Origin of the sequence: Dyella subtropica, from assembly GCF_026283965.1 — a bacterium.
Taxonomy (GTDB): Bacteria; Pseudomonadota; Gammaproteobacteria; order Xanthomonadales; family Rhodanobacteraceae; genus Dyella_D; species Dyella_D subtropica.
Window position 1 is genome coordinate 1 of the sequence record NZ_JAPDPD010000025.1, and the last position, 57671, is coordinate 57671.

Consider the following 57671-nt stretch of genomic DNA (forward strand, 5'->3'; position numbering starts at 1 on the left):
CGTCCTCCTGCCGGAGGCCGGGTCACTTCTCTTTGTTTGGTCACGCCTGAGCAGGAGCGATGGCGAACAGCGCAGCTGGCCCGAAGGGCGGAGGGCATGGATGCCCGGAGTCAAGAGAAGTAACCAAAAGAGAGGCCACCCCGGTTACGCGCCCTCCGGCTTCGCCTGCGGGTTCGTGAGGGCTGGCCGGGCCTGCTCTTAGATGACATGGGGACACGACGTCCCTGTCGTGTCGAAAAGGCATCGACGTCCTGTCGATGCCCCCTTCGGGGCCTGATCGTCCATCCCTCACCGCTGCACAGGGGCCCCTGAAGAGCAGCATCAAGAGCGGCAGGTGTTGCTCGCACATGTGGCGTTGTCAGAACGGTGCGTCGGCATGCGCGTTTCGCGATGCCTTTGTGTGCCAAGAGTGATGGGGAAATAGCGTTCCAATCGATGGACTTTCACGTCACCACGACGCGGTTCTTGCCTTTGCGCTTGGCTTCATAAAGCGCTCCATCGGCCGCTTCGATCAGCGCCAGGTAAGAGTCGTCGCCACGAGGTGAGAGTGAGGCGCCTCCGATGCTCACCGTCACGATTTTGGCGATGGTCGAGCCGGAGTGGGGGATGCCTGTGTGTTCCACTTGGTGGCGCAAGTCTTCGCCGAATCGCTTGGCTTCGGTCGGGGTGGAGGGGGAAAGAACGATAACGAACTCCTCGCCCCCGAAGCGCGCGGCCAGGTCTGTTGGGCGTCGGCAGCAGGCTTGAATGGCGGCCCCAACCGCCTTCAAGACCTCGTCGCCGGCGAGGTGGCCGTATTCGTCGTTGTAGCGCTTGAAATCGTCCACATCGATCATGAGCACAGAGAACGAATCGCCCGTCCGAATCGCGTTTCTCCACTGAATGCCCATGAATTCGTCGAGGTAGCGGCGATTGCTCAATCCGGTGAGTCCGTCCACGTGGGTGAGCCGCTCCAGTTCGAGATTCTTCTCCACCAGCTGCCGTTGGCTCTCGTGCAAGGCGCGAAAGGCTTCGTCGCGCTGGACTTGATTGAGGTAGGACTTCGAATGGCGGCGGATGCGGGCCAGCAACTCGATGTTGTCCGGCAACTTCACCAGGTAGTCGCTGGCCCCGAGCGAGAAGGCCTCGCTCTTGACCGCCGGATCTTCCTTGGTGGAGAGCACGATGACCGGAATATCCCGCAGAGCAGGTGAGGCTTGATATTGCGTCAGCAGCATCAGCCCGTTCACCCCCGGCATAACGAGATCCTGGAGGATCACGGTGGGCTTGACCTGTTCGGCTACCTGGATGGCGGCGAAAGGGTCCGCGTTGAAGTGAAAATGCATGTCTGGCTGCCCGGCCAGTGCTCGACGAACGGCTTCGCCGATCATGGGTTGATCGTCGACCAGAAGAACCATGATCTTGTACTCACTCGACCGGGGCGCTGTCGGGTGCTCGCTGATGTCGGACTTATTCATGGACCTAATCCCCCTGATGGACCTGAGGAGCTTCCGAAAGAGCAAAGATGGGTCAGCCGGGCGGCGATACAGTCCAAGGGAAGGACCTCGGTCGCAGCATTGAGCGCCACCGCCGCCTTTGGCATGCCGTACACCGCGCTGCTGGCTTTGTCTTGGGCGATGGTGTGGTACCCCTCGTCGCGCATGGCTTTCAGACCGAGCGCGCCGTCGCGGCCCATGCCGGTCAGGAGCACGCCCACAGCATCGCCGCGCCAAAGGCGAACGACGCTTTCGAAGAACACGTCGACCGATGGGCGATAGACATAGTCTCGAGGAACCGGTGTGTAGCCGAGGCGATCTTGCGCCTTCAGCACCAAATGGTCAGCGGTTGCGGCCAATAGCACTGTGGCGGGTATCGGTCGATCACCCTCCAGCGCGAGCTTTACGGGAAGCCGGGAGTGCTGGTTCAGCCATTGGGCCATGCCTTCGGCAAACTGGGTGTCCACGTGCTGGACCAGTACCACTGCCGCGGAAAAGTTTGCCGGAAGCTCGGCTAGCAGCCGGGCGAGGGCGACGGGACCGCCTGCGGACGCACCGATCGCGATCAATGGATACGGGTGTTTGGCGGGTATGACCTGATCGCGGGCTGGCGTTGCCGTGGAGGCTTGCCGGTTTCCGGTCAGCTTGCCGATGGTCTCTATTTTGGTGATGAGCGGCCCGACGTTCAGATGATTGTCGGATTCGAGCGTGGGCGTGTTTACCGCATCCAGCGCACCGTGGCCCATCGCTTCGAAAACGCGCGGGGTATTGGCGCCCACGTCGACCGTCACGATCAGGATCGCGCAAGGCGCGGACGCCATGATTTGCCGCGTCGCTTCCACACCATCCATGCCCGGCATGATCAGATCCATAAGGACGAGATCGGGCGTGTCGCGCGAGCAGTTCGCCACGGCCTGGACGCCATTCGTAGCGATCCAGGCCACCTGATGTCCCGACTTGGCAGCGATGGCGCGCCGCAGGGCCTCGACGGCGATCGGGGAGTCGTTGACGATGCCGATCCTCATAAAGCGATCCTCATGGGGTGGCCTCGCCGATCAGGTCCGCCACCGCTTGCAGCAGCGACTCGTCGTGGAAGCTGCCCTTGGCGAGGTAGTAGTCGGCGCCGGCTTCGAGTCCGCGCTGCCGGTCCTCCTCCCGATCCTTGTAGGACACGATCAATACCGGAATCGCGCTCAGATGCGGGTCTCGTTTGATCAGCGCCACCAGTTCGATGCCATCCATGCGTGGCATGTCGATGTCCGTCACCACGAGGTCGTAGCGCCCCGTGCGCAAGGTATTCCACCCCTCCATGCCGTCGACCGCCACCTCTACCTCATAGCCGGCGTTGCTCAGCAGCGCCCGCTCCAACTCGCGAACCGTCAACGAGTCGTCGATGACAAGAATGCGTTTGCATATCGCGTGCTTCGTGTCGCCGTCGGTCCGCAACCGGTTCAAGCCGCGGTTGGTGATGAGTTTTTCCACGGAGCGGAGCAGGTCCGCGACATCGACGATCAGGGCGGGCGACCCATCCTCCAGCAGCGCCCCTGCGGTGATGTCCTTGACCTTGCGGAGCCGTGCATCGAGCGATCGGACCACGAGCTCGTGCTCACCGAGAAGACGATCCACCGCCAGTCCATAGATGCCGCCGCCATCGCCGACCACGATGACCGACAGGTCCTCGGCGCTGGTGACCGGTTCGCCGCTCTGCAGCAGTTGATGGGCGCTTATCAGCCCCACGGAGCGGCCGTCGAGCACGAAGAACTGGCGTCCTTCCAGCGTATCGATTCGATTCTTGGGTAGCTTGAGGGTTCGAACGATGGCCGCCAATGGGAACGCATAGGGCTCGCCACCGATGTCGGCCACCAGCGCGCGCACGACCGACAAACTCAACGGCAGCATCAACTGAAAGCGCACGCCCTTGCGGGGTTGGGTCGAGACACGGATGGTCCCGCGCACCTGCTTGATCATGGTCTGCACCACATCCAGGCCCACGCCGCGTCCTGAGATATCCGTGACGCTGTCTTTCATGGTGAAGCCGGGCAGGAACAGAAACTCCAGGAGTTCGTTCTCCGAGAGTTTGGCGGCAGTCTCCGCGTTGGTGAGGTTGCGCTGGAGCACCGCCTCGCGCAGTTGTTCCAGGTCGATGCCGCGCCCATCGTCGGACACATGGATCTGGAGCATGCCACCGCTGTGCCTGGCCTCCAGGGTCACCCGGCCTTCCGCGGGCTTGCCGATGGCCAGCCGTTCTTCGGGAAAGCCGATGCCGTGATCGATGGCGTTGCGCACGAGGTGCCCGAGGGGCGGTTCGAGCTTTTCCAGGATGTCGCGATCCACTTGGGTCGACTCGCCGATGACCTCCAGGCGAACCTGCTTGCCCAGCGAGCGCGCCACATCGCGCACCATTCGCGGCAGGCCGCGCACGCCGTCGGCAAACGGGCGCATGCGACAGGCCAGCGCTTCGCTGTAGAGCCGATGGGCGAGGTTGGACGAACGATGATCGAACATTTCCAGTTCGCCCAGATGCTGGGCCAGCAGCTGGTGGGATTGCAGCGCGCGATGGCGAACCTCTCCCAGGGCAAGGCGCGCTCTTTCGCCGATGGCTTGTTCCGGCAGCGCTTCGTGCAAGCTCTCAATGGACTTGCCGAGTTCGTAGTGCAGACGCTTGAGCTTCAACAACGACCCGACGAATGGCTGAAGCCAGCGCGATTCCACCAAAGCCTCGCCGGTAAGCCCAAGCAGTCGATTGAGATGATCGGCTGTGACGCGAAGTACCCGCTCCTGGGACTCGTGGATGTCCGCCGGCACGTTCGCTGCCGGTGGGGCGGCCACCACGGGCTCCAAGGGGGGCGATACGGTCGCCGGCTCCGTTCGACCTTCCTCGCTGGGCAGCTCGAGCAAACCCTTCAGGTCAGCCAATATCCGCGCGACCTCTTCGTGCTTATCGCCCTGCCATTGGGCGAGATTCGCCTCGCTCGTGCCGGCGATACGGTGCAGCAGGTCGACGCCGCCCAACAGCACGTCGATGTGCGCTTGGCCTAGCTCGACGGTGCCGCGTTGCGCGGCGACGAAGCTGTCCTCCATGACGTGGGCGATATCGACGCCGACGTCGATGCCTACGATGCGCGCAGCCCCCTTGAGCGAATGCGCCGCACGCATGCAGGCCTCCAGCTGGTCGCTGGCCGTGGGCTCCTGTTCCAGCGCCAACAGGCCGGCCGTCAGCACCTGCACCTGGCTGTCGGTCTCCAGGCGAAACAGGTCGAGCATCGACATCTGGCTCAGGTCGTGGCTAATGTCAGGCTCCTATTCAAGGTGAAGATCAACAGTTGCTCGTCCAGCAAGCCGATCGATTCGTCCCGCCAGGGGAGCAGCGCCTTGATGTAGGTGGCGGTGGCGCTAGCCACCGTAGCGGGGACTTCGCCGAGTTCGTGTGAATGAAATCGACGGATGCCGTGCACCTCGTCGACGGGAAAGGCAGTGCGGACACCTTCGAGTTCGATCACGAGGAACCGGCGGTGCAGTAACTGATGCTTTTCGGGGCGAGACGGCGCGGTGGGTTCGAGTCCGAGCAACTCGGTGAGCGACGCGCATACAACCAGCTCCCCGCGGACGTTGACCAGTCCGAGCACGACGCCGTTGCGCCGATGAGGGATGGAATGGATGGTGCGATGACCGACGATCTCCTTGAAGGCGCTGGTCGGCAGGGCGAGCCACTCCGCGCCGACGCGGAACGCGACCACCGACTGCGCCCCCGTGGCTTCGGCCGTCGCCTGCTTCTGGGCGACGTGCGCCGTCCATAGCGACATATGGCCCGCCGGCAGCTCCATGTTCAGCAGATCGGACGCCGCCGCGGAGTAGATCGGACAGTTGCGGCAGTGCACGTGCTGCTCCAGCGCCGGACAGGACCCATCCCCGCGCACACCGATCTTGTTCCAGCAATCGTGGATCGCGGCCTGGTTCGAGCTGGAGACGTCAACGAGAGCCGCCATGTCAGCCCTCCGCTCGCGGCGCCAGCCGCTGCAGGCGTTTGCGCAGTACCTGCGCACCGGATACGTCCCCTTGCTTGTCCAGCAGAAGGGTCAGATGGGCCAGCGACTCGTAGTGGTTAGGGTCGAGATAGAGCGCTTTGCGGAAATGCTGCACGGCGTCCGTGGGAGCCCCGGCCGCGTTGCGGATCAAGCCCAGCAGATAACACGCCTGGGCCGATGTCCCATGGGCACGCACATGCGCGGCACACACCTTGCCGGCATCTTCCAGGCGACCCAGGTCGGCGAGCCGGGCGGCCTCGGCCAGGTCAAGTAGGGATGATGATGTGTCGGCAGCGCGCGCTGGCGCGGCGGGCTTCGACGTTGCCGCCGTTGCGGATGGGGCGGGTGATTTCGCCGTGATCGGAACGGTTGGCACCTTCTTGTGGGATAGGCCGGGCGGTTTCTGGTTGGCCTGAGAGGAGGGGGCCGGACGCGACTTGGCCGCGCGGCTTTTCCGGAAAGCGAAGGCCAGCGGCATTCGCGTGGACGCGAAGCCATGACTGAGTGCCAATCCGGTTTCGGCCGAACCGACGAACAAGGTGCCGGTGTCCTTCAACAGGCGTCGCAGCACGCGCATGGCGCGATCTTGCGTCTCCTGGTCGAAATAGATCAGGACGTTGCGGCAGAAGATGACGTCATAGATGTCCGCACCCGGAAGGAACGACGGATCAAGCAGATTTCCCTGCTGGAAATGCACATCGGTGCGCACCACGTCGTTCAGTCGCCACGATGGCGGCACCCATTCGAAATAGGTGTCGCGGAATTGAAGGTCATCGCCCCGGAAGGAGTTCGCCCCATAGTGGGCACGCTTCGCCAACGCTACGGCGCGGGTGCTGATGTCGAACGCATCGATGCGAAACTGGCCGGGCGCCAACCCGCATCCGAGCAAGGTCATGGCGATCGAGTAAGGTTCCTCCCCGCTGGAACAGGGCACGCTCAGAAATCGCAAGGTCGCTGTCGTGGAGGGCTTCGTCCGTTCATGACCGGCCCATGTGGCGAGTGCGGCATACGCTTCGCGATCGCGAAAGAACCAGGTCTCGGGCACCACCACCGCGTCGATCAGCTCTTGCAACTCGGACGATGACGCGCATACATGCGTCCAGTAGGCGTCAAGGTCGTGCAGATCGCAGGCTGCCAAGCGGTCTCGCACGGCACGTTCCACGGCGGAGCGGCCGATCGACACGGCATCGAGCCCCATGGTCTCCTTGAGCAAGCGCTCGAATGCCGGAAGCATCATGAATCCCCCGCCGGTGCTGCGGACAGCACCTCGCGCATCGGCGCGGAGAGCAGATGGTCCGCCTGCACCCATTGGATCCATTGATCATGGTGGAGGCATACCGGCCCCAGGTAGGGCGTCGCCTCGGCGTTGACGCCTGAGGGCGCGAAGTCGGACGGCTCGCGACGCAAGGTCTCGGTGGCTCTCTCGGCAATCAGGCCGAGCGGACGCATCTCATCGCCGGTGAAGGCGCAGCGCATCACGACGATGCGGGTGCTCAGGCGAGGCTGGGCAGCGTGCCCCAGTGTCAGTTGACTCAGGTCGATCGCCGGTATGGGCGTGCCCCGGTAGTTGATGAGCCCGGCGAGCCCCGGAGGGGCATGAGGGATGTGCTTGATGCTTACCAAGGGCACGATTTCGGCGATCTGGGCCGTGTCCAGGGCGTAACGGTCTTTGCCTAGTCGAAACAAGAGGAAGAGCATGCCGGTCTCTCTTGATCATGGCCCTTTGGAGCGGCGCCTATTGAAGCGGCGCCCTTTGGGTCGGCGCCTATGGGATCGGCGCCGATGAACCGCTTTTCGAACGTCGTGCCCCTGGTGATCTACTCCACGGCCAGCTTGAAGCGGGAGACGCCGCCACGCAGCACACCGGAAGCCTGGTTCAAACCTTCGATCGCCGAGTTCGATTGGCGCAGGGACTCCACGGTTTGCTGCGCGGCCTCGCTCAGCTGCACCAGCGCCTGCGTGATCTGTTCGGCACCGTTGGATTGCGCCTGCATACCCTCGTTGACTGATTCCACTCTTGGCGCCAGTGCCTGCACCTGCTGGATGATCTGCGTCAGCTGGCCACTGACTTGTTGTATTTCATTGACGCCTCGGCGTACTTCCTCCGAGAACTTGTCCATGCCCATCACGCCTGCCGACACGGCGGACTGGATTTCCTTGACCATCTGTTCGATGTCATAGGTCGCTACCGCTGTTTGGTCGGCGAGTCGCCGGATTTCGGTGGCGACCACCGAGAACCCCCGCCCGTACTCGCCTGCCTTTTCCGCTTCGATCGCAGCGTTGAGCGAGAGCAGGTTGGTCTGGTCGGCCACTTTGGTGATGGTGGTGACGACCTGGTTGATGTTGCTCGCCTTTTCGCTGAGCACGGAGAGCTTGGCGTTGATGGAGCCGGCCGCGTCCATGACGTTGCGCATGGTCTCTTCCATGTGGAGCAGGCCGGCGTGACCCTCGCCCGCCAGTGTGGCCGAGTGCTCGGCCACCGCCGCGACTTCGCCCAGCGTCTTGACCAGTTCTCGCGACGTCGCGGAGATCTCCTTGGACGTGGCGCCGATCTCGACCGTGGTGGCGGCGATTTCGCTGGCGGTGGCTTGTTGCTCCCGCGCGGTCGAGGCAATCTCGGTGGCGGACGTGTTGACCTGGATCCCTGATGTCTGCACTTGGCCGACCAGGTGCGTCAGCTCGTCGCGCATGCGGTTGAAGCCGTTCGCCAGTTCGCCGAATTCATCCTGTCGGGTCAACGACAGGCGATCGGAGAAGTCACCCGTACGCATTTTGTCGACCGCTGCGAGCACTCTGGCCAGGGGCCGGTTGATGGATTGGGTGATCAGGAACACCAGCGCCACGCCCACGACGAGCGTCACCAGCATGAGAGCAATAAGGGTCAGGCGAGTGTCTTGAAAAGCATTCTCCACCGCCGTGCGTTCGTTTCGGACAACGTCTCTTTCCACGTCAATCAGCTTGAACGGCTGGGCAATGGCAGCCAGCTGGGCAGGGCGGGTTCTGGTCAGCAGCATGGTCTTCGCCTCTGTGAACTTACCCGCCTGAATCAACTGGAGGTATTCGTCTTCCAGCGGCACATAGACATCAAGCGCTTCGATCGCGCTTGCCAGCGCGGCCTTTCCCTGTGGGGTGACAATGTTGGCTTTCAGCAGGTCTATGTATTGGGTCCGCTTAGGCTTGCCTTGATAAACGGCATCAATTTCCTGTTTGACTAGGTCAGGATCGTCCAAGATCAGTACGTTGCGGGTGTGGCGCGCAGCCTGCAGTAACTCCACGATCAAGTCGTCTGCTGCCATCAGGTTCGCCAGTTTCGTTCGGCTGAGATCCTCGAATTGCCCGTACATAGAGGACATGCGCCACAGGGCGCTCGCGGTAATCAGGCACGTAATCAGCAGCATGGCACCGAACGCAAGCATGAGGCGGTGCGCGACCTTCAGGTTGCTCATCCAGTTCATGGGTGTCCCCAAGTCGTTTTAGCCCGAATCGTTTAACCGCAGGTCGTTTCGCAACAAGTCGTTTCACAACAAGTCGTTTCACAACAGGAAGCAACACGTACTTCGAATACGAACGGATCATCAGGTACGGCTAGTCGGAGCGGATCGGTGGCGGTCGAGCCAGGAAGCTATGGCAGCTCCCACCGTCTCCCTGAAGGGGCTGCCGTGATGCGGGTGGTGCAAGATCAGGTCACATCGCACATCGCCCGGAAACGCGGACTGGGCGATCGACTTATAGCGATGACCCCGTCGACGCGGTGTGGGCGGCGCCTCAGGGGTCATCAAAGTGTGATGAATATCACATTTTCTGGTGCGGCGCCTGGGCGGAGCTTCTGCTAGGGGCCTTGTCTGCCGCCGCCATCAGAAGGGGGCGGCGGCGCGCGCGTTTTGCGACGCCTGGGTGGTCCAGGGCTGGTCGGGGAAATAGCGCTGCATCATGCGATCGGTGTACGCGACCAGATTGGGGTAGTGCTCGGCCGCATCGCGTAGAGGCGAGGTGAAAAAGGGGGTAAGCACGCCGGCCAGCATGGCGAAGGCGGTGGCGTCGATGGCGGTAGGGCGGGCGCCGATGAAAAAGGGCTGGTCGCCGAGCAGGGCAGCGAGGGTCGATAGCGAGCGCTTGCCAAGTTCAAGCACTTCCTCGGGGGTGTGGCGGCCCAGGCCATGGATGCGCAGGTTGTCGGTTACGCGCGCCTGTATCTCGATGCGCAGCTGCGCTCGCTTGTCCTCGGGCGCGTTGTCGACGAAATGCGCTGGCCCTTTGGCGAAATTGTCCGGGTCGACCCAGCGGTAATACAGCAAGGCCCAATAGAGGTGATCTTCCAGCAGGCGTTCGATGGCCCATGACTCGGCGCGTTGGCGCGGGGTAAGGCCTTCGTCCAGGTCAAGCTCGTATTTGCGCTCGATATGCGCGCGGATGAAGGTGGAGTCGGCGATCCGTTCGCCCTCGTCTTCGAGGTAAGGCAGCTTGCCTTTCGGTGCGCTATCGCGATTGCCCGGATGTTTGCGATAGGCCAGGCCTGCCATCTTCAGCTGCATCTCGGTCTTGAGCACGAACGGGCTCTTGTCGGGCAGATCGAAACCGGTGCCGGAGCCATACAAGGTGATGGGGGCGGCTGGTGTCATGCGGTTACTCCGTACGGATATTCAAGGAAGACGGGCGCAGCGTAATCGCACGCTGCTGCCAGCGTGCTGTCAGCAGAGGGGTGCCTGCCTGCGCGCTCAGCTGCGGGGCAGGCTATCGAGCAGCGGCTTGATCATGTCCAGTGGCAGCGGGAAGACAATGGTGTGGGTGTTGCCGCTGCTGGACATGTCGGCGAGGGTTTGCAGGTAACGCAGTTGTAGCGCCTGTGACTGTTGCGACAGGGTGGCGGCGGCATCGCGCAATTTCTCGGCGGCCTGCAGTTCGCCTTCGGCGTGGATGACTTTGGCGCGGCGCACGCGCTCGGCTTCGGCCTGGCGGGCGATGGCGCGGATCATGGTTTCGTTGAGGTCCACGTCTTTCAGTTCCACATTGCTGACCTTGATGCCCCAGGCGTCGGTGGCTTCGTCCAGGATGGTCTGCAGGATGCGGTTGATCGTATCGCGCTGGGACAGGATTTCGTCCAGTTCGTGCTGGCCCAGAACAGAACGCAGACGCGTCTGCGCGAGCATGCTGGTGGCTTGCAGGAAGTCGGCCACTTTCAGCGTCGCCTTGTCCGGCTCCACCACGCGGAAATACACCACGGCGTTGACGCGCACCGAAACGTTGTCGCGCGAGATCACATCCTGCGGCGGCACGTCCATCACGGTCACGCGCAGGTCCACGCGCATCATGCGTTGTATCACCGGCACCAGGATGATCAGGCCGGGCCCTTTGGTGCCGGTATAGCGGCCCAGGGTGAGTACCACGCCGCGCTGGTATTCCGGCAGCACGTTGATCGACATGAACAACAGGACGAAGGCCAGCACCACCACGACACCGAGGAATCCGAACATGGGAATCTCCATGATGTTCACCTGAAGAGGGCTAAAGAGGGGCGACCCACAGTTGCAAACCCTCGCGACGCAACACGCGCACGCGCGCGCCGGCGGGTAGCGCCGTTTCACAATGCACACGCCAGCGTTCACCACCCACCAGTGCCCAGCTCTCGCTGCCAGGCTGCACGGCCTGAAGCAGCTCGCCGGTGGTTTGAAGCATGTGTTGCTCGCCACTGAACGGGCGGGTACTCCTGGCGCGCATGACCAGGCGCAGAATCAGCGCCAGCAGCGCCACAGCACAGAACGCAATGCCGCCGATCACGCCCAGGTTCACCGCGTAGCCGGGCACGCCGGTGTTGAACAGCATGATCGAACCGATCACGAAAGCGATTACGCCGCCCACGCCGACAGCGCCAGCGGCGGGTGTAAGCGCTTCGGTCAACAGCAAGGCGACACCGAGCGCCATCAAGGCCAGGCCGGCGTAGTTCACCGGCAGCAGCTGCAACGCATAAAGACCGATCAGCAGGCAGATGCCGCCAGCGATACCGGGCAGCAGCGCGCCGGGATGGAAGGCTTCCAGAATCAGTCCGTAGATGCCGGCCAGCAGCAGCATGTAGGCGATGGTGGGGTTGGTGATGATGCCGAGAAAACGCGTGCGCCAGTTCGGCGCGTAGTCGCGCACGGCAAGTCCGGCGAGTTTCAGGGTGAGTGCCTGGTTGGCGACACGCACGGTGCGTCCGTTCGCCTGCGTCAGCAGCGCCGAGGTATCGGTGGCCATGAAATCCACCACATGCCGCTCGACGGCTTCGCTCGCGGTGAGCGTGGCGGCGCCGCGCACGGCCTGTTCCGCCCAGGCGGCATCGCGGCCACGCAGTTGGGCCAGCGAACGGATGTAGGCGATAGCGTCGTTGAGCACTTTGTTCGCTTCCGCGTCGCGGGCGACGCTCTCGCTGGCGCTGGGTTTTTCCGCGCTTTTCGCTGGCGCCGGCCCGCCCAGGGGGGAAGGCACGGGTGGAGGCATGGGCGTGTTGCCGCCGCCGAGGCTGACCGGCGTGGCGGCGCCCAGATGCGTAGCGGGCGCCATGGCGGCGATGTGGCAGGCATAGAGGATGTAGGTGCCAGCGGAGGCCGCGCGCGCACCGTCCGGGGCGACGTAGCCGAGCACCGGTATGTGCGAGGCAAGGATGCTGCTGACGATCTGCCGCATCGAATCGGCCAGCCCGCCCGGTGTATCCAGCCGCAGCACGATGGCAGTGGCGCCTTCGCGGGTGGCGCGCTGCATGGCGTCGTCGACGTATTCCGCGGCGGCGGGGCCGATGGCGCCATCCAGTTCGATGCGGGCAACGAAACCCTGGCCGGCCACAGGCACCGGTTCGGCAAGCCCGACCGTGCCCAGCGCCAGGCAAAGCAGGGCGCTCCACAGGGTCCACATGCATCGCGACATGGGTGCCGTCTCCTGGATGCTGCGCCACCAGATTGCGCCGATCGATGTTGTCGCGATGTCGACAAGCGAAGGCGGGGACGGTGGCCGCTAGAATCGGTATCCGCTCCCTCCCGCACGCCTTCATGGAAAGCATCGCCGCCAGCACCCTGCACCTGCCACCGGGACCGTGGGCCACCGTGCTCGATTGCCTGTGCGCGCATTTCGCGGCGATCCCGCGCGAGCAATGGCTGGATCGCATGGCGCGTGGGCGGGTGCTCGATGCAGCAGGCGCGCCGGTCGACCCGCAGACGCCTTACCGGGTTGGGCTGCGCGTGCAGTACTACCGAGAAGTGGCGGATGAAGCGCCGATTCCGTTTCGCGAACGTCTGGTGCATGCCGACGAACACCTGGTGGTCGTCGACAAGCCGCATTTCCTGCCCGTGGTGCCGGCCGGTGGTTTCGTGCGGGAAACGCTGCTGACCCGCCTGATCCACACGCTCGGCAATCCCCAGTTGGTGCCGTTGCACCGAATCGATCGCGCCACCGCGGGTCTGGTGATGTTTTCGGCGAACCCCGCCAGCCGTTCGGCGTACCAGGCGTTGTTTCGCGAGCGGCGTATCGAAAAACGTTACCAGGCATGGGCGCCTGCGCTACCTGCGCTGGCGTTTCCGCTCACGCGGCGCTCCCGCATCGTGGCCGGCGATCCCTTCTTCCGCATGCACGAAGTACCCGGCGAGCCCAACAGCGAAAGTTGGATCGATGCGATCGACCGCACAGGTGAGCTCTGGTGCTATGCGTTGCAACCCATCACCGGACGCAAGCACCAGTTGCGCGTGCACATGGCGGCGCTCGGCGCACCCATTCATAACGACGGGTTCTATCCCGTACTGGCCGAGCAGGCTGACGACGACTACACGAAACCACTGCAGCTGCTGGCGCAGTCGTTGTCGTTTATCGATCCGCTCAGCGGTGTCTTGCGCCGCTTCGAAACCGAGCTAACGCTGCAGGGCTAGTGCGCAAACCGCAACATGTTTTGGCTGCTTGTTAGTGCCAAGTTGATTCGCAGCATCTGTCCCGTGCCGCGCGCCTTGCATCATCAAGGCCATGGGCAGCAAGAAGAATCTTGTGGAATTTTGGTTTGCGATCTTCGTGCTGCAGCGCATGTAGTGCACGCATAGCGGATCAGATGTTTCTCATCGCATCACGAGGTTGATGTCCATCCACATTGACGTGACCATGAGGGAAAGAATGAGCTAGGAGTTGTGCGCATGCGCTCAAGGAAGGCGGTGTTTGCTGGCGTGGCGTTACTGGCGGCTGTGGTTGTCGGCCTCTATGGCTCCGGCCTTCTCACATTCATGCTGCTGGGTCTGCATGACCAGCCCGTGCAGTGGAATACCTACGGGCAATACATTCGCGCGCTTGACCAGCCGCAGTTCGCACCTTACGCACTGCGCATCAAGATCGCCGGAATCATCGGCTTCGGTGTTCCGGCGCTTTCCTGGCTGGGTTTGCTGGTTCTGCTAGTCAAGTCGAAGAAACGGTCGCTGCACGGCGAAGCGCACTTCGCCACGGCAAGCGATCTGGCCAAACAAGGCATGTTCACGCCATCGCCCACCAGCCTCATCGTCGGCAAGATGCGCGGCAAGTTCGTCTATATGTCCGGGCAGCAATTCGCGATCCTCGCCGCACCGACGCGCAGCGGCAAAGGCGTAGGTATCGTCATCCCGAACCTGCTGAGCTATCCCGGTTCGATAGTGGTGCTCGATATCAAGCAGGAGAACTTCGATCTGACCAGCGGTTGGCGTCAATCGCAGGGCCAGGACGTTTTCCTCTTCAATCCCTTCGCGGAAGACATGCGCTCGGCACGCTGGAACCCGCTGCATTACGTGTCCGATGGCGTGTACCGCATTTCCGACCTGATGGCATTGGCAGAGACTTTGTACCCCGACGGCTCGTCGGACCAGAAATTCTGGGTCAGTCAGGCACGCAACGCGTTCGTCGCGTTCACGATGTACCTGTTCGAGAAGCGTGACGCACAACGTGTCAAAGATCGTCCATCCAGGAACATCCAGGAGCCGACACTCGGCCAGGTATTCCGCCTGTCTTCCGGCGACGGCACTGAACTGAAGGCCTGTCTGCGTGGGTTGTCGCAACAACCCTTTCTGAGCGGCGACGCCAAGAATGCGTTCAGCAACCTGCTATCACAGGCGGACGACACCTTCTCATCCATCATGGGAAGCTTCCGCGAGCCACTGAACATGTTCATCAATCCAGTGCTCGACGCCGCCACCAGTGGCAACGACTTTCTGTTGACCGATGTGCGCAAGAAGCCGATGACGATCTATATCGGTATCCAGCCCAACAAACTGGCCGAGAGCCGCATCATCATCAACATGTTCTTCAGTCAGCTGGTCAAGCTCAATACCAAGGAGCTGCCCTCGCAGAACACCGAGCTCAAGCACCAGTGCCTGCTGCTGATGGACGAGTTCACCGCCATCGGCAAGGTGGACGTGATCGCTAGTGCGGTGTCCTTCATCGCTGGCTACAACCTGCGCATGCTGCCGATCATTCAAAGCACTTCGCAGCTAGAGGCCGTGTACGGCAGGGACGTTGCGCGCACCTTCGTGACCAATCATGCGCTACAAATCGTCTACACCCCGCGCGAGCAGCGTGATGCGAATGAGTATTCGGAGATGCTTGGCTATACCACCGTGCGCAAGCAGAACATTACGCGTGGTCGCGATGTGAGTCGGAGCGAATCAGAGGAGCGGCGCGCCCTCATGCTGCCGCAAGAACTCAAGGCGATGAGTGGTGAGAAGGAGGTCTTCTTCTACGAAGGTATTCCACATCCGGTGATGTGCGACAAGATCCGGTATTACCAGGACAAGTTATTTACTCGGCGGTTGCTACCGAGGGTGGAGGTGCCAGCACTCGATATACGGGGATGATATCGGATGTCATGAGGGGGCCTCGTGACGAATAGACCTCCTGAGAGCTTTATCCTCGGACGGAGAGGTGATGCGCGTGGCGTGATTGTTTGTGATGTGCGGTGTCAAGAAGCAGGCGCTGTTCTTGATGACTGTTAGGAAGGTGTATGGCTTGCTCTGCAAGTTACCGCCTGATCATGTGTGAACCCGACTAGGGGAGAAGGTCATGCTAGGAAAGCTGTTTGGTTGGAAAGGGAAGAAGGTTGGCGAGTCAAAGGAGTCTGCGGAAATGCAGGCAGAAACAAAGCCTTCAGGCGAGGCATCATCTTCTGGCGATCAGATGCACCCCGGTGATGCGATTTTGTTGCAAACCATCGCCAGTAAGCGCGCTGAAGATCCTTTGATAGGTGCCAGGGTGGCTGGCGATGCCATCTTTCGGTTCCTCCTGAAAGCGTTGAAGAACGAGCAGGGTGTGCATATTGAAACGCTCCTCACCGTGCTTGGCGCATTGGCGGGTTATGCGTGTCAGATGGGCATCCGCAAGATATACGAATCTAGACCAACGGAGCCGCTCCCTTTTGTTGTCGCCACTACTACCTCGGGCCAGACGCTCTACTTCGGCGATGTTTTGAACAGGCCATTAGTTGAAACCGACTACTCGGTATGGGGGCTTTGTTTCGGCCAGGCTATGCAGCTCGGCGCGCAGCTACCGGACATGCAGGAGATGTTTAGCCATGTGAGTGCTACCGCGGGGAGCAGCGAGTTTGGTGTCCCGCGCTATCCGGGCGAAGGGGCGGCGGCAGACCTGCCGGTCAATTACCTTCGTGTGTTCTGGCCCCATATTCTTCCAGTGCTGGAGAGGTGGTGCTTCGAACCCACCGAATGGCATGTCGCCATCAGTATCGCTGCTCAGAACGCTATCGTTGCCGCCAAGGATGCGATCGATCCGGGGTTTGCTGCCACCATAGTGATGGAGTGCGCGATACCTATGTCGAAGATGGATGCCGCCGACATCTTCAAGAGCGTGGAGTAGAGCTGCCTGTTGAGGGCTGCATTTTGAATGCAAGCATGGAAAGGAGATTCGCACATGACGGTTAGCTTCAAACTTCCCCCGGGTTGGGCTGGTCCGCTGGAAGGCAAAGACCCTTGGCCGTTGCGGTTTTATCACCACAACTTTGGCGCGCGTCATTTCAATACGCAGCGTTGCTGGATTATCTATAGCAACAACTGCTTTACTCGCCTGACGGGAGACAAGCCTGCGGGACCACCATCTGTACCGAACTGGCGAGATGATTGGAGCGGGCACTTTGGTGTCCTACCTGATGATTACGGCGGGCGCACTTTCCCCGGCCCGGTCGACATCCACTGGACCTCGCTGGATGGCACCGCGCACGAAGCCGTCATCGACCTGGATGCGCTGTTCAAAGAGCGTCTGGTGTTGCACAACCTTTCCAAGGACGAGATTCCCGAAGGTTGGCTTGCTAGCTGTGCAGGTCATCCTGTAACGCCGCACATCTTGGTCGAAGTCAACGATCGCACCGTCAGCGTTTACATGCGGGCTTTGGTGGCTACCAAGGAAGAGCAAATTCCTGGTAACCCACATAGCAAAGGACGCAACGACCTGATGCTGGCCTGGACCCATACCTACTGAGCAAGGAGTGCTGATCATGAGCGTGCCTAGGGACCAAATGAACGTAGACGGCCTGCCCAGCGACGGTGTAGGGCACGATGTCGCCACGCCGGAGCAGCTGGCCAAGTTCGACCAAGCGCGCGGGGCATTGTCGCGATTCCGAGTGCCGATCCTGGTGCATGCGGACAACCCGCACGAATGGCTTTATCGTGAGCTTTGCAAATCGATGACACCTTGCATGGATCGAAGGCTTCATAACGTATTTGCTATCGCGCCATCACACACTTTCTAGTGAGTATTGTCATGCCTCTACATTTCGAAGCAGCCAACGGTTCAGCGATTGATCATCAACATGGCTTGGAAGTATTTCAGCCAAGAATGGAGCCAACAGAAAATCAGGGTGAGGTGGAATATCAGTATTGGATTTTTCGTGGCGAAAGTCAGTATTCACTGGGGTGCTTTGGAACTTTTAACTCTATTAAAAATGAAGGCCGAAATGTGGATGTTTTCACCCTGAATCTTGGTCAAAACTGGGTGATCGAATCAATCTTTAAGACGAAAGATCGACTCAACATTTTGGGCGATAAGTTCAGCTTTCTAGTTGGCCTATCCGAGGGATTGGTCAGGGTTTTCCAAAGTAGAAGAGACAATGACAACGAGGTGCGCTACTTGGCTTTGAGCCAGGAAGCAGTCCTTCATGATCACGGGATCGCTATTCCCGATGGACTACTTCGTCTACCCAATGGGGATATCGTGCTCGCCGAAGTAACGGTGCCTGCGCATCCATCGGCGAGCACCGTGTCATGACTCAGTTTGTCTTCGATGACTACGTGCGAACCACCATGGGTGGTGCTACCAATGTTGCTGATGGCACCAAGTTGTCGCCGGCCCAAGTCGAAAGGGTAGCTGCCTACTTGAGGTCATCTGACTCAGGAGTAGACGCTTCATCAAGCTTTGAAGCCTACGTGTCAAAAAGCATGACGACACATCCGCCTGCGTTGCCAGCCGGGGTCGACTACGTGGGCTTTTCAGGCAAAGATAGATCTGGAAAGGCCAACTTCTACAATGCTGATGACTATGTGAAAGAGGTCGGCGGAAGAGCCGGCATCATAGGAAATACGGCTTGGGGGAAGTTTGTCGCTCGAACATCATCCGATGCGACTTTTGACATTGTCGAAGGAAAGTTCAAGAGCTTTCTAGAATCAGAAGGCATTGCACCGCTCGGCAACAATGTCAAAGGCGCCTTGCAGGACATGATGTGGAATGCCGGAAGCGAGCCCTTCATGTCCAACGCCATCAAAAATGGGCGGCCGATCGTGGCGTTTGTTGAAAACGCGCCACTCAATCGTGGATTCTCCACCTTCGAGCTGCCTACCGCGCTGAGTAGCCCCGGCGCAGTGATGAATGGCTACCCCATGCGCGCCTTCACGGGAGACACGCTCGCATTCTCCAGTCAATCGGCCACCGAGTTCCGCGAGCTCGAACACCACCTTGCAGCATCAGCTACCCAACAAAGCGGTCGCCCCGTCAGCGTAGCGGACCTTCGCGCGAAGGTCGATGTCATCGGCGGCTACCACGCCGTGCAGAAAACGATGTTCGGCCTACCATTGTCCGAGTTCAGTCAGCTCAATCTCGATGGCATGGCCGCGGCCAGCAAAGCCTGGTCCGCCGCCCATGCGGCCGAGGCGCAGGTCGCGCTCGAATCGGCGAAAGCCAGCGAAATGCGTCCGCCCGTGATGGAACAGCACCTGACTACTGGACCTCCATCGGTGGAAGGCGGGGGCCTGACCCGTGGCCGCGTGCCTGCTGCACCGGGCGTCACGACAGCGGGTTCATCAGGACCCGAACTGGCCATCAAGGGCTTGGGTCTTGTTGGCGCCGCCGCCGTGGTCCACGACGCCACCACCACCGTAAGCCACGCTGTGGATCTGCAGCACCAGGGCAATATCACGGGCAGCCAGTCGGCCATTGTGCATTTCACCGGCCGCACCGTCGGCATGCTGGCCGGCGCCGAAATCGTGGGGGCGGCGGCCACCCTGGCCGGCGCGGAGTTGGGGCTGGGCGCGCTGCCCCTGGGCGCCGCGGGAGCCATCGTCGGCGCCATCGGCGGCGACAAGCTGGCCGATGCGGTCGACCAGCAGCGCATCCACACCCAGCAAGACGCCGCCGGCAACACCTGGACCTATGCAGATCAGCAGGGCTGGACGCGTATGGAGCGCACGCTCGATACCGACGCCATGCGTCTGAATGATGGGTTTCCGGTGTACCGACAGCACACGATCCCCGCCGATCCGGCACTGACCGACCGGCTCAACTACCAGGCCAGCAACACCTCCGTGGAACTGCAACTGGCGCGGCCGTTCACCCCGGCCGACCCCTATACGCAGCCGGCCGGGCCGGGCGATACGCATAGCGACTTTGGCGCGACGCCTTGGCAGCGCGATGCGCAGACACACGCTTGGACCCGCCAGGTGACCGAGCAGGTCATCGAGCGCCATGCGGCGCAACAACGGATCGAAACCGCCAGCCCGACGCGGGCCGCGCAACTCGATCAGGCGGCGCAACACACCATCGCCGACAACCTGGCGCAGTCGTCGCAGCGTATCGCGCAGCACTACCAGGCGGCGTATCAGCAATACGGCTGGTCGAAGCACGGCCCCATACCCCAGCACGTCAGCCACGCGCTCGAGACATCCGAATACGCCCTGCAAGCTTCGGACGGCCATACTTACACCCGCAGCGCGGATGGGTCATGGACCACGCCTGGCACGGTGTGGGGCACCAACACCGCCGAAGGCAACGTGCGCGACGAACTCAACGCCACGCAACTTGCCAATAGCCACGCGAACGCCGCAGCCGCATCGGGAGAAACCGCCGCAGCACCCCATGCACCGGCAGCAGGCCTGTCGCGCACCATGACCTCGCCCGGTGTAGGTGAGCACGCGCGCGCCCAGGCAGCGATGCACGGTGGCGATGCCCCGGCTCAGCGACAGGCCGCGAAGATCCTGAGCGACCAGCAACGAGCGGAGCCTTTGACCACGGATCCGACGCCAGGACGTGGGCAGCCTTCACCGACTACACCGCACATGGCGAGCCATCGGGACTCGCCGAATGGAAACGGATCACCAGCACGCGGGCACGAAAGCCCGTCACCCGCCGATGCGGCCAGGCATGCGGCCGACGCACAGGCACAGACACAAGCGACCAGGGCCGCCGAGGCGCATGTGCAACAACACCTGGCATCGCATGCCTCACAGGTTCGGACGGCGGAACAGGTGCGAGAGGCGGTAGGGTCCGTTCGCCATGACGCCGCACCACAGCGAGGCGCCGATACGCATCGCGCATTTGATCGGCAGCGTTATCTGGAGGTGGGCAATATCCCGGTGCCGGCCTCGTTCGACCAGCCGGAGACCCTCAGTCCTCGTTCGCTTACACCCGTCCTCCGCGAGACTCACCCGGACCCTGCGCACGAGCAGACGCTGTTGCGCGACGTGTCCATGATCAACAAGCGCACCGAACAGGAACTTGGCAAGCGCCCGGCATGGCAGGAGACACCGTCGTTGTCGCGCCATCATGCGCAGGCGCGCGTTGTTCCCGATCACACGATGGAGCGAACGACGCCGGTGGAATCGATGCGACACGATCATCCAGCAATGCGCCCGATGGAACCGCCTAAAGAACAACCGGCCGTTGCACCGGCGATGCCCGCCCCGGTCGCGCCCCAACAGAGTGCGCCCAGCCATCACGGGTCGCCAGCGATGGATGCGTCAGTACCGACACAGGCTTCATCGGCACGGACGGCGGAGCCCGTCACGCGGACGGAGCCGCTCCATCATTCGACGGAGCCACTGCACCCGGTTGGGGAGGACGATACCTATGCTCGACCGACACCTCCGATGCCATCGACCCATGCGCCGGCGATCCCTGTGCAGAGGTCCATGGAATCCACGGCTGAGGTCGATCGCGACGGGCGGCTGCTCGATCCGAGACACGCGGCGCATCCCGATCACGCCATGCACGACACGATCCGCGATCAGCTCGTTACCCTCCATGACGAAGCCGGCCTGCCTCTCAGTCGAGAGCAGTTGGACCGATTGACGGCGAGCGTCTTGATCGAGGCCAAGCGGTCGGGCCTGACGGACGTCACCCATCTGGAGTTCGGCGAAAACCCCGAGACCGGAAAGATCGTGCCGACGATCCACGTTCTCCAGGCGTTCCGGGGCGATCTCGATGACCCGCGCACGGGATGGGGTGCGGTGGATGCGCAACAGGCCGTTAACATCCCCGTGGAGCAATCGCATCAGCAGCTGCAAACCGTTAATCAGCAACTCGAACACCAGCAACAGCAAAACCAGCAGTTGCGTTTGCAGGAACAACAACAGCAGGGCATGGGGCTGACCATCACGCGGTGACCGCCCCCTGTGACTGACTTGGGGATGGAGACCCGTCGGCGAGGTGTGTTGTGATGACTCCGTTAGCGAACGCCGAGCGCTGCGGTTACTCGCCTGCGTGATCCAGATCGCCAGGCGTGCATTCCCGTTTCAAGGTTGGCCTGCAGGGAAGACGGCTGCATCCAGCGTGGGTACGGATGTGCTCTGGCCAGGATTGGCCTGGGCGTGCAGGCGCCGGAAGCGCGCTGGCGTGATCCCGCTGTACTGGCGGAACGCCTTGCCGAACGCCGCTTCGGACTGGTAGCCCACGTCCTGCCCGATATCACCGGTGCGTCGGCGAGATTGCATCAGCAGGTCGCTGGCGATGTGCATGCGCAAACGGGTCAGGCATTCCCAGGGCGTCATGCCGGCGCGTTCGCTGAAGTGGCGCGCGAAGCTCGCGCGAGACATGGCGGCGATGCGGCCGAGCTCCTCCAGCGTCCACGCACGTGCGGGCTCGGCCAGCATGGCTTGCACGGCGGCGCCGAGTCGTGCGTCCGCTAGCAGGGTCAGCACGCCGGCCTCTTGTTGGCGGCGTGTGCTGTAAGCGCGCAAGACCATGGCGAACAACGCATGGGTAAGTGCGGTGACGATGGCCAGGGCTCCGGGCTGGCGGTGTCCGGCTTCCGTGCGCATCAGCTCGACGAGTGCCCGCAGCGGTGTCGCGGCGCCGGGCTGGTTCAAGGAAACCTGCACGGTTTCGGGAAGGGCTGCCATCAGCAAGGTGGCGGAAGCGGGGGCGTAATGAAAGCGGCCGCACAGCAGATCCAGCTCGACTTTGTCCTCGGTGTTGCGCCGCAGCGGCAGCATGCCGTCGTGCTCCTGCCGGATCGGCGCGGCAGGTGTCGTGCTGGCGGTGGCGCGGATCAGGTGGGCGGCCCCGTGCGGAAACAGCACCAGATCGCCGGCCGACAACGGCAATGGCGACCCGCCGGCCGGTTCGACCGTGCAATGACCGTCCAACACCAGATGAAACAGTGCTTCGCCCTGCGGCGAAGGTGCGTGGTCCACCGCAAAATCACCGGCGAACTGGCAGCGCAGATCGAGACTGCCTTGCAGGTGAGCGAGCTGGATCAGGCGACTCAAAGCATCCATGAGACGATCGCGCTAGAAATAGAGCGCATGGAGTATTCATCGTGATGGCGAGCGGCGCAACACTGCGCAGCACGGCGGGCACGGTGTCCGCCGCCTCATAAGGAGAGGCGTCATGCTCGATTGGGTTGCTTATCACAAAGAATTGCTGGGTCGCATCGGTGAAGTCGGCAAGCTGAGTCCGGATACCGTCGCGGGTTACCAGACCCTGTCCAACGCCGCCAAGAAAACCGGCCATCTCGATCCCAAGACGCACGAACTGATTGCGCTAGCCGTGGCCGTAACCACGCGCTGCGACGGTTGTATCACCGTGCACTCGGCACAGGCGCTGAAGAACGGTGCCAGCCGTGAGGAGATCGCCGAGGCACTAGGCGTGGCGATTGCGTTGAACGCGGGTGCGGCCTTGGTTTACTCGGCACGCGTGATGGACGCGGTCAGCGCCCACAGCGCTGCATAGTCATCTCCGCTTGGCCCGCTTGTAGGAGCGCATCCTGTGCGCTCCTACAGCAGGGATGCAGGCCCTTACTCTTCTGGTTATTTCCCTATGCGTAACTCGCCGGTTGTCCCGCGCGCTTCGGGCGCGCGTGTTGCAGAGTGGCCGGTCAGCCTGTTTGGCGCGGTGATGGGCCTCAGCGGACTGGCCCTGGCCTGGCGTCTGGCGACGCGAAACTTTGGAGCGCCGGGTTGGATCGGCGACGTGTTTGCTGCGCTCGCCTGGCTGGCGTTTGTCGCTTTGGTGACGATCCAGATCCGCCGTGCCGTGCGCGATCCTTCTGTCTGGATGGCCGAGCTTCGGCATCCGATCACGGGCAGTTTTCTTGGCACGTTCTGGATCAGTCTGTTGTTGCTGCCAATGTTGCTTCCCGCCCCAATGGGGATGGCGGCGCGCGTGATGTGGATGGTGGGTGCCGTTGGCATGACGGCGTTTGCGTGGTTCAGCATTCAGCGCTGGATCGGCGCGCGACAGGAGGCGGCGCATGCGACGCCGACCTGGATCATTCCGGTGGTGGGGCTGCTGGATATTCCGCTCGCCTATCCCACGTTGGGCTTGCCTTCGTTGCAGGAGCCCATGCTGTTTGCGCTGGCGGTGGGCCTGTTCTTTGCCGTGCCGTTGTTCGCCATGATTTTTTCGCGGCTGATGTTTCATGAGCCGTTGCCGCCGGCTTTGCAGCCGACGTTGCTGATCCTGGTGGCGCCGTTTGCGGTGGGTTTCTCGGCCTACGTCGCCGTGATGGGGCAGGTGGATGTCTTCGCGCGTGGGTTGTTCTATCTGAATTTGTTTGTGCTGGCCGTGTTGCTCGGGCGCCTGCAAGGCACGGCGCGGGGGGAGGCGTTTCAGTTGTCGTGGTGGGCAGTGAGCTTCCCCGTCGCTGCCAGTGCCGTCGCCGCGTTGAAATTTTCCGTCGCTATGCCGTCATCGCTGAGCCAGGTGCTGGCCCTGGGCATGCTGGCATTCGCGACGTCGGTGATCGTTGTACTGCTGTTGCGCACGCTGATGGGCATCGCTCGCGGCGAGACGCTGCTGGCGGGCGCAGTGGCGAAGGCTTGATGCCGTCAATGGCTGGGCGCAGGCGAGGGCAGGCGCCGGTAATTGCCTGAAAGCGCTTCGCCGCCATGGCAGAAGTAGGTCAGGCTGAAGCGGTCGTCCTCCTGCTCGCTCAGCACATCGACGCTGTCGCTGGGCGCGTGACGCACGGTAAGCAAGGCCCCCGCTTTCCATGCCTGCAGCGACACCTGCAACTGATCGCCGATGAGCATGCCTGTTCCCTGGAACGCGCACGCATTCGCACCGGTACCTACGAAGTTCAGCCAGTAGCCGCCGTCGTTGCGGGTGATGTCGAGTCGTTGCGTGCCGTGGGCGTAGTGGCCGTCGAAGGTGGCGCGCGGCGGTGCGGTTGGCGCCTCGGCCGACGGCGGTGCGCGTCCCGGTTCGCAGCCGGAGAGCGCACAGGCCAGTGCGAGTAGAGCCCAATGGGAGCGGGGCGGGTGTCGACACATGCGGTGACAGTAGCGCAACTCTTTCGAACATGCGGCGGGCGGGCCGCGTAAAATGGCTACCTTCCCCTGCGAGAAGGTCGGCAAGTGAGTGCTGCCGCGTTGTCCTCCGCCGATACGGCGTTGGAGGCTTTGTTCGTTCCCTTCGCGACCGGCGCGCTGACGCTGTCGGCGGATGGCCGCGTGCTGTTTCTGCATGCGCGCGACGGTTTTCGCCTGCGCGAAATGGCGCGTGCGGGCTGGGTGTGCGAGCAGAGCTTCAAGCCCTTTGCCGATGGCTTGATGCGGAGCGGTTTGCAGGTGGCCGAGCCATCGCTGAAGGACCGTTTCGCCCTGGTGCTGGTATTGCCGCCGCGGCAGCGCGATGAGGCGCGAGCCTTGTTTGCGCGCGCTGTCCACCATGCCTGGCCAGGCGGGATCGTGCTGGCCTGCATTCCCAATGCCGAAGGCGCCAAATCCGGCGAGGCCGACCTGGCGCGGCTCGCCGGCCCGCTCGCCCATCTTTCCAAGCACAAATGCCGGGTGTTCTGGAGCGCGCCGCTGGGCGATCGTGTCGATACCGCGCTGCTGGACGAATGGCTCGCGCTGGATGCGCCGCGCACCAATCCCGCCGGTTACGTCAGTCGCCCCGGCCTGTTCGCGTGGGATCGGGTGGATGTGGCTTCCGCGCTGTTGGCCGGACATCTGCCGACCGATTTGCAGGGGCGCGTGGCCGATCTCGGCGCCGGTTACGGCTACCTTTCCGCGCAAGTACTGGCGCGCTGCCCCAAGGTGGCGGCTATCGATCTCTATGAGGCGGAAGCACGCGCGCTGGAGCCGGCGCGCATCAATCTGGCCGATGCACAGCGCGAGAGCGGGCGCGAGGTGGCGGTGTCGGTGCACTGGCACGACGCCACCGTCGGCCTGCCGCAACGCTACGACGCCATCGTCAGCAACCCGCCGTTCCACCAGGGACGCGAAGACCTGCCCGCGCTGGGGCGAGCCTTCATCCAGACCGCTGCCGATGCGCTGTTGCCGCACGGCCGGCTGTGGATGGTGGCCAACCGACATCTGCCTTACGAAGCGACGCTGGCGTCGCGATTCAACCATGTGCGCACGGTAGTGACGCAAGAAGGATTCAAAGTGATCGAAGCTCAGGGTGTTCGCGGATGAAACTGGTCAAGCTGATTGCCAATCTCGGTTATGGCAGCCGCAAGGACGTCGCGCTGATGTTCCGCGAAGGACGCATTACCGATCCGGATGGCGAGGTGCTGTATGCCGACGACAAGGTGCCGCACGAGCACATCCGCGTCGACGACGAGCCGCTCGATCCACCGACCGGCCTGGTGTTGATGATGAACAAGCCACTGGGTGCCACCTGCTCACGCAAGGATCAGGGCCGTGTGGTCTACGACCTGCTGCCGCCGCGCTATCGCATGCGCGACCCGTCGCTGTCCACGGTGGGGCGGCTCGACCGTGATACTTCGGGCCTGCTGTTGTTCACCGACGACGGCGCGCTGCTGCATCGGATCATTTCACCGCGTGCTCAGGTGACCAAGGTGTACGAAGCGGTGCTGGCGCACGACCTGCGCGGCGACGAGGCCGTGCTGTTCGCCAGCGGCAGCATGATGCTGGAGTCGGAAAAGGAGCCGCTTGCCCCGGCGCAGCTCGAGGTAGTCGAGCCGAGGCTTGCGCGTCTGACCATCACGGAAGGTCGTTACCACCAGGTACGCCGCATGTTCGCCGCGGTCGGCAACCATGTCGAAGCCCTGCACCGAATCTCGGTGGGCGGGCTGACGCTGGATACGCTACCCGCCGGTGAATGGCGGGCACTCCTGCCGAACGAGGTGGAGCGGATCTTCCGTAGCGCGTAAGCGCTCAGGTCTCCGCAGCGATGGACAAGGTTTGCCGCTCGCGACTTCGCGCGAGTTCATCCTCGCGGCGAGAGCGCGCTCCAGCACTCCAGGAAACCAGTTTGAACCCTTCGTGGGTATTCTTTGCGGGTTTTGCGTCCAGGCCCGCTTTCGCGGCAAGCATCCCTGCGACCCGCTGCATTCCGCGCCCCAGGGCGGAACGAGCAAGAGACATATGCATGGTCAGTGCTCCCGGCTGCCCCTGTGCAACCGTAAATTCATAGTAAACAAATTTCAGCTTTGTGTGTGAAATGTGACGACAGTCATGAGGGTCCGTCTTGCCTTTTTTTTCAGGGCGGCGCTGTCATATTCGCCAGGTGGTCGCAAGGCTTGCGTAAGGCTCTTTTCGCCCGGATATGAAGTAAGTCTGCCGACAGGCCTCACCGGATTTCAGTACGTCATGCACAAGCTCCATTTCGACAATGCCTTTGTTCGTGAGCTGCCTGGCGATCCCATGCATGGCATCGGCACGCGACAAGTGGACGGGGCGTTGTACTCGCTGGTCGAACCCACGCCCGTCGCCGCACCGAAGGTGGTCGCCTATTCGGCGGAGATGGTCGAACAGCTCGGCTTGAGCGCAGCGGATATCGCCCGGCCAGAATTCGTCGAGGTGTTTGGAGGCAACGCACTGTTGCCGGGCATGCAAGCCTGGGCGGCCAATTACGGTGGGCACCAGTTCGGCGTATGGGCAGGGCAGCTGGGCGACGGGCGGGCGATTTCGCTGGGCGAACTCGTCAACGACGCCGGCGAACGTCTGGAGCTGCAACTCAAGGGCGCGGGGCCCACACCGTATTCGCGCGGCGCGGACGGCCGCGCCGTGTTGCGTTCGTCCATTCGCGAATTTCTGTGCAGCGAGGCCATGCATCACCTCGGTGTGCCGACCACGCGCGCACTGAGCATCGTGCTGACCGGCGATACGGTAGTGCGCGACATGTTCTATGACGGCCATCCGCAGGCCGAGTTGGGTGCCATCGTGTGCCGCGTGGCGCCTTCCTTCATCCGCTTCGGCAACTTCGAGTTGCCGAGTTCACGTGGCGACGTGGCACTGCTGCGCCAGCTGGTCGATTTCACCATCCGCCGCGATTTCCCCGAACTGCAGGGTGAGGGTGAAGCGCTCTACGCCGAGTGGTTCGGTCAAGTGTGTGAGCGCACCGCAGCGATGGTGGCGCACTGGATGCGGGTGGGCTTTGTGCACGGCGTAATGAATACCGACAACATGTCCATCCTCGGCCTCACCATCGACTATGGCCCGTACGGCTGGATCGACGATTTCGATCCCGACTGGACGCCCAACACCACCGACGCCGGACGTCGCCGCTACCGTTTCGGCCAGCAACCGAACGTGGCCTGGTGGAACCTGAGCCGCCTGGCCGGCGCGCTGGCGCCGCTGTTCACTGGCGTGGAGTCATTGCAAGCCGGGCTGGATCGCTACGCCGCCACGTTCGCCGCTGCCGACCGCCTCACCACGGCTGCCAAACTGGGTCTGGCCGAATGCCGCGACGGTGATGTCGAGTTGATGCAGTCCTTGCATCAGCTGTTGCACGAAGGCGAGGTGGACATGACGTTGTTCTTCCGTGCTCTGTCCGATGTGGACGCCTACGCGCCATCGTTGGACCCCTTCCGGCATGCGTTCTATGACGAGGCGAAGATGTGGAGCACGGAGCAGGGTTTTCAGGCCTGGTTGGCGCGCTACACCGCGCGGTTGGTGGAGGACTCGTTTTCTGCCGATGAGCGGCGTGCGCGCATGCACGCGGCCAATCCTTGTTACGTGCTGCGCAATTATCTGGCGCAGGAGGCGATCGATCGCGCGGAGCAGGGTGACTATGCCGGTATCGATGAGTTGCTTGATGTGATGCGGCGTCCTTATGAGGAGCAGCCGGGGCGTGAGCGTTATGCGGGGAAGCGGCCGGATTGGGCGAAGCAGAAGGCGGGGTGTTCGATGTTGTCGTGCAGCTCGTGAGCGCCGCGTTGACTCCCTCTCCCCGCCGGGGAGAGGGTTGGGGTGAGGGGTGGGTGCTCGCGATAACCTCTCACTGTCGTCATTCCGGCGAAGGCCGGAATCCAGTGCCTGAGCGCTTCGACTATCGCGTTATTGCAACCTGGCTCGCCTGCCGCGGGCTTTCGAACCGCTGCCGCGGTCCGAGTCACTTTTCTCTGTTTGGCCAGAGAAAAGTAACCAAAAGAGAGGCCACCCCGGTTACGCGCCCTCCGGCTTCGCCTGCGGGTCCGTGAGGTCTGGCCGGGCTTTTCGACACGACGTCCCTGTCGTGTCGAAAAGGCGCAGGCATCCCTGCCTGCGCCCCCTTCGGGGCCTGATCGTCCAGCCCTCACCGCTGCACAGGGGACCCCTTAAGATCAGGAGCAACATCAAGAGCGGAGCGGCGGGCGTTGCCCGCGCGCTAGCGCTCGGCGTGGCGTCGGGATCAATACATGCGCAGAGCAACGAGCACGGTATGACTCATCAATACGACAAGGCGGATCAGGTTTCCGTGTCGATGCGCGCGCTGCAGGTTGCCGGCATCTGCTGGACCCTTCCCAATACTTTGCTGGGTTTGATTGCGGGCCTGGCATGCATGTTGTTCGGCGCGCGCCCGCAATGGCGTCGTCGCGATTTGGCTCTGGCATTTCGGCGGGTGCCGTGGCGTGGTGCGGGTGGGGCGGTGACGCTGGGCAATGTGATTTTGTATACGGGCGGCGAGCTGGATACGCCGTGTTTGACCTATGCGCATCGCACTGGCCAGTGTGTTGAGCTGCCGGTTTCACTGGCCGACCATGAGCGTGCGCATGTCTATCAGTACATGGTGCTGGGGCCGTTGTTTCTACCGGTGTACGCATTGTGCGGTGGCGTGAGTGTGCGCAATCCGTTTGAGCGTGCGGCCGATCGTTACGCGCGGCTAGGTTCGGGGTGGTGGCCGTCTCAGAGCGGGTAACGCACCACCAGATTCATGCTGTTGTTCCAGTACCCCGAACCGCCGTTGCTGGCAGAGGCGGCAGAGCTGCGTCCTAGTTGCAATTCAAGACGCCCGTTGCCGGGCAGGCGGCCCTCGAGGGAGAGACCGACGGTGTAGACGCCGGCGCCGGCGCCATTGACCACCTGGCGGCCTGCTGAGGCCACCGCACGCAGCTTCCACTCCGGACTCAGGCTGTACACGCCGACCAGTCCGAACTGGGCCGTACGATAGTGGGCGGGATTGAAGTACACCCCGTGGCTGGGACGGTCGCTGTGGAAGATGCGTGCGGAGAACTCGCCGCCGATGGCTGCGCGGGTGTCCGCCACGTCATAGGGGCTAAGTAATACGCGCAGCGAACCGCCATCGCGGTGATTGCCGTCGTTGAAGTTCTGCCGGTAGTAAGTGGGCAGCACGTACCAGCGAGCTGCGGGTCGGAAGTTCGCGCCCACGCTGTACAGGTTGTAGATCAGGTGGTTGGCGACGGCGGTATCGGTGGGCACCGGCGCGCGTTCGGCGCCTGCCGATAGACCGAAGCTGTCGCTAGGCTGCAAGGTCCAGCGCGCCATGCCTTGCAGATAGTGCCAGCGGCCGCTGCGACCCGGGCCGAGGTTCAGGTCGATGCTGTGGTTGTCGCCGATGCGCAGCTGTCCAAGCAAGGACAGATCGTCGAGGCGACGTGACTGCTTGCGGTCTTCGACGCGCGTGGTGCTCGCGGCGACACCCCAGCGTTGCGTCCAATCGCCGCGCGAGAAAGGCGCGAAGCGATAGGCCGCGCCAACGTGCCAGGTATCCAGGCCGTCGCTGTCGTGGCTGTAGCCAAAGTTGCCTTCGAGCTGTGGCGCCAGGGCGAACTGCATGTCGTCCTTCAGCAGCCGGTATTGCGTCCCCAGGTAACCCTGCGGCAGTGGCGGCAACGCGGCATCGAGATAGGGCGTGCTGCGATCCTGCCAGCCTAGGGACTGCACGGCGCGAAGCAGCTCGACGGTCGGCTTGGTTTGACCCTGGGCATACGGTGCGACCAACGCATAAGCCGCACGCGGATAGTCCTGTGCGTTGAGCGCCTGCGCGAGACCGGTATCCGCGGCCTGTTGCGCGGTGGCGTCGCCGGCTGCTTCGCGCGCTGTCCGGAAGGCGGTTGTCGCAGTGGGATAATCACCCAGCCAGAGTGCGGATTGGCCAAGGCCCATGGCCGCGGCGTAGCGGTCTTCGCGAGAGATGTCGGGTTGAGCCAGTGCCGCGGCGAACCGTTCGCGTGCTTGAGCGGGGAGGTTGTCGGCGAGCGCGGCGCGACCCTCGCGAATGTTGCTTGCTGGGTCACTCGCCGAATCGATCGCTGAATCGATCGCTGAATCAATCGCTGAATCAATCGCTGAATCAATCGCTGAATCAATCGTCGAATCAATCGTCGAATCAATCGTCGAATCAATCGTCGAATCAATCGTCGAATCAATCGTCGAATCAATCGTCGGGTCACTGGCTCGCGCATGCGCTGCCGGAACCAGCAGCAGCGAGAGTAAGAGCCCGCCCAAAGTTTCCGCGTAGCCCGCGTTGAACCTTTGAGGGGGCTGTAACGGCCGCTGCGCGCTCATTTCGTGCCCCAGCTCTTGCGCAGCTTGAGCAACTCGGCGAAGTAGCCCATCACACAACCGGGTTGCAGCACGATGCCGTAGAACAGGGTGTAGATCACCAGCCCCAGCGGGTTGTAACGGACTTTGAGGCCCTGCGCGCGGAACATGCGTGACTGGATCGCGTACATCAGGAAGTTCACCAGGAACGCCAGCGGCAGCACCAGCAGCGTCATCGGGCCGGCGAGCCAGTAGATACCGAAGCACGCCAGCAGCAGGCCGGGGATGAAGACCAGGGTGTAGATCATGTCCATATAGGGGAACAGCAGGTTCCACCAGATGAACAGCGTGCTCATGCGGCGATGGAACAGCAGCTCGCCATGCGCCTTGAACGCTTCGATCAGCCCGCGTGACCAGCGTTGCCGCTGGCGGATGAACTGGTGGAACGTGGCCGGTGCGTTGGTGAAGGCGATGGCATCCTCGCAGTAGCCCACACGATGGCCGCGCCGCAGGATCGCCCAGGTCAGCACGATGTCCTCGCCCACGCACTCCGGCCAGCCGCCGACGCTGCGCAGCGTATCGGTGCGATACAGCGAGAACGCGCCCTGCGCCACCAGCGTGCCCTGAAACAAACTCTGCAACCGTTTCACTGCGGCGATGCCGTGGAAATAATCCCATTCCTGCATGCGTGTGATCAGGTTCTGCCGCGAATTGCGTACCAGCACGGCACCCGCGACGGCGGCGGTGCCCGGCGGATCGCTGAGGAAGCGCTCCACCAGGCGGCGCAGCGCCTGGCGATAGAGATAGGAGTCGGCATCCAGCGTGATAGTGAGTGGATGCGTGGCGTGACGAAGGCCGACGTTCAGCGCATTGGCCTTGCCGCCGTTGCATTTGAGGTCGATCACCTGCAGCCACGGATAGGACACGCTGCGCAAACGCTCCATAGTGCCGTCGGTGGAGCCGTCGTTGATCACGATCACTTCGACCGGCGCGGGATAGCTCTGGTTGTTGATGCTGGCCAGCGTGGTGAGGATGGAATCCTCCTCGTTGTAGGCGGCCACCAGCAACGTGACGCCGGGCAAGTCGCCTAATGCGAAGCGCCGACGCGGCGGCCGCCGATCGAACAGCAGCCCCACCACCAGAAACGCATTCATGAAGCCCGGCAGGATAGCGATGCCGAAGATCATCAGATCGGCCAATGCGCTGCCTTCCACCGCGGAAAGCGTAAGGATCCAGCCCCGCGCCAAGCTGTAGGAAAACACCGCCCAGGCCAGGGCAAGGATCAGGGTCAGTGCGAACTTGTAATGCACCGACAAGTAATAGCGCCGACGCGTTTCGGCTTCGTCGGGCGTCGTCGGCAATGGGACGATCGCCGGCAATGCTGGGGTGTACTTCGGCCAATCCTGCGCTTGGATGCTCATGGGGTTTTCCCGTGGCTTGGCAGCAGGGCAATGTCAGGGACGAGCGACCTCAGACTTGCCGGAGGTGGATGCCGGAGTGAGGGTATCGTTCGTGGCGGTATCGATCTGCGACCCTGGTGGTACGTAGGCGTAATGCGTTCATCGAAAAAGTTAGGCCTTGCCGCACATGCTTTTGCAAAAGCCACGCCAGGCTATTCATTTAATTTTCTATTTGAAAATCAATTAATTAGGCGCCACCTAATAATCCGAGACGGATGAGCGCCGCGGACGGCAGGACGCTTCGAGGCACAAACTGACCGGGAGTGCGTGGGTACTCAACGACCAACGCCACGGCAGGCCGTGGCGTTGGTGGGGAAGCTGGCGAATGGAGGACCCATCAGTTGCCGCTGCTTTGGGTGGGTGTGGGGGCAGGGCGAGTCTGCGGCTTCGGGCGCGTTCCGCCGCCCGATCCATTACCCGGTCTTGGAGGACGTGTACCGCCACCCGATCCGTTGCCCGGTTGCGGCTTCGGGCGCGTTCCGCCACTCCATCCATTGCCCGGTCCCGGACGATGCCCACCACTCCAGCCTGGCGGACGCGGCCGCACTGGGGGACGGTGGATCGGCCGGTGAGGTGGCCGGATCACGATCGGGCGATGGAACCAGTAATCGCGCTGGCGATAGAACGGGCGGTCGCGGTAGTAACTACCCCAATAAGTGCCGATCACGAACGAGACGATCGGGATACCGATGCGCGCGCCGTTGTCCTGCACCACCACACGCTGATCCTGATAGACGTACTGGATGTAATCGGCAGCCACCCAGCCGCGCGTGCCCATGGTGACTACATCGCACCATCCCCAACCTTCGGTGCAGCCCTGGATGGACACGTTGGTGCCAAGGGGGACGACGGTGATGATGGGGTATGCCGCATCCGGACCGGCACGCAGATTCACGTTGCCAGTGACAAAGCCGTCGGCCGCCATGGCGGGTAGGGCGACAAATGCAAGCAAGCCAACGGCGTACTGCAGGAGACGTCTCATTGCGGTTACTCCCAAGCAGTCATCGAGAAGGTTGAGCCAGAAGGTCGGCCGGCCGGCGCACTGTGGCGTCTCGATGAACGCCGTGCAAGCGGGAAGACCAAGCCCTCCACGTTGTCCGTGCGGGGCTATCGAGGGCAGGCCCTGAGCTTCATGCGAGTTCGCTTCGACCGTGATCCTGCGTTTCGCGATACGCGCGGCGCAGCAGTTCGTGAAAGTGATGCACGGCATTTTCGCGCAGCGGATTAAGCCGTCCGGCTTCATACGAACCGGAGGCGAGGCCGCGCTGCACGTCCTCGCAGATGGTCACGTCTTCCACCTGCACTTCGTCGCTGAATGCGATGTCCCTGGCGCGGCGTGCCTGGCTCTCGGGGCTGCTATCCGGGCCAGCATCGGGGATGTAGTAGAAATCAAACTCCACACGACAGCGGTCCACACCCAGCGGCAGCACGCGGTTGGTCTGCAGGCGTCCAGGCAGGATGTTGAGCATGGTGTTGGGATACAGGAAGTAATACAGCGCTTCGCCGCTGCCGTAGAGATCGGCGGCGCTTTCCAGCGGGCTGTACTGGAACGAGTACCACTCGGCGGTCTCGGTGATGTAGCTGCGATAGTCGAGCAGGCTGTTCAACCCAGGATGGATGTGCGGAACGTGGTAGCCCTCCAGATAGTTGTCCACGTACACCTTCCAGTTGCAGGCCACGTCGTAGCTGGAGCGATGATGGAACTCGAAGCCGGCCAGCGAACGCTCCGCGCCAAGCCGAGCATCGATACCGGCGACCATCTCGTCGAACGAAGCCGCCTCGCCGGTAGCGACAAATACCAACCCCTGCCACACCTGCACACGGACTTCGGGAAGACGGATGTCTGAAGGTTCGAAGTCTTCTGTGCGACCCATCTCCGGCGCACCGCGCAGCACACCATCCAGCCCGTAAGTCCAACCGTGGTAATGGCAGCGCAACGCCTTGGCGCCGCGTCCGTCGCAACGTGCGATGGGGCCGGCGCGATGGCGGCACACATTGTGGAAAGCACGGATGGTCGCTTCATCGCTGCGCACGACCAACAGTGGCAGACTGGCGATGGCAGTAACGACATGATCGCCCACGCCGCTGAGTTGCGATTGATGGCAGACCAGCTGCCAGCTGCGACGGAACACCGCCTGCGCGTCGAGTGCAAGCATGCGCGAATCGGTGTAGTAGCGCGCGGGCAGGGCGAGCGCGTGATCCAGCGGCTGCGAGGCGAGCGTGCGAGCTTCGAGCAGATCGGTCATGGACGGCACCCCGGCAGACGTGTTGCCGGAGTATTGAGCGCTTTGGTGGTGCTGGGAAGGTGTCCCGGCACCGGCAAGCCTCGCTCTAGCTACCCTCTCTTCGACTCACCCTCAGTCGCGCGCTGCCAGCGCCCGGTTGACCCGCAAGGCCATCAACGTACAAGCCGCACCGGAAAGCAGATAAACGCTTACGGCAGCCAAGCCGAACTTGGACGACAACCCCAGCGCCACCAGCGGGGCGAAGGCGGCGCCGATGAGCCAGGCGACGTCGGAAGTTAGCGCCGCGCCGGTGTAGCGGAAGCGGATGGGGAAGTTGGACGTGACAGTGCCGGCCGCCTGGCCGTAGGACACACCCAGCAAGGCGAAGCCCACCAGGATGAACGCGTCCTGCGCTGCCCGTCCGCCGCCCAGCAACCAAGGCGCGAAGAAGCTGAAGATGCCGATCAGGCAGGCGAGCAGGCCGAGCGTGGTGCGGCGGCCGATGCGGTCGGCGATGAAGCCGGAGGCGATGGTGCCGAGGATGCCGACGCAGGCACCGATGATCTGCACGGTCAGCACGTCACCTACAGATTGCGTCGTGCCCAGGGCGATCCAGGACAGTGGAAACACCGTGACGAGGTGGAATAGCGCGTAGCTGGCCAGTGCCGCGAAGGCGCCGAGGAAAATGTTGTGGTCCTGGGTGCGCAGCATCTCGATCATGCCGATCGGCTCGAGCTCGCGCTCTTCCATCAACTGCGTGTATTCCTCGGTGACCACCAGGCGCAGGCGCGCGAACAGGGCGACTACGTTGATCGCAAATGCGACGAAGAACGGATAGCGCCAACCCCAGCTCAGGAAATCGTCGATGGAAAGTTCGGTGTACAGGAACAGGAACAGTGCGCTGGCGATCATGAAACCGATCGGTGCGCCTAGCTGGCCCAGCATGGCGTACCAGCCGCGGCGCTGCGCCGGTGTATTCAACGCCAGCAGCGACGGCAGGCCGTCCCAGGAGCCGCCTAGGGCAATGCCCTGAAGCATGCGGAAGAACGCCAGCAGGGCGATGGCGCGGCCGCCGAGCACGTCGTAACCCGGTAGGAAGGCCATGCCAGCGGTGGCGGTGCCGAGCAGGAACAGCGCCGCGGTGAGCTTGGTGCCACGGCTCCAGCGTCGCTGCATGGCCATGAAGATCGCGGTGCCCAGTGGGCGGGCGACGAAGGCCAACGCAAAGATCACGAACGACAGCAGCATCCCATCAAGGCGATCCTTGAACGGGAAGAACACCGTCGGGAACACCAGCACCGAGGCGATGCCGAACACGAAGAAGTCGAAATATTCCGAGGCCCGGCCGATCACGACGCCGATGGCGATCTCGCCCGGCGCGACCTTGGCATGGTCGGCATGGAGACGTTCCGAGCCTTGCGCCAGGGCGCTTGCTGAAGGCTCGTGATGGTGCTCAAACGTGCTCGACATCGTGGTGGCTCGACTGGGGTAGTAAATGTGGACGTTGAAAGCATCGCACTGACGGGTTTCCGCTGCCATGAGACAAAATGTCCCATTCCTGCTTCGTGCCGTTGCGGGTATTTTTTTCGTACCCCTCCCCAGGTTTCCCCGCCGGTCATGTCCATCAAGGCTCTCCGCGGACTGTTGTTGCCCGCCGTTCTGCTGCTGACGGGCTGTCAGACCGTTCTCATGTCGCCTTCCGGTGATGTCGCGCTTCAGCAGCGCAATCTGATTGTCACATCGCTGGTGTTGATGTTGCTCATCATCGTGCCGGTGATCGCGCTGACGCTGTTCTTCGCCTGGCGCTACCGCGCGTCGAACAAGAAGGCCGCCTACGATCCGGAGTGGAATCACTCCACCATGCTGGAGCTGCTGATCTGGTCAGCCCCGTTGCTGATCATCATCGCGCTCGGCGCCATCACCTGGGTCAGTACGCACAAGCTCGATCCATTCCGTCCGCTCGATCGCGTCTCGGAAGGGCGTGCGACACAAGCGGACGTCAAGCCGCTGACGGTGGAAGTGGTCGCGCTGGACTGGAAATGGCTGTTCATCTATCCCGAGCAGGGCATCGCCACGGTGAACGAGCTGGCGGCGCCGGTGGATCGGCCGATCCAGTTCAAGATCACGGCGTCAACCGTGATGAACTCGTTCTTCGTGCCCGCGCTCGCCGGTCAGATCTACGCCATGCCGGGCATGGAAACCAAGCTGCATGCCGTGATCAACAAGCCGGGCGTGTTCGAAGGCTTCTCGGCCAATTACAGCGGCGCGGGCTTCTCCGGCATGCATTTCAAGTTTCTCGGCATGAGCGACGGTGAGTTTGCGCAGTGGGTCGATCGGGCGAAGGAGGGCGACGCGTTGACTCGCGAAAGCTACCAGCAGCTCGAAAAGCCTAGCCAGAACGATGCGGTACGGCGTTACGCCAGCGTGGCGCCGGGTCTTTACGAGGCCATCGTCAACCTGTGTGTCGAGCCCGGCCGCGAGTGCATGAACGAAACCATGGCCAAGGACGCGCGCGGCCACGGCGCGCATGGCTCCAAGTCCGACGACTCCAAGCCCGATGACGGCAGGGGCGACATGCCCATGAGTCACTCGCCGTGAACTGCGCGATGAATGCTTCGCGCCACGTCTACCGCCCCGGTAACCAAGATGTCTGATCATCCCGACCTAGCCAAACTGATCTTCGGCCGCCTCACCTGGGACGCGATTCCGTTCCACGAGCCGATCCTGCTGTATACCTTCATCGCGGTGGCGCTGGGCGGTATCGTGACGCTCGGCGCCATCACGTATTTCCGCCTGTGGGGTTATCTCTGGCGCGAGTGGTTCACCAGCATCGATCACAAGAAGATCGGCATCATGTACATGGTGCTCGGCCTGGTGATGCTGCTGCGCGGCTTTGCCGACGCCATCATGATGCGCCTGCAACAGGCCGTCGCCTTCGGTGATGCAACGGGGTATTTGCCACCGCACCACTACGACCAGATCTTCACCGCGCATGGCGTGATCATGATCTTCTTCGTGGCGATGCCGATCGTGACGGGCCTGATGAACTACATCGTGCCGCTGCAGATCGGCGCGCGTGACGTGGCGTTTCCGTTCCTCAATAACTTCAGCTTCTGGATGACCACCAGCGGCGCCGTGCTGGTGATGATGTCGCTGTTCGTGGGCGAGTTCGCGCGCACCGGCTGGCTGGCTTATCCGCCGTTGTCGGGCATCGCGGCAAGTCCCGATGTGGGCGTGGACTACTACATATGGGCGTTGCAGATAGCGGGCGTAGGTACGCTGCTATCGGGCATCAACCTGCTGGTGACCATCATCAAGATGCGCGCGCCGGGCATGAAGCTGATGCAGATGCCGGTGTTCACCTGGACCGCGTTGTGCACCAACGTGCTGATTGTCGCGGCCTTCCCGGTGCTGACCGCCGTGCTGGCGCTGCTGTCGCTCGACCGATACGTCGGCACTCACATGTTCACCAACGAACTTGGCGGCAACGCCATGATGTACGTGAACCTGATCTGGATCTGGGGCCATCCGGAGGTCTACATCCTGATCCTGCCGATGTTCGGCGTGTTCTCGGAAGTGGTCTCCACCTTCAGTCGCAAGCGCCTGTTCGGCTACACCTCGATGGTCTACGCCTCGATCGTGATCACCGTGCTGGCCTACCTGGTGTGGCTGCATCACTTCTTCACCATGGGCTCGGGTGCCAGCGTCAATTCGTTCTTCGGCATCACCACGATGATCATCTCGATCCCCACCGGAGCGAAGATTTTCAACTGGCTGTTCACCATGTATCGCGGCCGCATCACGTTTGAGCTGCCGATGATGTGGACGGTGGCCTTCATGGTGACCTTCGCCATCGGTGGCATGACCGGCGTGCTGCTGGCGGTGCCGCCGGCGGATTTCTCGCTGCACAACAGCCTGTTCCTGATCGCGCATTTCCATAACGTGATCATCGGCGGCGTGCTGTTCGGCGCTTTCGCCGCGATTAACTTCTGGTTTCCCAAGGCCTTTGGCTTCAAGCTTGATCCGTTCTGGGGCAAATGCTCGTTCTGGCTGTGGGTGGTGGGCTTCTACTTCGCCTTCATGCCGTTGTACGTGCTGGGCCTGATGGGCGTGACCCGCCGCCTGAGCCATTTCGAGGATCCGTCGCTGCAGATCTGGTTCCAGATCGCCGCTTTCGGCGCCGTGCTGATCGCGTTGGGTATTGCGTGCATGCTGATCCAATTCGTGGTGAGTTTCCGTCGGCGCGAATCGCTGCGCGATCACTCGGGCGATCCGTGGAATGGCCGCACGCTGGAGTGGTCCACCTCGTCGCCGCCGCCGGACTACAACTTCGCGTTCACTCCGCGTGTGCACGACGCCGATGCCTGGTGGCAGATGAAGCAGCACGACTATCGCCGGCCTACGAATGGGTTCCTGGCCATCCATATGCCGAAGAACACTGGTGCGGGCATCATTCTCGCCGGCATCAGCACCGTGCTCGGTTTCACCTTGATCTGGCAGATGTGGCTGCTGGCCGGGCTGTCGTTCGCGGCGCTGCTGGCGGTGGCGATCGGTCACACCTTCAACTACAAGCGCGACTACTACATCCCGGCCGAGGAAGTGGCCCGTGTCGAGGCAGCGCGTACGGAACTGTTGGCCAGCCATGTCTAATTCATCGTCGCTTTCCATGTCCGCTGTCGCGCACGAGTCGCTCCAGTTCCATCTGGAGACCGAGCACCATCCGCAGAACGGCACGCTGCTCGGCTTCTGGCTGTACCTGATGAGCGACTGCCTCATCTTCGCCTGTATGTTCGCCGTGTATGGTGTGCTGGGTCGAAGCTATGCGGGCGGGCCGACCGGTGCCGAATTATTCGAACTGCCGCTGGTCGCGCTGAATACCTCGCTGCTGTTGCTGTCGTCGATCACCTACGGTTTCGCGATGCTGGAAATGCATCGTAATCGCCAGCGCGCGACGCTGATCTGGCTGGCCATGACCGGCCTGCTCGGCGCCGGCTTCATCGGCATCGAGCTGTATGAGTTCACGCACCTGATCGCCGACGGCGCGGGTCCGCAGCGCAGCGCGTTCCTGTCCTCGTTCTTTACCCTGGTGGGTACGCACGGCTTGCACGTCAGCTGCGGCATCATCTGGTTGATCACCTTGATGGTCCAGGTGTCGAAGAAGGGGCTGATCGCTGAGAACAAGCGCCGCTTGTGGTGCTTGTCTATGTTCTGGCATTTCCTGGACGTGGTGTGGATCGGCGTGTTTAGTTTTGTCTATTTGATGGGAGTGCTGCCATGAGCGCGCACACCGATATCGACGCCATCCACGGTGATGGTCACGAGCACGAGCATGACGACGGCATCGGCCACGTCTCGCTCAAGGGCTATGCCATCGGCTTCGTGCTGGCGGTGATCCTGACCGCCATCCCGTTCTGGCTGGTGATGAGCGGTGGCTTCAAGAACTCGAGCACGACCGCGCTGGTGGTGCTCGGCTTCGCTGCCGTGCAGATCGTGGTGCACATGATCTATTTCCTGCATATGAACACCAAGTCCGAAGGTGGCTGGAATATGCTGGCGCTGATCTTCACGGCGGTGCTCGTGCTGATCACCTTGAGCGGTTCGATCTGGGTGATGTACCACCTCAACCACAACATGATGCCGGCGATGATGCACGACATGCAGAATCTGCCATGAGTCAGCGCGACGCCCTCGCGCTCGCCGCCGGGTCATGCCTGCGGTAAGCGCCCCGCCGCCGAAGGGCGAAGCCGTACGCGGGCCGCGTGGGCCGTTAGCCCTGACCGTGCTGGCTATGCTCGCAGTGGTAGCTTTTGCCGGTTTCGTTGCGCTGGGCACGTGGCAGGTCCAGCGTCGCGCATGGAAGCTCGATCTCATCGCGCGGGTTGACCAGCGCGTGCATGCGCCCGCGGTTGCTGCGCCAGCTCCCGATCAGTGGACGCAGGTGACCGCCAAGACGGATGAATATCGGCATGTGCGACTTACCGGTGTTTTCCTGCACGACCGCCAGACCCTGGTATCGGCGAGCACAAGTCTCGGCAGCGGCTATTGGGTAATGACCCCATTGCGCATGGCCGATGGCGTCGTGGTGTTGGTCAATCGTGGTTTCGTGCTGCCCGACTGGTGTGGCCGCACCGCGCGCTGCGCGGTTGGGCCCAGCGGTGTAACGACGGTTGCCGGTCTATTGCGCATGACCGAGACCAAGCCCTTCCTGCGGCGTAACGATCCGGCCCAAAACCGCTGGTACGCGCGGGACATCCAGGCAATTGCAGGCGCCCGCGGACTGACCCGGGTAGCGCCTTACTTTGTGGACGCGGATGCCGCACTCGCAGACGAAACCGCTTGGCCTCGAGCCGGCCTGACGGTGATCTCCTTCCCCAACAACCATCTGGTCTACTTGGTGACCTGGTATTTACTGGCGTTGATGGTGGCCGTCGCCGCGGGCTACGTCGGTCGCCACGAATACCGCTTGCGTCGCTTGGCGCGAAACGCATCGGTGGCGGTGCGCCCACCCCATGCCCATCGCTGATTTCCATCACCCTTGCTTGTTAAGGCAGCGGCAAAGGAGAGTCGTTTTGATGTGAATGTCGTTGCGAACCTGTGAGATGGATCACATGAGTCCAGTCATCCTTCAAGTGACTAATGCGTTTGGAGTAAAGTCGTTTCCGGGGGGAATCGAATGAATTGTGCTGTGTGAGGGTCTCTCATGTTGATCTTGCCCACCATTGCGAGTCAGCAATTTCGTGCGACGCAGGCAAGGCCCTGGGACATCATGTTCCTCGTCTCCGAAGTGGCGGCGGGGGCTATGCAAGGGCACTTCGCGGCTGAGCTGTATGCGGATACCCGCAAACGGCGCGCCCTTGTTTTGCAGTGCGCCAAAGCCATCCTGACCTCTCGGTGGGGGTGGCTGTGGCGGAGCTCCGAGGCCTTGCAATTCATCGTGATTCGCTCCGACCAGGGCACCATCGGTGCCGCATTGGCCAGTACTGTGCGCGATGCTGACGGTCTGCAGATCATGACGATCGAATATGTCGTGGTCGATTCGGGGTTCCGCCGGTTGGGCGTCGGTGAGGCGCTGGTGCGCGATCTGCTCGAGAAGGCCACCCAAGGGGATCAAAAAGTGGTGTGCTATTGCACGCCAAAATCGCAGGGTATGCAGCGATTGCTTCGCCAGCTAGGGTTCGTGCGCACGCAGAAAGTGCATGCGCTGAATGTGGGGGATTCAAAACTCCTGCTGCCCGCGCGTTGGTCGTGGCGTCCATAGCCGGGTGTTGAGAGAGGGTCTTCGCGCCCTTTACGCGCACTACCCCTGGCGCCAGCAAAACGAAAAAGGCCACCCGCGAGGGTGGCCTTTTTCATCGAATCTAGTGGTGGGCGGTACAAGGATCGAACTTGTGACACCTGCCGTGTGAAGGCAGTGCTCTACCGCTGAGCTAACCGCCCGCCGAGAGCGCGCAAATATACGGGGTGTTTCGTCTCAGGTCAATGCCTGGCGTTCGAACTTCGGGCTGATGGAGCTGGGGTTCGGTGAATCGAAAAGGGAGGCCAAAGCGGGTGGCGGTTACAATACGCCGGCCTTTAGAACGGACCTTTCTCATGCACGATGCCTTCACCCACTTGCACCTGATCACGCTCACGCCCTGGAAGCTCATCGGCCTGCTCGGCACTTTGCTGTTTACCGCACGCTGGTTCGTGCAGTTCTATGCCACCAAGAAGCAGAAAAAGGTCGTGGTGCCTATGTCGTTCTGGTACTTGTCGGTGGCTGGCAGCGTGTTGACGTTGGCGTATTTTGTCTGGGGCAAGAACGATTCGGTGGGCATCATCCAGACCGCGTTTCCGATGCTTGTCTCGATCTACAACGTGTTCGCGCACCTGCGCCAGCACAAGCCGGAGACGGTGTCGCCGGGCGGTCCCGAGGAAACCTGAGCGCGTTGTACGCCTCCCCCTTTTAGGGACACTCTGGGGAGGGAGGCTGGCTCTCTCAATCCGGGTCGTAATCCAGATTTGGCGCCAACCAGCGTTCCGCCTCCTCGCGCGTCCAGCCCTTGCGCTTGGCATAGTCCTCGACCTGTTCACGAGTGAGGCGGCCGACCACGAAGTACTGGCTTTCAGGATGCGAGAAGTACCAGCCGGAGACGGCGGCGGTGGGGTACATCGCAAAACCTTCAGTGAGTTCGATGCCGGTATTGCGGGGCGCATCGAGCAGCTTGAACAGCGTGGCTTTCTCGGTGTGATCAGGGCAGGCGGGATAGCCGGGGGCCGGGCGGATGCCGCAGTATTTCTCGTGGATCAGCGCTTCGTTGTCGAGTGTTTCGTCCGGCACATAGCCCCAGAACTCGCGGCGCACGCGCTCGTGCATACGTTCGGCGAACGCTTCGGCGAGACGGTCGGCGAGGGCCTTGAGCAGGATGGAAGAGTAGTCGTCGTGCGCGGCTTCGAAGCGTGCGACGTGTTCCTCGATGCCGATGCCGGAGGTGACGGCGAAGCCGCCGATCCAGTCCGGCTTGCCGGCGTCTTTCGGCGCGATGAAATCGGCCAGCGAGAAATCGGGGCGCTCCATCGGCTTGTCCACCTGCTGACGCAGGTGGTGCAGCACGGCCAGTTTCTTGCCGTCGGCTGCGTACACCTCGGTGTCGTCGCCGATCTGCGCCGCTGGCCAGAAGCCGATCACGCCGCGCGCCGTCAACCACTTTTCCTTGATGATGCGGTCGAGCATGTCCTGCGCGTCGCGGAACAGTTCGCTGGCCTGGGTACCGACGATGGCATCCTGCAGGATGGCCGGATAGTGACCAGCCAATTCCCACGCGTTGAAGAAGGGGCTCCAGTCGATATAGCTGCTCAGTTCGGCCAGGTCGTAGGCGTCGAACACAGTGATACCCGGCTGGTTAGGCTGCGGCGGTTCGTAGTTGGCCCAATCGCAGGTGAAGCGCTGCGAGCGCGCCTTTTCCAGCGATACCAGCTGCTTGCCGGGGCCGCGGTTGCGATGGCGCTCGCGCACTTCCGCGTACTCGGCGCGGATCTTCGTCATAAAGGCGTCGACCAGGTCTTTGCTGACCAGCGACTGCGCTACGCCGACGGCGCGCGAAGCGTCCTTCACCCACACCGTCGGTGATTTGTAGTGCGGTTCGATCTTCAGCGCGGTGTGCGCGCGCGAGGTCGTCGCGCCGCCGATCAGCAAGGGGATATGGAAATCCTGTCGCTGCATCTCGCGCGCCACCTGACTCATTTCTTCCAGCGACGGCGTGATCAGGCCGGACAGGCCGATGATGTCGGCTTTGTGTTCGCGCGCGGTGTCGAGGATTTTTTGTGCCGGCACCATCACGCCGAGATCGATCACCTCGAAGTTGTTACAGCGGAGCACCACGCCGACGATGTTCTTACCGATGTCGTGCACGTCGCCTTTCACCGTGGCCATCACGATGGTGCCGTTGTTCTTGCCGACATCGCCGGTGCGCAGCTTTTCCTCTTCGATGTACGGCAGCAGATAGGCCACTGCCTTCTTCATCACACGGGCGGATTTCACGACCTGGGGAAGGAACATCTTGCCGGCGCCGAACAGGTCGCCGACCACGTTCATGCCGTCCATCAGCGGGCCTTCGATCACGTCCAGCGGGCGTGTGGAAAGCTGGCGCGCTTCTTCGGTATCCGTTTCGACAAACTGGTCAATGCCATGCACCAACGCGTGGCTGAGGCGGTCGCGCACGGACTTCTCGCGCCAGGCGAAGTTCTCGACGACGACCTCACCCTTTTTCGCCTTGAACTTCTCGGCGATCTCGAGCAGGCGCTCGGTGGCGTCAGCGCGGCGGTTGAGCACCACGTCTTCAACGCGCTCGCGCAGTTCTTCCGGCACGTCGTCATAAATCATCAACGCACCGGCGTTGACGATGCCCATGTCCATACCCGCCTTGATGGCGTGATACAGGAACACGGAGTGGATCGCTTCGCGCACGGTGTTGTTGCCGCGGAACGAGAACGAGACGTTGGAGACGCCGCCGGAGATATGGCTGAACGGGAAGCGTCTTTTCAGCTCGCGGGTGGCTTCGATGAAATCCACCGCGTAGTTGTTGTGTTCCTCGATGCCGGTGGCGATCGCGAAGATGTTCGGGTCGAAGATGATGTCTTCGGGCAGGAAGTCGAGCCGGGTGGTCAGCAATTCATAAGCGCGCGAACAGATGTCCACCTTGCGCGCGCAGGTATCGGCCTGGCCCTGCTCGTCGAACGCCATCACCACCACGGCGGCGCCGTACTGCTGCACCTTGCGCGCGTGTTCGAGGAAGGTCTCTTCGCCTTCCTTCATCGAAATCGAGTTGACGATGCCTTTGCCTTGCAGGCAGCGCAGGCCGGCTTCGATCACGGTCCATTTGGACGAGTCGACCATCACCGGCACGCGCGCGATGTCCGGCTCGGCGGCGATCAGATTGAGGTAGCGAGTCATCGCCGCCTCCGAATCGATCAGGCCCTCGTCCATGTTGACGTCGATGATCTGCGCGCCGTTGGCAACCTGCTGGCGTGCGACCTCGACCGCTTCCTCGTAACGCTCTTCCTTGATCAGCTTCTTGAACTGCGCTGAGCCAGTGACGTTGGTGCGCTCGCCGACGTTGACGAACAGCAGGTCTGGTGTGATGACCAGCGGTTCGAGGCCGGACAGGCGGGTGTGGGGAGTGAAGCTCATGCGCAGCGACAACCTTCAAGCAAAGCGATGTTCTCCTTCTCCTGCGTGTAGCAGGGGAGGGTCGGGGTGGGGTGAGGCCCTGCAAGCCGGGCAGCGTCGTCGCAAGGGCCTACCCCCTCCCAGCCTCCCCCTGCTAGCAGGGGGAGGAGCAGAGCGCGGCTCATGCAGCCTCCTGATGGGCGGAGGGTAGCGCGCGCGGTGCGCAGTTGCGCACGGCGTCGGCGATGGCCTTGATATGTGCGGGCGTGGTTCCACAACAGCCGCCGACCAGGTTGAGCAGGCCGTCGCGGGCGAAGCTGCCGATCACGGAAGCCATCTGCTCGGGCGTTTCGTCGTACTCGCCGAACGCGTTCGGCAGGCCGGCGTTGGGGTGCGTGCTGACGAAGCAGTCCGCCACGTTGGCGAGCGTCTGCACGTGTGGGCGCAGGTCCGCCGCGCCCAAGGCGCAGTTGAGGCCAACGGTGAGTGGGCGGGCATGGCGCACCGAGTAATAGAACGCCTCGGCTGTTTGTCCCGACAGCGTGCGGCCGGAGCGGTCGGTGATGGTGCCGGAGATCATGACCGGCACACGCACGCCGCGTTGGTGGAACAGCTCGCTCAGCGCGAACAGAGCCGCTTTGGCGTTCAAGGTATCGAAGATGGTCTCGACCATGATCAGGTCGGCGCCGCCATCGATCAGGCCGCTCGCCGCTTCGGTGTAGTTGGCGGCGAGTTCTTCGAAGGTGACGTTGCGAAAGCCAGGGTCGTTGACGTCGGGCGATAGCGAGGCGGTGCGGCTGGTGGGGCCGAGCACGCCGATCACGAAGCGCGGTTGGTCCGGCGTCTTCGCGGTGTACATATCGCAGGCCGCGCGGGCGAGGCGCGCGCCTTCGAGATTCAGCTCGTGAGCGAGATGTTCGAGATGGTAATCGGCTTGGCTGATGCGAGTGGAGTTGAAGGTGTTGGTTTCGACCAGATCGGCGCCGGCTTCGAGATAGGCTTCGTGCACACCGCGGATGATCGCCGGCTTGGTCAGCGTGAGCAGGTCGTTGTTGCCCTTCAGGTCGCAGCTGCCGGGATGGTCGTGATGGTGCGCATGCGTGCTGTCGTGGCCTTCAACGAAGCGCTCGCCGCGGAAGCCGGCTTCATCCAGCTGATGGCCCTGCAGCATGGTGCCCATGCCGCCGTCGAGGATCAGGATGCGTTGACGCAGCGCGGCTTCGAGTAGCGCGACGCGGTCGGGGTGCAGCCAGGGAAGGGCGCTCATAGATGGATCCTTATGGTTTGCGCGCGAGCAGGCTGATGACTTCGAAATGCGGCGCTTTGCGCTCGCGGCTCAGGCGGGTGCAGCTCAATACGTCCAGGCCGGCTGCCGTGGCGTAGCGATCGAGTTCATCGTGAGCGAAGCCCAGGTTGAGGTGGTCGAACGGCTCGACGACGGCGCGGTGATCGTGTTTGCCCAGGGTGACCGCGAGCAGACGGCCGCCGGAGCGCAGCAGTCGCGAGGCTTCGGCCACGGCCTTGGCCGGATGTTCGGCATAGGTGAGGGCGTGTAGCATCAACACTAGGTCGAAACGGCGCTCGCCGAGGTCGAGCGCGTGCATGTCGCCCTGGCGCACGTCCACGTTGGCGAATGGCTTGAGTCGTTGCGAGGCGGCTTCGACCACGCGCTCGCTGGAGTCGACGCAGACGATCGAGCGCGCATGCGGCGCGAGCAGTTCGGCCGTGATGCCGTCGCCGGAAGCGATGTCTAGCACGTCGCCGGTTTCAAGCAATTGCAGCAGTGAGCGTGCGAGCGTTTCCCAGGTGCGGCCCGGCGAGTAATGGCGCTCCATGTCGCCGGCCACGGTATCGGCCCAGCCTTCTTCGCGGGCGCGCTGAGCCAGCACACCGGGCAGGCGCGCGGCGTCGTCACGCAGCAAGGCATCGTCGATGCTGTCGCGCAGCGAGCGAATCAGCGTCTGGCGGTGTTCGTCGCCCTCGTTGTTGGCGCGGTAATAAGCGGAGACCCCGGCGCGGCGGTCGCGCACCAGCTCGGCTTCCTTGAGCTTGGCCAAGTGGGTAGAGACGCGCGGCTGCGCCAGGTGGAGCACGGAGGCGAGTTCGGCGACGGTGAGTTCTTCGCGTTCGAGCAAGGCCAGCAGACGCACCCGGGTGGGGTCGGCCAGCAGCCGCAGGACGCTGGAAGCGGTGGCGAGATCCACGCTGCATCCTTATATCGCGATAAAGAGATGCGTAAGGCTAGGCCGCGGCGGGCAAAGCGTCAAGAGCCGCAGAAACGAGTGGAGAGGAGTAAGAAAAGAGAGAAGGGCAGCCACGCTGGCGCCGGGCCGGCTTCTTCTTGTCTCTCACTTCTCGCTCTTCTGCTGCGCTCGCACAAAGGCTTCCCGCGCCCTCACGCTAAAATAGGCGGCTAGCCTCACTCTGGAGCCTCCCCATGGATTTCCGTTTTACCGAAGACCAGCTGTCGATTCAGTCCATCGCCCGCGATTTCGCGCAAAAGCGCATCGCACCGGTCGCCGCCGAGCTGGATGCGAAGGGCGAATTCCCACTGGAGAACATCCGCGAGATGGGCCAGCTGGGCCTGATGGGTATCGAGGTGCCGCATGAGTACGGCGGCGCGGGCATGGACCCGATCGCCTATGTGCTGGCGATGATCGAGATCGCCGCGGCCGACGCCGCCACCTCGACCATCATGTCGGTGAACAATTCGCTGTTCTGCAACGGCATTCTCAAGCACGGCAACGAAGCGCAGAAGCAGAAGTACGTGCGTGCGATCGCCCAGGGCGAAGCCATCGGCGCTTACGCGCTGACCGAGCCGCAGTCCGGCTCGGACGCCTCGGCTATGCACACCCGTGCGACGAAGAACGCCAACGGCGACTGGGTGATCAACGGCAAGAAGAGCTGGATCACGTCCGGTCCGGTGGCGCGCTACATCGTGTTGTTCGCCATCTCTACGCCAGGCATCGGCGCCAAAGGCGTGTCGGCCTTCATCATCGATACCAAGCTGCCGGGGTTCCACGCCGGCAAGACCGAGCCCAAGCTCGGCATCCGCGCCTCGGCCACCTGCGAGATCGAATTCACCGACTACATCTGCCCGAAGGAAGATCTGCTGGGCGAGGAAGGCAGGGGCTTCTCGATCGCCATGGGCGTGCTCGACGCCGGCCGCATCGGCATCGCTTCGCAGGCTGTCGGCATCGCTCGCGCGGCGTACGAAGCGACGCTGCAGTGGTCGCGCGATCGCAAGGCGTTTGGCCATCCGATCGGTACGTTCCAGATGACCCAGGCCAAGATCGCCGACATGAAGTGCAAGCTGGATGCAGCCATGTTGCTGACGCTGCGCGCGGCGTGGACCAAGGGCGAGACCGAGAAGAAGGGCGGACGCTTTGGTACCGAGGCATCGGTGGCCAAGCTGGTCGCTTCCGAGGCGGCGATGTGGATCGCACATCAGGCCGTGCAGATTCACGGCGGCATGGGTTATTCGAAGGAAATGCCAATCGAGCGTTACTTCCGCGATGCCAAGATCACCGAGATCTATGAAGGCACCAGCGAGATTCAGCGCATGGTGATTGCGCGCGCCGAGACTGGTTTGCGCTAAGTCGAATCTCACAGGCTGTAACGAACGCCCGGCGGGGGAACCTGCTGGGCGTTTTTGTTGGTGGGTTGTCTTGAGAGGTTGTTGCAAGGGCTTACCCCTCCCCAACCCTCCCCTGCAAGCAAGGGAGGGAGCAGGTTGTCGCGAGCTTTTAGCCCTCCCCTTGCTTGCGACGCGAAGCTAGTCCCGTGGGACAGGGGGAGGCTGGGAGGGGGTAAGGCCCTTGCGACACCCTTCCCTTGAAACACAAAAAAAGCCCCGGCTTTTCAGCCGGGGCTCCAGGTTTCCACTATCCGCCGATTACGACCCGCGCCGCGGATCCGAATCGAATGGCTGCATGCTGCCAGCCTGCGGACCCTCCGCTTCGCCCAGATGCGGGTGGGTTTGCGGAATTTGGTGCGAAGGCTCGTCGAGCTTATCGCCCAGCAGGCGGCGCACCACCACATAGAACACCGGGATCAGCAGCAGGCCGAGGAAGGTGGCGAACATCATGCCGCCGATCACGCCGGTACCGATCGAATGACGGGAGTTCGCGCCCGCGCCGGTCGAGATCGCCAGCGGGAACACGCCGAGGATGAAGGCCATCGAGGTCATCAGGATCGGGCGCAGTCGCAGGCGGGAGGCGGTGACCACCGACTGGAACAGGGAGTGGCCTTGCTGCTGCTGCTCCACGGCGAATTCCACGATCAGGATCGCGTTCTTCGCGGCCAGGCCGATCACCGTGATCAGGCCGATCTTGAAGTACATGTCGTTCGGCAGGCTACGCAGCATGGAGAAGACCACCGTGCCCAGCAGGCCCAGCGGCACCACCAACAGTACGGCGACGGGGATCGACCAGCTCTCGTAAAGGGCCGCAAGGCACAGGAACACGATGACGATCGACAGCACCATCAACAGCGTGGCCGAGTTGCCAGCGAGGATTTCCTGATACGACTGACCGGTCCAGTCGGCGCCGAATCCTTTGGGCAGATCGTTGTCGACGATGTTTTGCAAAGCCGCCATGGCCTGGCCGGTGGAATAGCCCTTGCCTTCGCTGGCCACGATTTCCACGGCGGCATAGCCGTTATAGCGGGTCAGTGCCGGGGAGCCCGTATTCCAGTTGGTCTGCACCACGCTGGAAATCGGGATCATGTTGTACGGATGGGTGAGCGACCTGGTCGAACTGTTCGACAGAACGCTGGGCGAGAATACGTGCTGCAAGGATTCCGGCCCCATGCGATAGGGCTGGTCGGCCTGCAGGTACACGCGTTTCACGCGGCCGCGGTAGACGAAGTCGTTGACATAGATCGGCGCCAGCGTCAGCTGGACGGCGGTATAGACGTCGCTGACCGAAAGCCCCATCGACTCTGCCTGCACACGGTCGACCTTGATGTCCAGCTGCGGTGCATCGGGCAGGGAATTGGGGCGCGTGCCGAGCAAGGCCGGGTTGCCCTTGGACTTACCCAACACCGTGCCCATGGCCTGCATCAGTTCTCCGTGTGTCTGGCCGGCACGTGCCTGCAGGTACATGTCGATGCCGCCGAACTGGCTGAGGCCGCGGATGGTCGGCAAGTTCACCACGAAGATCTGCGCGTCGCGGATGCCGTGCAGCACGCCGTTGGCCTGCTGGATGAGCTCGTCCGCGGTGATCTTGCGTTCGCTCCAGTCCTTCAACTTGATGAAGGCCATGCCCGCGCTTTCGCTCTGGCCGACGAAGCTGAAGCCGCTGATCTGGTACATGCCGACGATGGCATCGTTCAACGGGCTGTTCTTCAATCGCTCGCGCATCTCGCCCATCACGGCTTCGGTGCGCTGAAGGGTTGCTCCCGGCGGCAGGTTGACAATGGCCAGGGCAAAGCCCTGGTCTTCGCTGGGCACGAAGCTGGTCGGCAGCTTGGTGTACAGGAAGCCCGCCAGGACCATGATCAGCGCGAACACGACCATCCAGCGTGGCGCATGGCGTGCCGCGCTGCTGATGTGGCCGCTGTAAATGTGCGTGACCTTTCCGAAAAGCGTGTTGAATCCTCGGTAGACGAGGTTCTTCTTCTCGTTATGCGTCGGCGTGAGCATGGTGGCGCACAGCGCCGGGGTGAACGACAAGGCAAGGAAGGCCGAGAAGCCCATCGATACCGCGATGGTCAACGCGAACTGCTTGTAGATCACGCCCGAAGCACCGGCCTGCAGCGCCGAGGGTACGAACACCGCCGTCAGCACCACCGTGATCGCCACGATCGCGCCGGTGATCTGACCCATGGCTTTGCGTGTGGCTTCCTTCGGCGGCAGGCCTTCCTCGGTCATGATGCGTTCGACGTTTTCGATCACCACGATCGCGTCGTCCACCACGATGCCGATGGCCAGCACCATACCGAACAGGGTCAGCTGGTTGATGGTGAAGTCCAGCGCGATCAAGCCGATGAAGGTGCCGAGCAGGGCGACCGGAATGACCAGGGTAGGAATGATGGTGGCGCGGATGTTCTGCAGGAAGATCAGCATCACCAGGAACACGAGGATGATCGCCTCGATCAGGGTGTGCACCACCTCCTTGATCGAGACTTTCACGAACGGGGTCGTGTCGTAAGGCGCGAACCAGGTCACGCCCTGCGGGAAGTCCTTGGCCAGTTCGTCCATCTTGGCACGCACGGCGGTTCCCACGTCCAGCGCGTTGGCGCCGGGCAGCAGCTGCACACCGAGGCCACCCACGGGCTGTCCGTTCCAGGTGGAGGCCAGGCCATAGGCCTGCGGACCGAACGAGACGCGAGCCACGTCACTGAGCCGGACCACCGTGCCGTCGCTGTTCGCGCGCAGGATGATGTTGCCGAATTCCTCGGGCGAGGAGAAACGCCCTTCGGCCGACACCGTGGCGGTGAAGCCTTGATTGGCGGGGGCCGGATCGGCGCCCAGCGAACCGGCGGCGAACTGCACGTTCTGTGTGGAGACCGCCTCCCGCACGGCGCTGGCGGACAGGCCATAGCCCTGCAGCTTGTCCGGGTTCAGCCAGACGCGCACGCCGTACTCCGCACCGATGACGCGGGTGCTGCCCACGCCGGGGATGCGGCCGACCTGGTCAGAGACTTGCGAGGCGATGATGTCGGCCAGGCGGTTGCCGTCGATTTCCGGGTTGGTGGAGACCAGCGACACGAACATCAGGAAGTCTGGATTGTTCTTGGCGACCACCACGCCTTGCTGGGTCACCGCCGAAGGCAGGCGCGGCTGGGCCAGCGAGACTTTGTTCTGCACCTGCACCTGGGCGATGTCCGGGTTGGTGCCGGTCTCGAAGGTGAGGGTGATGGAGGCCGAACCGTTGGCGTTGGAGGAGGAGCTGAAATACAGCAGGTGGTCGATACCAGTGAGCTGCTGCTCGATCACCTGGGTGACGTTTTTCTCCATGGTGTCGGCATTGGCGCCGGGGAAGTTCGCCGACACCACCACCTGCGGCGGTGCGATGTTGGGGTAGGACTCAATACCCATGTTCAGCATCGCAATCGTGCCGACCATGGTGATGAGGATGGCTACCACCCAGGCGAAAATCGGGCGGTCAATAAAGAAACTCGGCATGTCGGTCGACTCCCTTACTGCTTGCCGGCGGCAGGCTTGGTGCTACCTGGTGCGCCTGCGGGACCGTTGCTGTCCTTGTTTGGCTGCCAGGGCGCGGCCTTGGCGGGCGCACCCGGCTGCACGGCCTGGAGTCCCGACACAATGATCTGGTCGCCGGCGGCCAGGCCGCTGGTGACGATCCAGTTGCCAGCACTCAGGTTGTTGGCGACCACATTTTTGCGCGCGACCTTGCCATCCTGACCGACCACCAGTGCATAAGCGCCGGCGACGTCGCGCGCGATGCCCTGTTGCGGGATCAGGAACACATTGCTTTGCTCGCCGAGGTTCGCGGTGATGGTGACGTAGGCGCCCGGCAACAGACGATGCTGCGGGTTGGGCAGCTGTGCGCGCAGATTCACCGAGCCCGTGGTCGGGTCGACGTTGACGCCGGAGAAGTCGAGCGTGCCGCGCTGGTCGTACTTGCTGCCGTCGGGCAGGGTGACTTCCACGGTGGTCTGGTTCTGCTCCGACAGCACGACGTGGCCGGCCGTCTGGGCCGCGCGCAGGCGATCGAGATCGGAAGCGCTCACCGTGAAATTCACGTACAGCGGATCGAGCTGGTCGACGGTGGTGAGCAAGGTCGAATTGGCGCCGCCGTCGGCGCTGCTGTTACCTACGATGGCGCCTTCGGTGAGCTGCTGCTGACCGGCGCGGCCGTCGATTGGCGAGGTGACGTGGGTAAAGCCGAGATTGATGCGCGCGCTTTCGATCGCGGCCTGAGCCTGCTTCACCTGGGCGGACGTGGTGCGCTCGCTGGCCTCGGCGTTATCCAGGTCGGATTGCGAGATATAGCCCTGGGGGCGCAACTGGCGGAAGCGCTCTGCAGCCTTGTGGGCATTGGTGTATGAGGCCTGCGCCGAAGTCAGATTGGCCTGGCTGGAGGCCAGGGTGGCCTGGTAGACCGACGGATCGATCTCGAACAGCACCTGGCCTTTCTTGACGTCGGTGCCTTCCTGGTAGACGCGCTTGAGCAGGACGCCCGATACACGGGCTCGTACGTCCGCGCTGCGATAGGCAGAGAGGCGGCCCACCAAATCCTTGCTCAGCGGTGCGCTCTGCGGTTGAGCTTTCACCACGCCCACTTCGGGCGGGGGCGCCTGCGGCGGACCTTGCTCCTTGGCCTTACCTCCACAAGCGGCTAGTGCCAGCAGGCCCAGGCACATCACAGGTGTGCGCAGCGACGACGACTTCATGGGGACTCCATTCAATTGAATTGCGTATCGGGGGTAAGTGGGCGCTGATCTCACGGATCGGCGGCCAAACCTTGAACTTTACGGCTCACGAACCATCTGCCCAGTGCCTGTTGTCCCGCTTTGGGCGGAAATCCTGGCATGGGCAGGTCTTGAAATAGCACAGTGAGCCGGGTTTGAGAGCTTGACTATACCGTACAGTTTACAATTTGCTTGCGCGCATGGTCCAGCCTTGAATTCTTGTTGCCTTTGTTGACAAGAGAGAGTGATAGCGAAGGGGCATGTTTTGGCTCCCTCTCCCCCGTTCACCGATTTGTGCACGGGGGGCGGGTGCTCGCGACATCATCTCTACTTCGTCATTCTTCGCTCCCTGTGTGGCGGAGAAGGCCTGCCCCGAAAGAGTGAGCGAAGCGAATCACCACGGCTATGGGTTCGCAGTGCGGGCGGGTGTATACCTGCGGTTGCACAGGCGGTTGCCGGAGCCGATAGCGGCTTTGAACCGGAGTCGCCAAACTGGGCATGGACACGCAACGAGGGCAAATGCGTTCCGAGGGCGATCATGTCGATCCTGCCAGCCGGTACACGACGCAAAGGCACGCCGCTGGACGAAGTGGCGCTGCTTGGCCGCGTCGCCGCGGAGGAGATGGAAGCCTTCGAGGTGCTTTACCTGACCTACCGTCCACGACTGTTGCGCTTCATCCAAGGCATGCTGCGGCAGCGGCCGCTGGTGGACGAAGTGCTGGACGACACCATGATGGTGGTATGGCGCAAGGCGCATACCTATAACCACAGCTCGAAGGTCTCCACCTGGATCTTCGCCATTGCTTACCGCCAGGCGCTGAAAGCGCTCACCCGTCCTGAAAGCGCGCCGGTGCTGGATCCGCCGGAAAGCGCCAGTCTGGCCCCCGAGCCCGAGCTGGAGTGCCAGCAGCGCGAACTGCACCGGCAGATCGCCTTGGCGCTGGAAGCGCTCTCCCCGGAACATCGCGCGGTGATCGAGCTGACCTATTACCTCGGCTATAGCTGTCGCGAGATCGCCGAGATCATGGATTGCCCGGTCGACACAGTGAAAACGCGCATGTTCTACGCGCGCCGCAAGCTCCGCGCCCTGCTTGAAGCGCGCGAGGAGGCCATATGAGCGGACGGGTGCTGCGATTCGGAGGGACGGCCCACGCCGAGGCCGAGCGACTGCTGCCGTGGCTGGTAAACGGCACGCTGCAAGGCGATGAGCGTTCGCAGGTAGAGCAGCACCTGGCGGACTGCGTGCAATGCCAGCGCGATGTGGCGCTGCTGCGCTCGCTGCAGTGGGCGTGCCGCGATGGAGGTGTGGACGAGGTGGACGCATCCCAGGCCGATCAATCGATGCAGCGTCTGCGTCGATGCATCGACGCCGAGCGCCATGGCCGGTCCGTCGTGCCGCCACGCCGCTGGGGCGTACGCCGCGCGTGGTTGCACGGCGCCATAGCGGCGCAGGCCGTCCTCATCTTCGCGCTGGCTTTGGGATGGTTCCAAGCGAGCGCGCCGGCCACCTACCGCACCTTGGGCGCTGCCAGCCTGCCCACGGCACGCTTGGTGGTGGTCTTCGACCCGCGTCTGAGCGAGATGCAGATGCGTCGCCTGATCCGTGCGAGCGATGCGCGGATCGTCGATGGTCCTACCGATACTGGTGCCTACGTGCTGAGCGTGCCTGCTTCGCGTTCCGAGGCGGTGCGCGAGGCGTTGCGCGCTGCCTCGGGGGTTACCCTGGTCGAACATCTCGATGATGATCGGCCCGATATCGGCCGGCTCGACGGCGAAGGCCGCTGATCGTGTGCCGGCTAGCGATACTCGCGCTGTGCTGTCTCGCACTGGCCGGATGCGCGGCAGGTACCGCGCGACCGTTGCCGACGCCGGATGCAGCAGCGGAACATAGCCGGCTCCTGGTGATGCTGCGCGCCGCACCGCCGCACTTCAATCCGGTCGACGGTTACTCGGGCAGCTACCAGTCAGCACCCGATCGCGAGGCGCATCGCCGCATCGCCTTGCAGTTGGCGCGCGAACATCAGCTGGTGCTGGTCACTGACTGGCCGATGCCCGCGCTCGGCTTGGACTGTTTCGTGATGCAGGCGGCGCGAAGCGAGGACGTCATGCCGGCGGTGCAGGCGCTGGCGGCTGATGCGCGGGTGGAATCCGTCGAGCCCATGCAACTGTTCCACGTGCTGGGCCAGGGCGATCCGCTTTATTCCCTGCAGCCCGCGGTCAAGGCCTGGCATTTGTCCGAGCTGCATGCGCTGAGCACCGGTAAGGGGCAATTGATTGCCGAGTTGGACAGCGGCGTCGAGTTATCGCACCCCGATTTGCTCGGGCAGGTGGCGCAGGCCCGCAACTTCGTGGGCGATGGCGACAGCGGCTTTTTTCCGGCGGAGATTCATGGCACCGAGGTCGCGGGCATCATCGCCGCCAAGGCGGGCAACGGCATCGGCATCGCCGGCATCGCGCCCGACGCACGCCTGCTGACCTTGCGCGCGTGCTGGCAGGAACGGACCGATGCGCCTGCCGCCGTCTGCAGCAGCTTCACTCTGGCCAAGGCGCTGCAATTCGCGCTGCAGAGCCGGGTGCGGATCGTCAACCTGAGCCTGGCCGGTCCACATGATCGCCTGCTGGAGCGACTGCTGGATGTCGCCTTCGCGCACCAGGTGACCGTGGTGAGCGCGCTGGATGAAGCATCGTCAGATGGCGGCTTCCCGGCGGCTTATCCGGGCGTGCTGCCCGTCGCGGGCGAGCACGCCGCCAGCACGCTGAAAGGCCTGTTGCGGGCGCCAGGCGAAGATATCCCAACCACCAAGCCGGGCGGGGCCTTTGGCTTCGTCGCCGGTGCCTCGTTCGCGGCGGCGCAGGTCAGCGGACTGGTGGCCTTGCTGCGCGAATTGTCGCCAGCGATCCGGCCGGACGCCTTGCAGGCCGCTTTGGGCTCCGGAACTGCGCTAGGCTTGACGCCGCCGCGGTCCGCGATGATCGATGCCTGTGCCGCCGTGGCGCGCGCCAGCGGGCGTTGTGCCTGCGACTGTCGCGCGGCGAGCGCGACCCTGTCGGTGTCGCGTTGATGAGAGCGTTCAGTGCGGAGAGCTGCGGTTGCACTCATTGCTCTTTTGTTTGCCGCCGAGGCCCATGCTCAGGTCTCGGGACGGATCGCGTTGCTCTCCGATTACCGCTTTCGTGGCGTGTCTCTCAGCAGTGGCGATCCAGCGCTGCAAGCAACTATCGCTTATGACCATGCCGACGGCTGGTACGGGGGCGCGCTGTTGTCCAGCGCCCGATTGGCTCCCGATGAGCCGCGCAGCGCGCAATGGCTGGTCTATGCAGGGTATGCCCGACGCATCAGCGACAGTCTCAGCTGGGAACTGGGCGTGGACTACACGCGCTTCACTGGGCACGAGCACTACGCTTATCCAGAAATCTACGTAGGGCTCGCCTCGGAACATCTCGCCGGTCGGATCTACTACGCGCACAACTATTTCCGGTCCGGTGTGCCGGAGGTGTACGCCGAACTCAACGGCACGCGGCCGATCTCAGGGCGCTTCTATGTTTTTGCACACCTGGGCATGTTGCGGCGCAACGGCCAGGGGGCGGATTACGTGCATGTCGGCCACACGCGTTTTGACATACGCGCAGGTATTGGAGCGGCATGGCGCGCATGGAATGCGCAGCTGGGCTGGAGCGATGTGCGCGGTGCCTCAGGCGGGCCCGATGCATTCGGTTATCCCACGGCAGGCCATTCGGACGATCACGCGTGGGTGCTGAGTCTTTCGTACGCGTGGTGAAGCATGAATATTGTGTCGCAGTGCGGGTGGCTAAGCCCGCAGTGCCAGCGTATCCTTTTACGGCTTTTCTGCTCCATTCCGTCCCCACAGACAAGTAGATGCCATGAATGCGATTCGTGCGGCCAGCGATAATCCGATCCAGGCTATCGTTTTCGAAGAACTGAAAAAAAACGGTTTCCCCACCCAGCGCCTTGATGAGGCGCAATTTTTTATCGGCGCCTTTTTCGCGCGCATGGCTTCCAGCGACCTTGGGCTGCATACCGCCGCCGAATGGGCCGACCTGTTAGGCGGCCTACTCGATTTCGTGCAGCAGCGCCAGCCTGGT

General features: G+C 62.7%; 47 protein-coding genes and 1 tRNA gene (1 of these 48 running past the window's edge). 25 read left to right on the forward strand and 23 right to left on the reverse strand.

Going from position 1 to position 57671, the window contains the following annotated elements; genetic code table 11:
* Nucleotides 1-443 precede the first annotated feature (443 nt).
* The 10 genes from OUZ45_RS18305 to OUZ45_RS18350 form a co-directional block, all read right to left on the reverse strand.
* The gene (locus tag OUZ45_RS18305; protein ID WP_266171674.1) at nt 444-1457 is read right to left on the reverse strand and encodes a GGDEF domain-containing response regulator; all 1014 of its coding nucleotides are present in this window, start codon (nt 1455-1457) and stop codon (nt 444-446) included.
* A complete protein-coding gene (cheB, locus tag OUZ45_RS18310; protein WP_266171676.1) occupies nt 1454-2500 on the reverse strand; it encodes a chemotaxis response regulator protein-glutamate methylesterase in 1047 nt (348 codons plus the stop codon). Before cheB ends, OUZ45_RS18305 begins: the two co-directional genes overlap by 4 nt.
* A gap of 10 nt (nt 2501-2510) precedes the next feature.
* Nucleotides 2511-4745, reverse strand: a complete 2235-nt coding sequence (locus tag OUZ45_RS18315) for a hybrid sensor histidine kinase/response regulator (protein WP_266171678.1) — start codon at nt 4743-4745, stop codon at nt 2511-2513.
* A gap of 5 nt (nt 4746-4750) precedes the next feature.
* Nucleotides 4751-5461, reverse strand: a complete 711-nt coding sequence (locus OUZ45_RS18320) for a chemotaxis protein CheW (RefSeq protein WP_266171680.1) — start codon at nt 5459-5461, stop codon at nt 4751-4753.
* Nucleotide 5462: 1 nt separating this feature from the next.
* The gene (locus OUZ45_RS18325) at nt 5463-6737 is read right to left on the reverse strand and encodes a CheR family methyltransferase (RefSeq protein WP_266171682.1); all 1275 of its coding nucleotides are present in this window, start codon (nt 6735-6737) and stop codon (nt 5463-5465) included.
* Nucleotides 6734-7198 (reverse strand): chemotaxis protein CheW, encoded by a 465-nt coding sequence (locus OUZ45_RS18330; RefSeq protein WP_266171684.1) that lies wholly within the window; start codon nt 7196-7198, stop codon nt 6734-6736. Before OUZ45_RS18330 ends, OUZ45_RS18325 begins: the two co-directional genes overlap by 4 nt.
* 119 nt (nt 7199-7317) lie before the next feature.
* Nucleotides 7318-8955: a methyl-accepting chemotaxis protein gene (locus tag OUZ45_RS18335; protein WP_266171686.1), complete on the reverse strand. Its 1638-nt coding sequence runs from the start codon at nt 8953-8955 to the stop codon at nt 7318-7320.
* A gap of 399 nt (nt 8956-9354) precedes the next feature.
* Complete coding sequence (locus OUZ45_RS18340) at nt 9355-10119, reverse strand: glutathione S-transferase family protein (protein ID WP_266171688.1); 765 nt, start codon at nt 10117-10119, stop codon at nt 9355-9357.
* A gap of 96 nt (nt 10120-10215) precedes the next feature.
* Nucleotides 10216-10971, reverse strand: a complete 756-nt coding sequence (locus tag OUZ45_RS18345) for a slipin family protein (protein ID WP_266171690.1) — start codon at nt 10969-10971, stop codon at nt 10216-10218.
* 31 nt (nt 10972-11002) lie between these two features.
* Nucleotides 11003-12397, reverse strand: a complete 1395-nt coding sequence (locus tag OUZ45_RS18350; protein WP_266171692.1) for an NfeD family protein — start codon at nt 12395-12397, stop codon at nt 11003-11005.
* A 122-nt stretch (nt 12398-12519) separates the two neighbouring features.
* Here OUZ45_RS18350 and OUZ45_RS18355 point away from each other — a divergent pair, with 122 nt between their 5' ends.
* The 6 genes from OUZ45_RS18355 (at nt 12520) to OUZ45_RS18380 (ending at nt 21345) form a co-directional block, all read left to right on the forward strand.
* A complete protein-coding gene (locus OUZ45_RS18355) occupies nt 12520-13389 on the forward strand; it encodes a pseudouridine synthase (protein WP_266171694.1) in 870 nt (289 codons plus the stop codon).
* Nucleotides 13390-13644: 255 nt separating this feature from the next.
* A complete protein-coding gene (locus OUZ45_RS18360; protein ID WP_266171696.1) occupies nt 13645-15324 on the forward strand; it encodes a type IV secretory system conjugative DNA transfer family protein in 1680 nt (559 codons plus the stop codon).
* A gap of 205 nt (nt 15325-15529) precedes the next feature.
* A complete protein-coding gene (locus OUZ45_RS18365) occupies nt 15530-16336 on the forward strand; it encodes a hypothetical protein (RefSeq protein WP_266171698.1) in 807 nt (268 codons plus the stop codon).
* A 54-nt stretch (nt 16337-16390) separates the two neighbouring features.
* Complete coding sequence (locus OUZ45_RS18370; RefSeq protein WP_266171700.1) at nt 16391-16954, forward strand: hypothetical protein; 564 nt, start codon at nt 16391-16393, stop codon at nt 16952-16954.
* Nucleotides 16955-17236: 282 nt separating this feature from the next.
* The gene (locus OUZ45_RS18375) at nt 17237-17740 is read left to right on the forward strand and encodes a hypothetical protein (RefSeq protein ID WP_266171702.1); all 504 of its coding nucleotides are present in this window, start codon (nt 17237-17239) and stop codon (nt 17738-17740) included.
* Nucleotides 17741-18216: 476 nt separating this feature from the next.
* Nucleotides 18217-21345: an XVIPCD domain-containing protein gene (locus OUZ45_RS18380; protein ID WP_266171704.1), complete on the forward strand. Its 3129-nt coding sequence runs from the start codon at nt 18217-18219 to the stop codon at nt 21343-21345.
* 129 nt (nt 21346-21474) lie between these two features.
* On the opposite strand, the gene OUZ45_RS18385 is transcribed toward OUZ45_RS18380, so the two are convergent.
* A complete protein-coding gene (locus tag OUZ45_RS18385) occupies nt 21475-22458 on the reverse strand; it encodes a cupin domain-containing protein (RefSeq protein ID WP_266171706.1) in 984 nt (327 codons plus the stop codon).
* Between the two features lie 112 nt (nt 22459-22570).
* Between OUZ45_RS18385 and OUZ45_RS18390 the strand changes: the two genes are divergently transcribed.
* Nucleotides 22571-22912 (forward strand): carboxymuconolactone decarboxylase family protein, encoded by a 342-nt coding sequence (locus OUZ45_RS18390; RefSeq protein ID WP_266171708.1) that lies wholly within the window; start codon nt 22571-22573, stop codon nt 22910-22912.
* An 87-nt stretch (nt 22913-22999) separates the two neighbouring features.
* Nucleotides 23000-24004, forward strand: a complete 1005-nt coding sequence (locus OUZ45_RS18395) for an SLAC1 anion channel family protein (RefSeq protein ID WP_266171710.1) — start codon at nt 23000-23002, stop codon at nt 24002-24004.
* 5 nt (nt 24005-24009) lie between these two features.
* On the opposite strand, the gene OUZ45_RS18400 is transcribed toward OUZ45_RS18395, so the two are convergent.
* Nucleotides 24010-24453: a hypothetical protein gene (locus tag OUZ45_RS18400; RefSeq protein WP_266171712.1), complete on the reverse strand. Its 444-nt coding sequence runs from the start codon at nt 24451-24453 to the stop codon at nt 24010-24012.
* Between the two features lie 84 nt (nt 24454-24537).
* Between OUZ45_RS18400 and OUZ45_RS18405 the strand changes: the two genes are divergently transcribed.
* The 4 genes from OUZ45_RS18405 to OUZ45_RS18420 all read left to right on the forward strand — a co-directional run bounded on the left by OUZ45_RS18405 (nt 24538) and on the right by OUZ45_RS18420 (nt 29272).
* Nucleotides 24538-25602: a class I SAM-dependent methyltransferase gene (locus tag OUZ45_RS18405; protein ID WP_266171714.1), complete on the forward strand. Its 1065-nt coding sequence runs from the start codon at nt 24538-24540 to the stop codon at nt 25600-25602.
* A complete protein-coding gene (locus tag OUZ45_RS18410) occupies nt 25599-26303 on the forward strand; it encodes a pseudouridine synthase (protein ID WP_266171716.1) in 705 nt (234 codons plus the stop codon). Before OUZ45_RS18405 ends, OUZ45_RS18410 begins: the two co-directional genes overlap by 4 nt.
* 439 nt (nt 26304-26742) lie before the next feature.
* A complete protein-coding gene (locus OUZ45_RS18415; RefSeq protein ID WP_266171718.1) occupies nt 26743-28302 on the forward strand; it encodes a protein adenylyltransferase SelO in 1560 nt (519 codons plus the stop codon).
* 493 nt (nt 28303-28795) lie between these two features.
* On the forward strand, nt 28796-29272 hold the full coding sequence (locus tag OUZ45_RS18420; RefSeq protein WP_266171721.1) for a hypothetical protein: 477 nt from the start codon (nt 28796-28798) through the stop codon (nt 29270-29272).
* Here the strand turns inward: OUZ45_RS18420 and OUZ45_RS18425 are convergent.
* The 5 genes from OUZ45_RS18425 to OUZ45_RS18445 form a co-directional block, all read right to left on the reverse strand.
* Nucleotides 29260-30822, reverse strand: a complete 1563-nt coding sequence (locus OUZ45_RS18425) for a hypothetical protein (RefSeq protein ID WP_266171722.1) — start codon at nt 30820-30822, stop codon at nt 29260-29262. The genes OUZ45_RS18420 and OUZ45_RS18425 overlap by 13 nt on opposite strands.
* Nucleotides 30823-30878: 56 nt before the next feature.
* Nucleotides 30879-32279 carry a glycosyltransferase family 2 protein gene (locus tag OUZ45_RS18430; RefSeq protein WP_266171724.1) on the reverse strand — a complete coding sequence of 467 codons (1401 nt, stop codon included), beginning with the start codon at nt 32277-32279 and terminating at the stop codon, nt 30879-30881.
* Between the two features lie 376 nt (nt 32280-32655).
* Complete coding sequence (locus OUZ45_RS18435; protein WP_266171727.1) at nt 32656-33300, reverse strand: SH3 domain-containing protein; 645 nt, start codon at nt 33298-33300, stop codon at nt 32656-32658.
* A 148-nt stretch (nt 33301-33448) separates the two neighbouring features.
* Entirely contained in the window at nt 33449-34564 is a 1116-nt protein-coding gene (locus OUZ45_RS18440) for an aromatic ring-hydroxylating oxygenase subunit alpha (protein ID WP_266171729.1), read from the reverse strand.
* A gap of 111 nt (nt 34565-34675) precedes the next feature.
* On the reverse strand, nt 34676-36013 hold the full coding sequence (locus OUZ45_RS18445; protein ID WP_266171731.1) for an MFS transporter: 1338 nt from the start codon (nt 36011-36013) through the stop codon (nt 34676-34678).
* A gap of 147 nt (nt 36014-36160) precedes the next feature.
* On the opposite strand from OUZ45_RS18445, the gene cyoA reads away from it, so the two are divergent.
* The 6 genes from cyoA (at nt 36161) to OUZ45_RS18475 (ending at nt 41801) form a co-directional block, all read left to right on the forward strand.
* Nucleotides 36161-37141 (forward strand): ubiquinol oxidase subunit II, encoded by a 981-nt coding sequence (gene cyoA, locus OUZ45_RS18450; RefSeq protein ID WP_266171733.1) that lies wholly within the window; start codon nt 36161-36163, stop codon nt 37139-37141.
* Nucleotides 37142-37219: 78 nt separating this feature from the next.
* A complete protein-coding gene (cyoB, locus tag OUZ45_RS18455; RefSeq protein WP_266171771.1) occupies nt 37220-39193 on the forward strand; it encodes a cytochrome o ubiquinol oxidase subunit I in 1974 nt (657 codons plus the stop codon).
* Nucleotides 39186-39821 (forward strand): cytochrome o ubiquinol oxidase subunit III, encoded by a 636-nt coding sequence (gene cyoC, locus OUZ45_RS18460; protein ID WP_266171735.1) that lies wholly within the window; start codon nt 39186-39188, stop codon nt 39819-39821. Before cyoB ends, cyoC begins: the two co-directional genes overlap by 8 nt.
* A complete protein-coding gene (cyoD, locus tag OUZ45_RS18465; RefSeq protein ID WP_266171737.1) occupies nt 39818-40216 on the forward strand; it encodes a cytochrome o ubiquinol oxidase subunit IV in 399 nt (132 codons plus the stop codon). Before cyoC ends, cyoD begins: the two co-directional genes overlap by 4 nt.
* A 34-nt stretch (nt 40217-40250) precedes the next feature.
* A complete protein-coding gene (locus OUZ45_RS18470) occupies nt 40251-41066 on the forward strand; it encodes an SURF1 family protein (RefSeq protein ID WP_266171739.1) in 816 nt (271 codons plus the stop codon).
* A gap of 177 nt (nt 41067-41243) precedes the next feature.
* The gene (locus tag OUZ45_RS18475) at nt 41244-41801 is read left to right on the forward strand and encodes a GNAT family N-acetyltransferase (protein ID WP_266171741.1); all 558 of its coding nucleotides are present in this window, start codon (nt 41244-41246) and stop codon (nt 41799-41801) included.
* A gap of 104 nt (nt 41802-41905) precedes the next feature.
* Here the strand turns inward: OUZ45_RS18475 and OUZ45_RS18480 are convergent.
* Nucleotides 41906-41980: transfer RNA gene (locus OUZ45_RS18480), tRNA-Val, on the reverse strand.
* Between the two features lie 153 nt (nt 41981-42133).
* Between OUZ45_RS18480 and OUZ45_RS18485 the strand changes: the two genes are divergently transcribed.
* Nucleotides 42134-42463, forward strand: coding sequence for a lipid-A-disaccharide synthase N-terminal domain-containing protein (locus OUZ45_RS18485; protein ID WP_266171743.1), 330 nt, complete (start codon nt 42134-42136; stop codon nt 42461-42463).
* A gap of 55 nt (nt 42464-42518) precedes the next feature.
* Here the strand turns inward: OUZ45_RS18485 and metH are convergent, their stop codons facing one another.
* From metH to OUZ45_RS18500, 3 genes are all read right to left on the reverse strand, one after another.
* Complete coding sequence (gene metH / locus OUZ45_RS18490; protein WP_266171745.1) at nt 42519-45209, reverse strand: methionine synthase; 2691 nt, start codon at nt 45207-45209, stop codon at nt 42519-42521.
* Nucleotides 45210-45369: 160 nt separating this feature from the next.
* The gene (locus tag OUZ45_RS18495) at nt 45370-46455 is read right to left on the reverse strand and encodes a homocysteine S-methyltransferase family protein (protein ID WP_266171747.1); all 1086 of its coding nucleotides are present in this window, start codon (nt 46453-46455) and stop codon (nt 45370-45372) included.
* A gap of 10 nt (nt 46456-46465) precedes the next feature.
* Nucleotides 46466-47392 (reverse strand): ArsR/SmtB family transcription factor, encoded by a 927-nt coding sequence (locus OUZ45_RS18500; protein ID WP_266171749.1) that lies wholly within the window; start codon nt 47390-47392, stop codon nt 46466-46468.
* A 233-nt stretch (nt 47393-47625) separates the two neighbouring features.
* On the opposite strand from OUZ45_RS18500, the gene OUZ45_RS18505 reads away from it, so the two are divergent.
* Complete coding sequence (locus tag OUZ45_RS18505) at nt 47626-48786, forward strand: acyl-CoA dehydrogenase family protein (protein ID WP_266171751.1); 1161 nt, start codon at nt 47626-47628, stop codon at nt 48784-48786.
* 297 nt (nt 48787-49083) lie between these two features.
* Here OUZ45_RS18505 and OUZ45_RS18510 read toward each other — a convergent pair whose 3' ends face one another.
* Together OUZ45_RS18510 and OUZ45_RS18515 are read right to left on the reverse strand one after the other, a co-directional pair.
* Complete coding sequence (locus OUZ45_RS18510) at nt 49084-52317, reverse strand: efflux RND transporter permease subunit (protein ID WP_266171753.1); 3234 nt, start codon at nt 52315-52317, stop codon at nt 49084-49086.
* 14 nt (nt 52318-52331) lie between these two features.
* Complete coding sequence (locus OUZ45_RS18515; RefSeq protein ID WP_266171755.1) at nt 52332-53549, reverse strand: efflux RND transporter periplasmic adaptor subunit; 1218 nt, start codon at nt 53547-53549, stop codon at nt 52332-52334.
* 556 nt (nt 53550-54105) lie between these two features.
* Here OUZ45_RS18515 and OUZ45_RS18520 point away from each other — a divergent pair.
* The 5 genes from OUZ45_RS18520 to OUZ45_RS18540 form a co-directional block, all read left to right on the forward strand.
* Nucleotides 54106-54684, forward strand: coding sequence for an RNA polymerase sigma factor (locus tag OUZ45_RS18520; RefSeq protein ID WP_266171757.1), 579 nt, complete (start codon nt 54106-54108; stop codon nt 54682-54684).
* Nucleotides 54681-55352: a zf-HC2 domain-containing protein gene (locus tag OUZ45_RS18525; protein ID WP_266171759.1), complete on the forward strand. Its 672-nt coding sequence runs from the start codon at nt 54681-54683 to the stop codon at nt 55350-55352. The genes OUZ45_RS18520 and OUZ45_RS18525 overlap by 4 nt, the downstream gene beginning before the upstream one ends.
* A 2-nt stretch (nt 55353-55354) precedes the next feature.
* Entirely contained in the window at nt 55355-56629 is a 1275-nt protein-coding gene (locus OUZ45_RS18530) for a S8 family peptidase (protein ID WP_266171761.1), read from the forward strand.
* A 12-nt stretch (nt 56630-56641) separates the two neighbouring features.
* Nucleotides 56642-57346 carry a TorF family putative porin gene (locus tag OUZ45_RS18535; protein WP_266171763.1) on the forward strand — a complete coding sequence of 235 codons (705 nt, stop codon included), beginning with the start codon at nt 56642-56644 and terminating at the stop codon, nt 57344-57346.
* Between the two features lie 103 nt (nt 57347-57449).
* A protein-coding gene (locus OUZ45_RS18540; protein WP_266171765.1) for an NAD-glutamate dehydrogenase crosses the window boundary here: on the forward strand, nt 57450-57671 show its beginning. Its footprint extends 4713 nt past the window's final position; only the first 222 of its 4935 coding nucleotides appear in the window; its start codon is at nt 57450-57452; the stop codon falls past the right edge of the window.

What these genes read in the sequence shown, in the direction of transcription:
- OUZ45_RS18350 (WP_266171692.1), bottom strand. Translation starts at nt 12,397, where the DNA reads ATGTCGCGATGCATGTGGACCCTGTGGAGCGCCCTGCTTTGCCTGGCG.
- OUZ45_RS18520 (WP_266171757.1), top strand. Translation starts at nt 54,106, where the DNA reads ATGTCGATCCTGCCAGCCGGTACACGACGCAAAGGCACGCCGCTGGAC.
- cyoC (WP_266171735.1), top strand. Translation starts at nt 39,186, where the DNA reads ATGTCTAATTCATCGTCGCTTTCCATGTCCGCTGTCGCGCACGAGTCG.
- OUZ45_RS18470 (WP_266171739.1), top strand. Translation starts at nt 40,251, where the DNA reads ATGCCTGCGGTAAGCGCCCCGCCGCCGAAGGGCGAAGCCGTACGCGGG.
- OUZ45_RS18415 (WP_266171718.1), top strand. Translation starts at nt 26,743, where the DNA reads ATGCACAAGCTCCATTTCGACAATGCCTTTGTTCGTGAGCTGCCTGGC.
- OUZ45_RS18370 (WP_266171700.1), top strand. Translation starts at nt 16,391, where the DNA reads ATGACGGTTAGCTTCAAACTTCCCCCGGGTTGGGCTGGTCCGCTGGAA.
- OUZ45_RS18380 (WP_266171704.1), top strand. Translation starts at nt 18,217, where the DNA reads ATGTCCAACGCCATCAAAAATGGGCGGCCGATCGTGGCGTTTGTTGAA.
- cyoD (WP_266171737.1), top strand. Translation starts at nt 39,818, where the DNA reads ATGAGCGCGCACACCGATATCGACGCCATCCACGGTGATGGTCACGAG.
- OUZ45_RS18420 (WP_266171721.1), top strand. Translation starts at nt 28,796, where the DNA reads ATGACTCATCAATACGACAAGGCGGATCAGGTTTCCGTGTCGATGCGC.
- OUZ45_RS18410 (WP_266171716.1), top strand. Translation starts at nt 25,599, where the DNA reads ATGAAACTGGTCAAGCTGATTGCCAATCTCGGTTATGGCAGCCGCAAG.
- OUZ45_RS18395 (WP_266171710.1), top strand. Translation starts at nt 23,000, where the DNA reads ATGCGTAACTCGCCGGTTGTCCCGCGCGCTTCGGGCGCGCGTGTTGCA.
- OUZ45_RS18355 (WP_266171694.1), top strand. Translation starts at nt 12,520, where the DNA reads ATGGAAAGCATCGCCGCCAGCACCCTGCACCTGCCACCGGGACCGTGG.
- OUZ45_RS18485 (WP_266171743.1), top strand. Translation starts at nt 42,134, where the DNA reads ATGCACGATGCCTTCACCCACTTGCACCTGATCACGCTCACGCCCTGG.
- metH (WP_266171745.1), bottom strand. Translation starts at nt 45,209, where the DNA reads ATGAGCTTCACTCCCCACACCCGCCTGTCCGGCCTCGAACCGCTGGTC.
- OUZ45_RS18325 (WP_266171682.1), bottom strand. Translation starts at nt 6,737, where the DNA reads ATGATGCTTCCGGCATTCGAGCGCTTGCTCAAGGAGACCATGGGGCTC.
- OUZ45_RS18510 (WP_266171753.1), bottom strand. Translation starts at nt 52,317, where the DNA reads ATGCCGAGTTTCTTTATTGACCGCCCGATTTTCGCCTGGGTGGTAGCC.
- OUZ45_RS18340 (WP_266171688.1), bottom strand. Translation starts at nt 10,119, where the DNA reads ATGACACCAGCCGCCCCCATCACCTTGTATGGCTCCGGCACCGGTTTC.
- cheB (WP_266171676.1), bottom strand. Translation starts at nt 2,500, where the DNA reads ATGAGGATCGGCATCGTCAACGACTCCCCGATCGCCGTCGAGGCCCTG.
- OUZ45_RS18525 (WP_266171759.1), top strand. Translation starts at nt 54,681, where the DNA reads ATGAGCGGACGGGTGCTGCGATTCGGAGGGACGGCCCACGCCGAGGCC.
- OUZ45_RS18330 (WP_266171684.1), bottom strand. Translation starts at nt 7,198, where the DNA reads ATGCTCTTCCTCTTGTTTCGACTAGGCAAAGACCGTTACGCCCTGGAC.
- OUZ45_RS18515 (WP_266171755.1), bottom strand. Translation starts at nt 53,549, where the DNA reads ATGAAGTCGTCGTCGCTGCGCACACCTGTGATGTGCCTGGGCCTGCTG.
- OUZ45_RS18390 (WP_266171708.1), top strand. Translation starts at nt 22,571, where the DNA reads ATGCTCGATTGGGTTGCTTATCACAAAGAATTGCTGGGTCGCATCGGT.
- OUZ45_RS18320 (WP_266171680.1), bottom strand. Translation starts at nt 5,461, where the DNA reads ATGGCGGCTCTCGTTGACGTCTCCAGCTCGAACCAGGCCGCGATCCAC.
- OUZ45_RS18360 (WP_266171696.1), top strand. Translation starts at nt 13,645, where the DNA reads ATGCGCTCAAGGAAGGCGGTGTTTGCTGGCGTGGCGTTACTGGCGGCT.
- OUZ45_RS18375 (WP_266171702.1), top strand. Translation starts at nt 17,237, where the DNA reads ATGCCTCTACATTTCGAAGCAGCCAACGGTTCAGCGATTGATCATCAA.
- OUZ45_RS18435 (WP_266171727.1), bottom strand. Translation starts at nt 33,300, where the DNA reads ATGAGACGTCTCCTGCAGTACGCCGTTGGCTTGCTTGCATTTGTCGCC.
- OUZ45_RS18430 (WP_266171724.1), bottom strand. Translation starts at nt 32,279, where the DNA reads ATGAGCATCCAAGCGCAGGATTGGCCGAAGTACACCCCAGCATTGCCG.
- OUZ45_RS18315 (WP_266171678.1), bottom strand. Translation starts at nt 4,745, where the DNA reads ATGTCGATGCTCGACCTGTTTCGCCTGGAGACCGACAGCCAGGTGCAG.
- OUZ45_RS18505 (WP_266171751.1), top strand. Translation starts at nt 47,626, where the DNA reads ATGGATTTCCGTTTTACCGAAGACCAGCTGTCGATTCAGTCCATCGCC.
- OUZ45_RS18400 (WP_266171712.1), bottom strand. Translation starts at nt 24,453, where the DNA reads ATGTGTCGACACCCGCCCCGCTCCCATTGGGCTCTACTCGCACTGGCC.
- cyoA (WP_266171733.1), top strand. Translation starts at nt 36,161, where the DNA reads ATGTCCATCAAGGCTCTCCGCGGACTGTTGTTGCCCGCCGTTCTGCTG.
- OUZ45_RS18345 (WP_266171690.1), bottom strand. Translation starts at nt 10,971, where the DNA reads ATGTTCGGATTCCTCGGTGTCGTGGTGGTGCTGGCCTTCGTCCTGTTG.
- OUZ45_RS18475 (WP_266171741.1), top strand. Translation starts at nt 41,244, where the DNA reads ATGTTGATCTTGCCCACCATTGCGAGTCAGCAATTTCGTGCGACGCAG.
- OUZ45_RS18305 (WP_266171674.1), bottom strand. Translation starts at nt 1,457, where the DNA reads ATGAATAAGTCCGACATCAGCGAGCACCCGACAGCGCCCCGGTCGAGT.
- OUZ45_RS18440 (WP_266171729.1), bottom strand. Translation starts at nt 34,564, where the DNA reads ATGACCGATCTGCTCGAAGCTCGCACGCTCGCCTCGCAGCCGCTGGAT.
- OUZ45_RS18335 (WP_266171686.1), bottom strand. Translation starts at nt 8,955, where the DNA reads ATGAACTGGATGAGCAACCTGAAGGTCGCGCACCGCCTCATGCTTGCG.
- OUZ45_RS18385 (WP_266171706.1), bottom strand. Translation starts at nt 22,458, where the DNA reads ATGGATGCTTTGAGTCGCCTGATCCAGCTCGCTCACCTGCAAGGCAGT.
- OUZ45_RS18365 (WP_266171698.1), top strand. Translation starts at nt 15,530, where the DNA reads ATGCTAGGAAAGCTGTTTGGTTGGAAAGGGAAGAAGGTTGGCGAGTCA.
- OUZ45_RS18445 (WP_266171731.1), bottom strand. Translation starts at nt 36,013, where the DNA reads ATGTCGAGCACGTTTGAGCACCATCACGAGCCTTCAGCAAGCGCCCTG.
- OUZ45_RS18495 (WP_266171747.1), bottom strand. Translation starts at nt 46,455, where the DNA reads ATGAGCGCCCTTCCCTGGCTGCACCCCGACCGCGTCGCGCTACTCGAA.